52 protein-coding genes and 2 pseudogenes (2 of these 54 only partly in view) are annotated in these 55,138 nt (G+C 69.4%); 22 read left to right on the top strand and 32 right to left on the bottom strand.

All coding sequences use genetic code 11. The features are described from left to right. Both B4V04_RS10245 and B4V04_RS10240 read right to left on the bottom strand, forming a co-directional pair. Positions 1-96, bottom strand: partial view of a DUF8113 family protein gene (locus B4V04_RS10245; RefSeq protein ID WP_498231349.1) — the beginning only. It extends 279 nt beyond the left edge of the window; the window shows 96 of its 375 coding nt (coding positions 1-96); the start codon lies at positions 94-96; its stop codon lies beyond the left edge, outside the window. A 112-nt stretch (positions 97-208) separates the two neighbouring features. After that, positions 209-1,051 carry a ubiquinol-cytochrome c reductase iron-sulfur subunit gene (locus B4V04_RS10240; protein WP_498231348.1) on the bottom strand — a complete coding sequence of 281 codons (843 nt, stop codon included), beginning with the start codon at positions 1,049-1,051 and terminating at the stop codon, positions 209-211. Positions 1,052-2,178: 1,127 nt separating this feature from the next. On the opposite strand from B4V04_RS10240, the gene B4V04_RS10235 reads away from it, so the two are divergent. Next, on the top strand, positions 2,179-3,354 hold the full coding sequence (locus B4V04_RS10235; protein WP_498231347.1) for an alpha-D-ribose 1-methylphosphonate 5-triphosphate diphosphatase: 1,176 nt from the start codon (positions 2,179-2,181) through the stop codon (positions 3,352-3,354). 26 nt (positions 3,355-3,380) lie between these two features. On the opposite strand, the pseudogene B4V04_RS10230 reads toward B4V04_RS10235, so the two are convergent. Both B4V04_RS10230 and B4V04_RS10225 read right to left on the bottom strand, forming a co-directional pair. Continuing rightward, positions 3,381-3,911: pseudogene (locus B4V04_RS10230) on the bottom strand (phosphoadenosine phosphosulfate reductase domain-containing protein); the annotation flags it as partial. Further along, positions 3,895-5,781, bottom strand: coding sequence for a sensor histidine kinase (locus B4V04_RS10225; RefSeq protein ID WP_498231345.1), 1,887 nt, complete (start codon positions 5,779-5,781; stop codon positions 3,895-3,897). The gene B4V04_RS10225 and the pseudogene B4V04_RS10230, both read right to left, overlap by 17 nt. Positions 5,782-6,177: 396 nt before the next feature. Between B4V04_RS10225 and B4V04_RS10220 the strand changes: the two genes are divergently transcribed. After that, positions 6,178-6,363 (top strand): DUF1328 family protein, encoded by a 186-nt coding sequence (locus B4V04_RS10220; RefSeq protein ID WP_498231343.1) that lies wholly within the window; start codon positions 6,178-6,180, stop codon positions 6,361-6,363. Positions 6,364-6,936: 573 nt separating this feature from the next. On the opposite strand, the gene B4V04_RS10215 is transcribed toward B4V04_RS10220, so the two are convergent. Continuing rightward, positions 6,937-7,827: a hypothetical protein gene (locus B4V04_RS10215; protein WP_498231341.1), complete on the bottom strand. Its 891-nt coding sequence runs from the start codon at positions 7,825-7,827 to the stop codon at positions 6,937-6,939. Between the two features lie 312 nt (positions 7,828-8,139). Here B4V04_RS10215 and B4V04_RS10210 point away from each other — a divergent pair, with 312 nt between their 5' ends. Continuing rightward, on the top strand, positions 8,140-8,448 hold the full coding sequence (locus B4V04_RS10210; protein WP_498231340.1) for a hypothetical protein: 309 nt from the start codon (positions 8,140-8,142) through the stop codon (positions 8,446-8,448). A gap of 136 nt (positions 8,449-8,584) precedes the next feature. Beyond that, the gene (locus B4V04_RS10205) at positions 8,585-8,773 is read left to right on the top strand and encodes a DUF7511 domain-containing protein (protein ID WP_498231338.1); all 189 of its coding nucleotides are present in this window, start codon (positions 8,585-8,587) and stop codon (positions 8,771-8,773) included. 166 nt (positions 8,774-8,939) lie between these two features. On the opposite strand, the gene B4V04_RS10200 is transcribed toward B4V04_RS10205, so the two are convergent. Next, positions 8,940-10,130, bottom strand: a complete 1,191-nt coding sequence (locus tag B4V04_RS10200; protein WP_498231336.1) for a helix-turn-helix transcriptional regulator — start codon at positions 10,128-10,130, stop codon at positions 8,940-8,942. 844 nt (positions 10,131-10,974) lie between these two features. Here B4V04_RS10200 and B4V04_RS10195 point away from each other — a divergent pair. Continuing rightward, positions 10,975-11,280, top strand: coding sequence for a GYD domain-containing protein (locus B4V04_RS10195; protein WP_498231334.1), 306 nt, complete (start codon positions 10,975-10,977; stop codon positions 11,278-11,280). Between the two features lie 142 nt (positions 11,281-11,422). On the opposite strand, the gene B4V04_RS10190 is transcribed toward B4V04_RS10195, so the two are convergent. The 3 genes and pseudogenes from B4V04_RS10190 to B4V04_RS10180 form a co-directional block, all read right to left on the bottom strand. Continuing rightward, positions 11,423-12,082, bottom strand: coding sequence for a DUF7344 domain-containing protein (locus B4V04_RS10190; protein ID WP_498231333.1), 660 nt, complete (start codon positions 12,080-12,082; stop codon positions 11,423-11,425). 476 nt (positions 12,083-12,558) lie between these two features. Then, a pseudogene (locus B4V04_RS10185) lies at positions 12,559-12,888 on the bottom strand (sugar phosphate nucleotidyltransferase); the annotation flags it as partial. Positions 12,889-13,015: 127 nt separating this feature from the next. Then, complete coding sequence (locus B4V04_RS10180; RefSeq protein WP_498231331.1) at positions 13,016-13,501, bottom strand: response regulator; 486 nt, start codon at positions 13,499-13,501, stop codon at positions 13,016-13,018. A gap of 216 nt (positions 13,502-13,717) precedes the next feature. On the opposite strand from B4V04_RS10180, the gene B4V04_RS10175 reads away from it, so the two are divergent. After that, positions 13,718-14,014 carry a HalOD1 output domain-containing protein gene (locus B4V04_RS10175; RefSeq protein WP_498231330.1) on the top strand — a complete coding sequence of 99 codons (297 nt, stop codon included), beginning with the start codon at positions 13,718-13,720 and terminating at the stop codon, positions 14,012-14,014. 89 nt (positions 14,015-14,103) lie between these two features. On the opposite strand, the gene B4V04_RS10170 is transcribed toward B4V04_RS10175, so the two are convergent. Together B4V04_RS10170 and B4V04_RS10165 are read right to left on the bottom strand one after the other, a co-directional pair. Further along, a complete protein-coding gene (locus tag B4V04_RS10170) occupies positions 14,104-14,328 on the bottom strand; it encodes a hypothetical protein (RefSeq protein ID WP_498231329.1) in 225 nt (74 codons plus the stop codon). Next, entirely contained in the window at positions 14,325-14,486 is a 162-nt protein-coding gene (locus tag B4V04_RS10165) for a hypothetical protein (RefSeq protein ID WP_498231327.1), read from the bottom strand. The genes B4V04_RS10170 and B4V04_RS10165 overlap by 4 nt, the downstream gene beginning before the upstream one ends. Before the next feature lie 583 nt (positions 14,487-15,069). Here B4V04_RS10165 and B4V04_RS10160 point away from each other — a divergent pair. Continuing rightward, positions 15,070-15,513, top strand: coding sequence for a hypothetical protein (locus B4V04_RS10160; protein WP_498231325.1), 444 nt, complete (start codon positions 15,070-15,072; stop codon positions 15,511-15,513). 205 nt (positions 15,514-15,718) lie between these two features. Here B4V04_RS10160 and B4V04_RS10155 read toward each other — a convergent pair whose 3' ends face one another. Beyond that, on the bottom strand, positions 15,719-16,840 hold the full coding sequence (locus B4V04_RS10155) for a sensor histidine kinase (RefSeq protein WP_498231323.1): 1,122 nt from the start codon (positions 16,838-16,840) through the stop codon (positions 15,719-15,721). 27 nt (positions 16,841-16,867) lie between these two features. Beyond that, positions 16,868-17,752: a winged helix-turn-helix transcriptional regulator gene (locus B4V04_RS10150; RefSeq protein WP_498231321.1), complete on the bottom strand. Its 885-nt coding sequence runs from the start codon at positions 17,750-17,752 to the stop codon at positions 16,868-16,870. Positions 17,753-17,898: 146 nt separating this feature from the next. Here B4V04_RS10150 and B4V04_RS10145 point away from each other — a divergent pair, with 146 nt between their 5' ends. The 3 genes from B4V04_RS10145 to B4V04_RS10135 all read left to right on the top strand — a co-directional run bounded on the left by B4V04_RS10145 (position 17,899) and on the right by B4V04_RS10135 (position 19,539). Next, positions 17,899-18,183, top strand: a complete 285-nt coding sequence (locus B4V04_RS10145) for a hypothetical protein (RefSeq protein ID WP_498231319.1) — start codon at positions 17,899-17,901, stop codon at positions 18,181-18,183. Positions 18,184-18,325: 142 nt separating this feature from the next. Then, positions 18,326-19,144, top strand: coding sequence for a M99 family carboxypeptidase catalytic domain-containing protein (locus B4V04_RS10140; protein WP_498231318.1), 819 nt, complete (start codon positions 18,326-18,328; stop codon positions 19,142-19,144). After that, positions 19,141-19,539, top strand: coding sequence for a hypothetical protein (locus tag B4V04_RS10135; protein ID WP_498231317.1), 399 nt, complete (start codon positions 19,141-19,143; stop codon positions 19,537-19,539). Before B4V04_RS10140 ends, B4V04_RS10135 begins: the two co-directional genes overlap by 4 nt. Positions 19,540-19,559: 20 nt before the next feature. On the opposite strand, the gene B4V04_RS10130 is transcribed toward B4V04_RS10135, so the two are convergent. Together B4V04_RS10130 and B4V04_RS10125 are read right to left on the bottom strand one after the other, a co-directional pair. Beyond that, positions 19,560-20,561, bottom strand: a complete 1,002-nt coding sequence (locus tag B4V04_RS10130; protein WP_498231315.1) for a cytochrome d ubiquinol oxidase subunit II — start codon at positions 20,559-20,561, stop codon at positions 19,560-19,562. After that, the gene (locus tag B4V04_RS10125) at positions 20,554-22,002 is read right to left on the bottom strand and encodes a cytochrome ubiquinol oxidase subunit I (protein WP_498231313.1); all 1,449 of its coding nucleotides are present in this window, start codon (positions 22,000-22,002) and stop codon (positions 20,554-20,556) included. The genes B4V04_RS10130 and B4V04_RS10125 overlap by 8 nt, the downstream gene beginning before the upstream one ends. 897 nt (positions 22,003-22,899) lie before the next feature. Between B4V04_RS10125 and ppc the strand changes: the two genes are divergently transcribed. Further along, positions 22,900-25,602, top strand: coding sequence for a phosphoenolpyruvate carboxylase (gene ppc / locus B4V04_RS10120; RefSeq protein ID WP_498231312.1), 2,703 nt, complete (start codon positions 22,900-22,902; stop codon positions 25,600-25,602). A 287-nt stretch (positions 25,603-25,889) separates the two neighbouring features. Here the strand turns inward: ppc and B4V04_RS10115 are convergent, their stop codons facing one another. The 4 genes from B4V04_RS10115 to B4V04_RS10100 form a co-directional block, all read right to left on the bottom strand. Continuing rightward, positions 25,890-26,345: a 30S ribosomal protein S19e gene (locus B4V04_RS10115; protein WP_498231310.1), complete on the bottom strand. Its 456-nt coding sequence runs from the start codon at positions 26,343-26,345 to the stop codon at positions 25,890-25,892. A 135-nt stretch (positions 26,346-26,480) separates the two neighbouring features. Continuing rightward, entirely contained in the window at positions 26,481-27,824 is a 1,344-nt protein-coding gene (gene hmgB / locus B4V04_RS10110) for a hydroxymethylglutaryl-CoA synthase (RefSeq protein ID WP_498231309.1), read from the bottom strand. A gap of 121 nt (positions 27,825-27,945) precedes the next feature. Then, entirely contained in the window at positions 27,946-29,235 is a 1,290-nt protein-coding gene (locus B4V04_RS10105; RefSeq protein WP_498231307.1) for a hypothetical protein, read from the bottom strand. 82 nt (positions 29,236-29,317) lie between these two features. Next, entirely contained in the window at positions 29,318-29,500 is a 183-nt protein-coding gene (locus B4V04_RS10100) for a hypothetical protein (RefSeq protein ID WP_144798061.1), read from the bottom strand. A gap of 185 nt (positions 29,501-29,685) precedes the next feature. Here B4V04_RS10100 and B4V04_RS10095 point away from each other — a divergent pair, with 185 nt between their 5' ends. Then, the gene (locus B4V04_RS10095; protein WP_498231305.1) at positions 29,686-30,411 is read left to right on the top strand and encodes a guanosine phosphorylase; all 726 of its coding nucleotides are present in this window, start codon (positions 29,686-29,688) and stop codon (positions 30,409-30,411) included. An 18-nt stretch (positions 30,412-30,429) separates the two neighbouring features. Here B4V04_RS10095 and B4V04_RS10090 read toward each other — a convergent pair whose 3' ends face one another. Next, complete coding sequence (locus B4V04_RS10090) at positions 30,430-30,879, bottom strand: UPF0179 family protein (RefSeq protein ID WP_144798076.1); 450 nt, start codon at positions 30,877-30,879, stop codon at positions 30,430-30,432. A gap of 147 nt (positions 30,880-31,026) precedes the next feature. Here B4V04_RS10090 and tmcA point away from each other — a divergent pair, with 147 nt between their 5' ends. Then, a complete protein-coding gene (gene tmcA / locus B4V04_RS10085) occupies positions 31,027-33,336 on the top strand; it encodes a tRNA(Met) cytidine acetyltransferase TmcA (protein WP_498231303.1) in 2,310 nt (769 codons plus the stop codon). 58 nt (positions 33,337-33,394) lie between these two features. Further along, positions 33,395-33,580: a DUF8014 family protein gene (locus tag B4V04_RS10080; protein WP_498231302.1), complete on the top strand. Its 186-nt coding sequence runs from the start codon at positions 33,395-33,397 to the stop codon at positions 33,578-33,580. A gap of 16 nt (positions 33,581-33,596) precedes the next feature. Here the strand turns inward: B4V04_RS10080 and B4V04_RS10075 are convergent, their stop codons facing one another. The 7 genes from B4V04_RS10075 to B4V04_RS10045 all read right to left on the bottom strand — a co-directional run bounded on the left by B4V04_RS10075 (position 33,597) and on the right by B4V04_RS10045 (position 41,693). Beyond that, complete coding sequence (locus B4V04_RS10075; protein WP_498231301.1) at positions 33,597-34,328, bottom strand: GNAT family N-acetyltransferase; 732 nt, start codon at positions 34,326-34,328, stop codon at positions 33,597-33,599. A gap of 123 nt (positions 34,329-34,451) precedes the next feature. Next, positions 34,452-34,928 (bottom strand): DUF8055 family protein, encoded by a 477-nt coding sequence (locus B4V04_RS10070; protein WP_498231299.1) that lies wholly within the window; start codon positions 34,926-34,928, stop codon positions 34,452-34,454. A 1-nt stretch (position 34,929) separates the two neighbouring features. Then, on the bottom strand, positions 34,930-36,660 hold the full coding sequence (locus tag B4V04_RS10065; RefSeq protein WP_498231297.1) for an FAD-dependent monooxygenase: 1,731 nt from the start codon (positions 36,658-36,660) through the stop codon (positions 34,930-34,932). After that, positions 36,653-38,296 (bottom strand): electron transfer flavoprotein subunit alpha/FixB family protein, encoded by a 1,644-nt coding sequence (locus B4V04_RS10060; protein ID WP_498231296.1) that lies wholly within the window; start codon positions 38,294-38,296, stop codon positions 36,653-36,655. The genes B4V04_RS10065 and B4V04_RS10060 overlap by 8 nt, the downstream gene beginning before the upstream one ends. 2 nt (positions 38,297-38,298) lie before the next feature. Beyond that, a complete protein-coding gene (locus B4V04_RS10055) occupies positions 38,299-39,174 on the bottom strand; it encodes an electron transfer flavoprotein subunit beta/FixA family protein (protein ID WP_498231294.1) in 876 nt (291 codons plus the stop codon). A gap of 277 nt (positions 39,175-39,451) precedes the next feature. Further along, complete coding sequence (locus tag B4V04_RS10050; protein ID WP_144798084.1) at positions 39,452-39,781, bottom strand: 4Fe-4S dicluster domain-containing protein; 330 nt, start codon at positions 39,779-39,781, stop codon at positions 39,452-39,454. Between the two features lie 151 nt (positions 39,782-39,932). Beyond that, on the bottom strand, positions 39,933-41,693 hold the full coding sequence (locus B4V04_RS10045; protein ID WP_498231293.1) for a glutamate--tRNA ligase: 1,761 nt from the start codon (positions 41,691-41,693) through the stop codon (positions 39,933-39,935). A gap of 321 nt (positions 41,694-42,014) precedes the next feature. Between B4V04_RS10045 and B4V04_RS10040 the strand changes: the two genes are divergently transcribed. Next, positions 42,015-42,242 carry a DUF8527 family protein gene (locus B4V04_RS10040; RefSeq protein ID WP_498231291.1) on the top strand — a complete coding sequence of 76 codons (228 nt, stop codon included), beginning with the start codon at positions 42,015-42,017 and terminating at the stop codon, positions 42,240-42,242. A gap of 34 nt (positions 42,243-42,276) precedes the next feature. Here the strand turns inward: B4V04_RS10040 and surE are convergent, their stop codons facing one another. Both surE and carA read right to left on the bottom strand, forming a co-directional pair. Beyond that, positions 42,277-43,185, bottom strand: coding sequence for a 5'/3'-nucleotidase SurE (gene surE, locus B4V04_RS10035; RefSeq protein ID WP_498231289.1), 909 nt, complete (start codon positions 43,183-43,185; stop codon positions 42,277-42,279). A gap of 174 nt (positions 43,186-43,359) precedes the next feature. Beyond that, complete coding sequence (gene carA / locus B4V04_RS10030; RefSeq protein WP_498231287.1) at positions 43,360-44,421, bottom strand: glutamine-hydrolyzing carbamoyl-phosphate synthase small subunit; 1,062 nt, start codon at positions 44,419-44,421, stop codon at positions 43,360-43,362. Between the two features lie 96 nt (positions 44,422-44,517). On the opposite strand from carA, the gene B4V04_RS10025 reads away from it, so the two are divergent. After that, on the top strand, positions 44,518-44,931 hold the full coding sequence (locus B4V04_RS10025) for an Lrp/AsnC family transcriptional regulator (RefSeq protein WP_498231285.1): 414 nt from the start codon (positions 44,518-44,520) through the stop codon (positions 44,929-44,931). 107 nt (positions 44,932-45,038) lie between these two features. Here B4V04_RS10025 and dpsA read toward each other — a convergent pair whose 3' ends face one another. After that, positions 45,039-45,587, bottom strand: a complete 549-nt coding sequence (gene dpsA, locus B4V04_RS10020; protein ID WP_144798090.1) for a DNA starvation/stationary phase protection protein DpsA — start codon at positions 45,585-45,587, stop codon at positions 45,039-45,041. A gap of 231 nt (positions 45,588-45,818) precedes the next feature. Here dpsA and B4V04_RS10015 point away from each other — a divergent pair, with 231 nt between their 5' ends. Continuing rightward, positions 45,819-47,279: a HEAT repeat domain-containing protein gene (locus B4V04_RS10015; protein WP_498231283.1), complete on the top strand. Its 1,461-nt coding sequence runs from the start codon at positions 45,819-45,821 to the stop codon at positions 47,277-47,279. A gap of 54 nt (positions 47,280-47,333) precedes the next feature. Continuing rightward, complete coding sequence (locus tag B4V04_RS10010; RefSeq protein WP_498231282.1) at positions 47,334-49,100, top strand: phospholipase D-like domain-containing protein; 1,767 nt, start codon at positions 47,334-47,336, stop codon at positions 49,098-49,100. 29 nt (positions 49,101-49,129) lie between these two features. Here B4V04_RS10010 and han read toward each other — a convergent pair whose 3' ends face one another. Beyond that, positions 49,130-51,076 carry a Hef-associated nuclease gene (gene han, locus B4V04_RS10005; RefSeq protein ID WP_498231280.1) on the bottom strand — a complete coding sequence of 649 codons (1,947 nt, stop codon included), beginning with the start codon at positions 51,074-51,076 and terminating at the stop codon, positions 49,130-49,132. A gap of 153 nt (positions 51,077-51,229) precedes the next feature. On the opposite strand from han, the gene B4V04_RS10000 reads away from it, so the two are divergent. The 4 genes from B4V04_RS10000 (at position 51,230) to B4V04_RS09985 (ending at position 54,045) form a co-directional block, all read left to right on the top strand. Continuing rightward, positions 51,230-51,751: a Mov34/MPN/PAD-1 family protein gene (locus tag B4V04_RS10000; protein WP_498231278.1), complete on the top strand. Its 522-nt coding sequence runs from the start codon at positions 51,230-51,232 to the stop codon at positions 51,749-51,751. Next, positions 51,748-52,209: an FAD synthase family protein gene (locus tag B4V04_RS09995; protein WP_498231276.1), complete on the top strand. Its 462-nt coding sequence runs from the start codon at positions 51,748-51,750 to the stop codon at positions 52,207-52,209. The genes B4V04_RS10000 and B4V04_RS09995 overlap by 4 nt, the downstream gene beginning before the upstream one ends. A 69-nt stretch (positions 52,210-52,278) precedes the next feature. After that, complete coding sequence (locus B4V04_RS09990; protein WP_498231274.1) at positions 52,279-53,682, top strand: heme o synthase; 1,404 nt, start codon at positions 52,279-52,281, stop codon at positions 53,680-53,682. A gap of 120 nt (positions 53,683-53,802) precedes the next feature. After that, complete coding sequence (locus tag B4V04_RS09985; protein ID WP_498231273.1) at positions 53,803-54,045, top strand: Rdx family protein; 243 nt, start codon at positions 53,803-53,805, stop codon at positions 54,043-54,045. Between the two features lie 4 nt (positions 54,046-54,049). On the opposite strand, the gene B4V04_RS09980 is transcribed toward B4V04_RS09985, so the two are convergent. Further along, positions 54,050-55,138, bottom strand: the 3' portion of a protein-coding gene (locus tag B4V04_RS09980) for a heavy metal translocating P-type ATPase (protein ID WP_498231271.1). Its footprint extends 1,368 nt past the window's final position; only the last 1,089 of its 2,457 coding nucleotides appear in the window; its start codon lies beyond the right edge, outside the window — the gene reads right to left on this strand; the stop codon is at positions 54,050-54,052.

The raw sequence follows: 55,138 nt of genomic DNA, 5'->3' as shown, positions 1-55,138 counted from the left end.
GACGGCGAACGCCCCCTCGTCGGGGGTCTCGCCGGCGATGGACTCGCCGTCGTTAGAAGAAGATTCGTCGGCGGCCGTCTCGTCGTCGTCGCTCATGAACGACCGTACGCGGAGCCGAGTCAAAAGCGCGGCGTTCGAACGACAGAAGGAGAGAACCGCAACGCGGGAACCGACGAAGCCGCGGAGCGATCGGCGGTCGAACGGCGGGTTACTCGCTCGGGCGCGGGCGGGCGATGAACAGCGCCTCCTCGAGCGTGAACGGGTCGTACGTCGACTGGTGGCAGACGCAGTAGGTCCCGTTCGCGGCGTCGTACCGGGCGGACTCCTCTAACACCTTGTAGTCGGGGATACAGCAGAAGTGCGTACAGACGTTGAGGTACGCGATGAACCCCTGGTCGGTGGACGCCTCGAGCCACTCGCCGTTCGAGTTCGCGACGGCCTCCTCGATCCGCGGCGAGCGGATGACGATCGCGTTCAGGTTGGTGTCGGCGTCCTCGGACCGCCACGTGACCGAGGCCGGCTTCCCGACGCCGTCGTCGCCGATCCCGTTGCCCCACGTGTCGTAGTCCGAGAAGTCGTCGACGTGGATCCGCTCGCCCGCGTCGTACGTCTCGTCCTGCCAGTCGTACTTCCCGGGCGCGGCGCGGAACAGGTTGTCCGACTCGAAGTCGGGCGCGATGTTCGCCTGCGACTCGACGCCGCAGTACTGGAACCACTCGCCGGAGTACGTCTTCCCGCCGAGGTCCTGTTGTGCGATCTGGATCTCTTGGCCCTCCTGCGTGACCGTCGTCGTCTCGGGCCAGATGCCCTCGATGTACCCGTCGTCGGTCACCTGCAAGGGGATCTGCGGGAGCCCGCGCGGCGCCGGGCCGCCGGTCTTCGCGATCGTCGTCGCGACCGTCGCCCCGCCGCCGACCCCACCGGCGGTCGTCAGCGTGTTCACGGTCGCCGACCCCATCGCCCCGACGCCCGCGAGGGCCGCGCCCCCGACGACGCCCTTGACGAAGCGCCGCCGACCGGACTCGGCCGGATACTTGTCGGACTTACTCATACGCGTGGTTCGGGATGGATCGGTAAAAAGGGTGACGAACCGCCCACGCAACTGTTCGGACGGGGGGATCGAAGACCGAGACGGCGGAGCCTCCGAATGCCGGCCCTAAATCGGCCGCCCGGCGGAGACGGCGCTCGGAGACGATCGGAGTCGCTGAGCGAGGGGACACCGTGCGACCCGACGAGACGCGGAAGCCGCCTCCGCGCGATCTAAATATCATTTCTTGAGATAATATTTATTTTCGAGGTGTATGACGTCCAACCGAGCCGAGCGACCGTTCACAGGCGAGTTCGGGACACCGGCCGCTAACCACGGGCCGACGGCGTCCGGATCACGTCGCGGTCGGTGAAACCGCGATCCGGATCGACGATCGGCGTCGCCGGCGGTACGCCGCCGGCGATCCCCAGCCGAGGAACGCGTCGGAGAAAGGCTCTAATTCGGGCGCTTTTGGTGGACGTCACGGGCCTCTCCCGGGCGCTTGGTATCGACTCCGTGGAAACGGCGGGTGGACGAGACGCCCCCCCACGTCGGTGAGGTTCCGTGACGCCACGCGACGGGTCACCGTCACGGACCCCGGTTCCGACACGAAGCGGCTGGGGACAGCCGCGCCGTCAAATATGTATACAAAAAATAAAAAGATAGGAAGTACCAATTTTAAGTAATTTATAGACGGCGATCCGGAAACCGTCGAAGCGCGATTCCGAACGACCGTCCCGTCGGACAAAGGCCGGTCCGAGGGACGCCGCCGTCGACGGCGACGATCCGAGAGGGGATGAGCCGACTGATCCGTGCGATTGTACCGCAAGCCTAACCGATCGGGCCGCCCGCCGGCCGCGAGCCGACTGACGGTCACGTCGAGTGCGACCGACGCGCTTCCGTCGGATTCGGGGGTTTCGGCGCGCGTAAACCGCACCGAGCGAATCGGATGTGCGGACCGAAGCGGCCGTGGATTTCTCTCGGAGGTTTCAGTTACGACCGCGTGAACCGCGTTTTAGTCGCTCCGATCGCTGAATTGCGCCAACTTTCACGCGGCTGAGTGAGTGATTAATAAAGAGAGTGCCGATCCAAGGTCGGGATATGTACCGACGAACGAACCGGGCTGACGCGCCGGCGACCGGGGAGAGCCGATGACCGAACTCGTCGAGATCCGGGACGGCCGGATCGTGACCCCAAACGGCGTCATCGAGGGCGGACGCGTCGTCCTCGCGGACCGTCGCATCGCCGAAGTGGGCCGCGCCGGGACGGAACCGGTCTCCGGGGCGACGGCGGTCGACGCCGACGGGAACGTGGTGATGCCCGGGCTCATCGACCTCCACGGAGACGACGTCGAGGACGAACTGTATCCGCGTTCTGGCGCGCGCGTCGACGCGCGAGAGGCCGTGATCGCCGCCGACCGCGGGAACGTCTCGGCCGGGATCACGACGAAGTTCCACGCGATCGCGTTCGAGGAGACGCCGTCGGAGGACCGCTCGATCGCCGACGCGACCGACCTGAGCCGGGCGATCGCCGACGCGGAGGAGACGCTGGGCGACAACCGGATCCACGCGCGGTGCGAGCTCTCGGAGGAGAGCGTCGGGGCCGTCGAATCGCTCCTCGAAGAGGTCCCCGTCGACCTCGTCTCCGTGATGCATCACGCCCCGGACGGCGCGCAGTTCGACGAGGAGGAGTTCAGCGATCACTACGTCGAACAGCGGGACTGCACGCGGGAGACGGCCGCGGCGCTCGCGGTCCGGCGCCGGAACACGTCGACGCGGCAGCGCGCCGAGTACGCCGGTCGGGTGGCGGCCATCGCCCGCGATCGGGGAGTTCCGCTGGCGTCCCACGACGACGACTCGCCCGAGGCGGTCGACAGAATGGCCGCGATGGGCGCGTCGATCAGCGAGTTCCCGGTGACGCTAGCGGCCGCGGAGCGAGCCGCGGAGGAACACGGGAGCGCGACGACGATGGGCGCCCCGAACCTCGTGCGCGGCGGGAGCCTCTGGGGGAACCTGAGCGCGCGGGAGGCCGTCGACGCCGGCGTCGTCGACGCCCTCTGTACGGACTACCACCCGCGGTCGCTGCTGAAGGCCCCGTTCGTCGACACCGGCGAACCGCTGGCCGACCGAGTCGCCCGAGTCACTGTCAATCCCGCGGAGGCCGTGGGGCTCTACGACCGCGGCTGCCTCCGGAAGGGCGCCCGCGCCGACGTGCTCGTCGTCGATCCCGACCCGACTCCCACCGTCGAACGCGTGTACGTCGGCGGGCGGGAGGCGGTGCGAACGACCCGCCCCGACACCGCCCGCGAGCGCGTTCCGACCGCCTGAGCGGAGCTTCCGACGCGCGAGCCGCGAAGGAGGAACGGGAACGTCTCGCCGTCGTATTTGAGCGCGTCCCGAACGCGACGGCGGTTCGCTTCGTTCAGGTCCTCGACGCGGACCTCGTCGCCCGGCTCGGCCGCGTCGGCCGCCACGTCCTCGTTGCGGGCCACGCGGAGGTCGATCCCCCACTCGTCCGCCCACCGCTCCACGAACGCCACGACGTCCGGGAAGTGCTGAAAGTGGTCGAGAAACACCGCCGGCGGTCGGTCGTACCCGTGTCGGTCGGCGACCGCCCGGACGAGATAGAGCGTCAGCGTGGAGTCCCTGTCGCCGGTCCAGACGACCGCCGGGTCGTCGTACGCTTCGAGCGTCCGGCGAGCCACCTCGAACGCCTTGTCCGCCTTGTCGCCGAGCGTCGGATAGTCGGCGGGACGTTCGGTCTCGCCGTCGCCGTAGTCGACGTCCGCGCGCTCCGGGGTCCGTGTCACACCGTTCGGGTTCACAGGGCCGACGCATATTATGAGGCGGCCCCTAAATCGGGCATTCTCAGGGCCGCGTGTCATCGTCGCCCGAGCTCGACGGGTCGGCCGACCCGGCTGCGTCCGCGGCTACCGCGGTGACGTCTCCCCGCTCACCGTCCGAAGGCGGGGTTTTCGGGAGCGTGAAGTGGAACTCGGAGCCGGTCCCCGCCTCCGACTCGACGCCGATGGACCCCCCGTGGCTCTCGACGATCTTCTTGCACGTCGCCAGTCCGATTCCGGTCCCCGCCTCGTCGTGGCCGCTGGAGAAGAGCTCGAAGATCCCCTCCGTCTCCGCCTCGGTCATCCCCTCGTTTTCGTCCGCCACCGCGAACCGAACCATCTCTCCGGCGGGTTCCGCGGTGACGTGGATCCGCGGCCGATCGTCGGCGTGCGTTATCGCGTTATCCACGAGGTTCTGGAACAGCTGGACGACGAGCGTCCGGTCCGCCGCGACCGTCGGAAGCGACCCGGCGGTGAGCTCCGCGTCGGACTCGTCGATCGCCAACCAGAGGTTCCTCGTCACTTCCTCGAACACGGCCTCGGTGTCGACCGTCTCGAAGGACATATCGCTGCCGACGCGGGAGTATTCGAGCAGGTCGTCGATCATCGACGACATCCTGACCGCGCCGTCGACCGCGAACTCGACGTACTCCGTCCCGTCGTCGCCGAGTTCGTCCGCGTAGCGGTTTTCCAACAGCCTGAGGAAGCTCTGTACCGTCCGGAGCGGCTCCTTGAGGTCGTGGGAGGCGACGTACGCGAAGCGCTCCAGCTCGTCGTTCGACTGCTTGAGCTCGTCGACGACGGACTCGATCGCCGCTTGCATCTCGACCCGCTCGGTGATGTCGCGTCCGATCCCACAGACGTACAGCGGGTTTCCGGCGTCGTCCTCGACGAGCGAGGCGGAGAACTGATACGGAACCTCCTCGCCCTCGTTCGTGACCAGCTGGAGTTCGATCGAGTGTTCGCCGTCCGACCGAACCACCTCGATGGCCTCGACGACGCGTTCGCGATCGTCGCGGTCGAACAGCTGGAACGCGCTCAACTCGCCGAGTTCGACGTCGCTGTAGCCGGTGACCTCGGAGACGGCCTCGTTCCAGTTCACGAGCGTGCCGTCGAAGTCGACGACGAAAACCAGGTCGCTGAGCCGGTCGAGGTACCTCCCGTCGAACGCGAAGTCGGGTTCGTGGGGCTCTTCGAACAGCAGGAACCGGTCCTCGTCGATCGGACGGACCGTGACCGAGCGCGACGAGGGGCCCTCCGAGACCACCGTGCGCCGTTCGGTTCCGGTCCGAACCGCGTGCGCCAGGAGCTCCGGCAGGTCGGCGGCGAAACCGTCCGGCGGAGCGTCCCGCAACGAACGGCCGACGACGTCCGCGTCCGGTCCGTCGCCATCCGCGTCCGGTCCGTCGATACTGTCGGCCATGGGGTCGTTCACCCAGAGGTACGTCCCGTTCCGATCGACGCACGCGATCCTGTCCGCGGACCCCCGGAGGGACCCGTGGTCACCGCCGCTGGGCGCGGTCGATCGCTCCCCGGAAACCGGCCCGGCCGCCGTTCCGTCGGCGGGGTCACCGACGGCCGCGAGCGGTCCGTTCGACTCGGGGTCGTCCGGATCGAACGCCCCGTCGACCAGCGCGGTCAGATCGCCGGCGAGCGAGTCGTTCACCGCTCGGTGAGCGAGCGTCGTCAGCGACGGATCGGCGTCCGCCAGCCGGAGCAGCACCCGAACGTCGCGCGCCTCCGTGCCGGAACCGAGCAGTAACCGATCGAACCGGCCGTCGACGAGTCGGTCGACCGCGTCGCTCACGCTCGTCGTCGCGAAGACGTTGGGACGGTCCGCCGGCTCCCGGTCGTCGATACTCCTTCGCAGCGCTTCGGCGTCCGTACCGACGTACAACACCGTTTCGTTCATCTGTCGTCGTGTCTTGGCAGTGGTGACAGATCGGACGGCCCGACGATCCCGTCCGCGCGGACGGGACGCACACCATGTGTGGAGACACCGCCGTTAGATAAGGATAAGCCTTCCGCGGTGCGCGCTCGTGTCCCGAAGCCGAACTGACTGGCGGCCGTCGCTTCGATCGCGGAACTGGCCCCGCGCGATCGTCGGCCGGCGCGGCGGCCCGGCGAGCGGCGCGGGGGCGCCGAGCTGCGCGGCGGCGGAACTGCGGGCCCGGTCGTCGCGGATCGGGACGAATTACCTGACTGATAAACAAGGGCCACCGGCGCGATTTGGAGCCATGCGCCAACCACTGACGGAGAGCGAGCCGAGGGATTCGAGCGTCGATCGAACGCGGAGGTCGGTCCGTTGATGCGCTACGCCGACGTCGTGACGTTACAGACGGGCGGGTTCCTCGAGATCGCGCTGGTCTTCTTCGTTCTCGCCGTCCTGGCCGCGGTGGTCGGACTGCGAGGCGTGGCGGGGGTCTCGATGCGCATCGCGAAGATCCTCGTGCTGGTGTTCCTCGTTCTCTTCGTCGTTTCGCTGCTCCTCTGATCCCCCTCGCGGCCGCTCGAACCCCTTCTTCACTCGAGTGGTCGAGGTACCGGTTCCCACGAGACCACACGGCTGTCGTGCAGTGACGGTCGTCGCCGCGAGCGGACGACCGGCCCGACTCGGTCGCGTCCGACTCGCGCGTGCCCTTGACTCGCCGCTCAGGCCGGTCCGCGCTGTCGCCGGTGAGCCGCGCGTTCGCCGACTGGCGGGTGGAACCCCGCGGCTTCGGTCGCGAGCTCCCGACTCCCGGAGCGGAGCCCGTGACTCCGGCGTTTACCACACCGATAATAATACTGGTGCCGGGCGTAGCGTTCGATGCCGAAGTGGACGACACTTCCGGCACGGCCGATCGGAGTTGAGTACCCTGCCGCTCCGAAAGGGGGGAAGAGTCACAGGATCCGCGCACATCCGCCGCTACCGACACCCTCCTGCTTTTTGCTCGAAAGTCCCGTCGACTCCGCGCGTCCGATACCCTATCGTCTCGCGCCTTCGACCGCGGTCCCCGCCGGCGACCCGAAAGGAGCGTCGCGACGGCGGCGCGGGGAGGCGGACGGCCGGGCGGCGTGTCGACGGCTACACGGGCGCGTACTCCTTCCACGAGCACCGGCGGAAGGCGACGTCGTAGCCCGTGGTGTCCCGGACCGCGTCGAGACCGTTCCGCAGCGCCGCCCACTCGTCGTCGGTGAGGTCGAGCCGCTGCTGGGTCCCCATCTCCCCGGTGTTCGCCGGGTCGTCGTCGTGGCAGAGAACGAGGTGAGCGATCTCGTGGAGGGCGAGCCGCGCCTGTTCGCGGGGCGACTCGCGGTGGCCGACGACGGCCCTGTTCCCGGCATTCATCCCGTTGACCCACCCGTTGTTCCACCGATCGCGCAAACCGTCGGAGAGGTGGCAGTAGACGCGCCCCACGTGCGGCGGTTCGCGCCGCCCCGGAACGACGACGAGCTGGAAGGCGACGTTTTTCAGATCGGCCTCGACCTCGCGGGCGTAGAAGCTCTCCCCGGCCCAGAGAATGCTGTGCACGTCGTTCCCGTACGCCTCGAGGAAACGCCCTTCGTCGATCCGGTCCGGGTGGTCGAGCCACTGCATGTGGATGCCGTTGTCGCGGAACAGCGTCTCCAGGCGCCGCTTGACGGACTCGTCCACCGTCGCGTTCCCGACGTATCTCGCGTCGACGAGGAGGTCCGCCCGGCCGACCTCCAGCCCCTCGAACGAGTCGGCGCCGAAGCGGTCGGCGAGCCGGTCGTGAAACGCCTCCGACCGCTTCAGCTCGTCCGGGATCCCGTCGCCGCCGCCGTTCTCGGACGCCCGGCCGCGTCGGTACGTTCCGACGCCGCCGGCGACCGCGCTCCCGACGCCGCCGATCAGGGCCGCGCCGACGCCCCCGAGAGAGCGGAGCACCGACCGCCGCGACCGACTCTCCGTCTCGCCTTCGGGCTGGGTCTCGCCTTCGGGTTGGTCCGCCATCGTGTTCTCGCATCGACAGACGCCTCCCGACTACAAAAGCAATCACTAACAGGACAGTAACTGGGGCGGTTACCGCCGATTAAGCGGGCGGACGCACGGTGAGAGAGCCGTCGGGAGCAGGGAGAGAGCCGGCGGGTTCGACGGCGGGGAGAGAGCGACAGAGGGGAGAGGGAGCGACGGCCGTCGAACCAACGGGAACCGGCGACGCTCACTCGTCGCTTCGGCCTTGCTCCGGTCCCCCGCCGATCTCTTGGAGGTCCCGATTCTCGTTCAGGTCGAACACCATGGTCATCCCACTGTCCGCCCGAGTGGGTGATCGACCGGTCGTTCGACGGGCTCGAGACCACGTACGAGCCGCGATACTTCTCCGAGGCGACGTACGTGGCCGACTCCGGGCAGCGCTGGCGCGAGAGCCACCCCTTCGACGCGCGGCTGGCGGAGCGGGTACAGCTCCTCACCCACCCCGGACTGTGGGGCGAGGCGGACCTGCCGTACACCGAGCGAGTGACGTCCAGCATCGCCGAGAACGTCGGTTACGCCGAGCGGTTGCTCACCGACCAGCACCTCCGCGAGGAGTTCGATCCGCCGGTCGAGTTCCCCGAGTCGGTGGCCGATCGGTGAGCCCGCCCGTTCGCCGACGGTCCCCGCCGACGCGACGCGCCTGAGATATCCCGTGTTTTATGTTGACGCTTAGTACTGTTTCGTCGCGGATAGCCCCTCGATAGTTAATGGCTCCCGAGCCGATCGTCGGGACGTGATGGTCCACCGACCGAGTCCGACGACGGAGTACGCGGCGACCGATACCGTCGCCGAGATCCTGGAGCACGACGACGAGCCGGACGAGTGCATCATCTTCCGTTCCCGCTCCGAGGCGGACGGGGACGAGGGAACGGCGTGGGTCTCCGCTCGGGGCGACTGGTTCGTCTCGCTCGACGAGGTGCGGTGACCCGGCGCAGACCGCGGCGCGACCGCTCGGTGCGAGCGCGACCGCCCGCCGGCCGAGTTCGGCGAGGTCGCCCACCGATTCGCGGGTTCGCGGTGTCCGAATCGGCGACCGTTCCGTCGGGTGTCCGTTCCGGCGGTCGTCCGATTCGTCGATGCCGGTTTGCTCGCTACTCCCGGCGGTTCGAGAGCTCGACGTCGCCCTCGTCGGATTGCAGGTCCACGACGTTTTCGCGACCGATCCGGACTCGGCTGACGACCCCCTCTTCCTCCAGGTCCGACAGCACGCGGCTCACCTTCGCCTTCGACCACTCCGTCGACTCGATGATCTCGGTCTGTCGCATTCGCCCCTCGTTCCGGTCGAGCAGCCGGCAGACGACCTCCTCGTTCGTCAGGATCGACTCGTCGATCGGCGGCCGCTCCTCCCCGGCCTCCCCGTCGGCAGCGGGCTGATCCGCCCCGGCGCCGTCGGCGTCCGGCGCATCGGATCCCCCGCTCGCGCTCGCCTCCTCGCCCCCGTATCTGCGGACCGTCAGCACGCCCGCCCAAGCGATCGCGATCAGGGCGAGGAGCGCCGCGGCCACGTACCGGTGGAGGAGGTACGGCTCGGTCGGATCGAGTCCCAACCGAACGAGCGTCGCGTCGTTGACGCCGTCGCCCGTCGTGTCCCGCACCAGCGGGTTCGTTCCGTACGTTTTCACCTCCTCCCAGTCGGTCAATCCGTCACCATCCGTGTCGGGTGTCGTGATGTCCGTCCCGTGCTCGAACTCCTCCGCGTTCGTGAGCCCGTCTCCGGTGAGATCGCCCTCCTTCTCGATCACTCTCACCTGAAAGGTCGTTTGGTCGACGACTTGGTCGTCGCTGAGGCCCGGGTCGGACAGCTCCAGGAGGACGGTGTGGTTCCCGGTCGCGTTGTCCGGCCAAGAATCGGTGGAGAGGAGGACGTTCCGGGTGGAGTCGGCGGAGAGCTCGACAGCCTCGCAGTCGAACGAGACCGATGAGTTCTCGCTCTCGCTGAACCCCCGTCCACAGAGGTCGAACGACCCGCTGTCGTTGTGAGACGCGACGGTGACGTTCAAGCGGAGCTCCTCCTCCTGCCAGACGAACGGGGGGCCGGGGTGGTCGTCGATCGTCTCGTACTGCGACTCGTTGTAACCGGGGCCCTCGAGCGTCACGTTCTGGATCGCTGCGCCGCCCGAGTCGACCTGGGCGGTCCCCGAAGTCACGTCCTGGGCAGTCCCCGAGGTCGCGCCTCCCGCCAGCGACGCCTGCCCGATGCCGGCCGCCGCGCCGGAACACACGACCGCGACGAGAAGGAGGGAAACGACGGCGGATCGCCCGAACTCGCCGGCCCCGCTCATGGTCTCAGACCCCGCGGCCCACGGCGGACGATCGACGTCGTTGCCCGCGCGCTCGACCGAGGAACGGTGCACGTGGCCGCGGCGCGTTCGAAAGCGGCCTGAGTGCGGGACAGAGCGGGGGTGCTGCGTGTTCGGGGATAATGCGTGTTCACGTGTGGTCAGTGGGATCAGTTCGAGTGGGCTCTACGACGAACGTTTTCGTCTGTTCGAGGTAGGTCGTTGGGCCTAAATTAATGTTTCCCCCGGCGATACCGCCGCGCGCTGTCGCGGGACGACTCGACCGACGACGGAACCGACCGCCGTCGAACGCGACGCGAAGCATCCCTGTCGTCGGGCGTCGATCCGGGGAGGCGTCGGTACGGCGTGAGTTCGCCGCCCCCGCGAGCGAGCGATTCTCCTCGGCCCCCACCGCGTCGACCGGGGGTCCACCCGCCGTCCGCGGATAGTCACTGAACGCGCCCCGAGAGACGCGGGACGCCGGGAGCACCGGAGGAGGGGAAGAGACGAGAACGGAGACGTCGCCTCCGAGGGAATCGCGGGCCTCGTTCGTTTCAGAAAGTCCCATCTGGGCGGGTGTCGTCGCCCGTCCGTATTATTATGACACTCCTCAGGCGGCCGTGGGCGACTCGGGAGGCGGCCCGGCGGTCGGTTACGTCTGACGTAACGGCCCGAGTTTCCGCGGACGGGACATCGGGGGCCCGAACGCGTCGGACCCCGATCTGGCGCTCGTCGCTCCGGGACGTGGCCGCGACGCGAGAGCGACGGATGCGGCCGTCCGGGTCGGGACGACAGCCGGCGAATTAACGAACTCATAACTTACTCTCGGGACCGTCGAGATGGGGTGATGCCACAGCAGAACGAGTTCACGGAGTACGCGCTCCTCGCGGACATCCGGACGGCGGACGTGCAGAACCCCCAGGAGCTCGCCGCGATCTGGGGACCGATACGGAAAGAGTGTACGGAGGTCGGTGCCGAGGTCACGGACTCGTACGCGGTCCTCGGCGAACACGACTTCCTCGTCTTGCTGGACGCACCGACCCGGGACGTCTGTTTCAAGGCCTCGCTGATCATGGAGCGCCACGGCCTCGACGTCCAGTCGATGGAGGTGGTCCCGACCGAGGCGTTCGGCGAGCTCGTCGAGGACCTCTGAGTCGGGGCGGCGACCGGCCCCCGGACTACCGCATCGGATACCGCCGTTCGGCCCTCCCCGTGTCAGATCGCTCCCGAAACAAAGAGTCGTCGCTCGGCGGGTGTCGGTCGCCGTTCGGTTCTCGGCGGGTATCGATCGCCGTTCAGTTCTCGGCGGGCGACGGCACGAGTGCGGAGCGGTACGTGTACGCCGTCGCGGCTACGAACATCGCGAGCACGCCCGTCGCGACGGCGATCCCCGAGAGGAAGGTCGTCAGCACGCCGACCCAGCCGGCGGCCACCGCGAGCGCGGCGCCGCCCGCGGCCCCGAGGACCGTCTTGCGCCGCTCGCTCTCCTCCGCGGACGCGGACTCCCCCTCCGGTGGACTCTCTCCGGGCGGTCCCGAGTTCAAGTACCGCTGGACCCGATCGAGCCGGGGTCGGGGCTCGACGTAGCCGCGCGGTTTGTTGTAGTCGATGAGCCCCAAGCTGTCCAGCTTCGGCAGGTGGGACTGATACAGCGCGATGTACACGCGCTGGCGCTGGTCCGAGTGCAGCTTCTGTACCGTCGTGTCGTTCTCCAACGCGGCGATCTGTACGGCCATGTCGCGCATCTCGACGACGTCATCGTCGACGTCGTCCAGGTAGCGGAGGACGTTTCGCCGTCGCTCGTTCTGTAAGACGTGGAACACGTCGTCCAGTTCGAGCGATTCAGAGTCGGAGTCAGCCTCCTCGATACCCGGAAGCGACTCGGCGGACACGCCGCCGGCCCCTGGTTCCGATCCCGTCGGTTCGTCCCCTTCGGATTTGGATGCTGCTTGCATCTGTGGCTCACCCTCGAGTGGACGCAATTATCCACAGATAGATAAATGGGAGATACAATTTCGGGTGGTTACACCACATTTCTCACCCTTTCACCGAGTTTCAGTCAACTCGGTATGGTTGCGTCTCTGATTCGTCTCGCGAACACATACGCGAATTCGTCTCGCGAACACATACGCGAAGATACGTTGGTGACGCCGGACGAGGCCGCTCCGTCTCGTGGTTTCACCGTGAACAGTTAGAGGAGACGCCATTACAGTAGTATCGGTGTAATTCCACAGCGGATCGCTCGGTTTGGATCGACCTAAGAGCACGAGCGTCGGCTCGCGTCCCGGACCGGTGAGAGACCGGTCATAGACTCTCGGACGGTGATCGAACTCGCGTCGCGTGCGGGCTCCACGCGCGCCGGGACCCGTGCGAACCGACGCTCGCCCCGTCGAGGCGCGCGTCGCGAAGGGAACCGAGACCGCCGGCCCTCGGCGTCGGACACGTTGTCGCCGTTGAGAACGGCGAATCGACCGGACACGCGATCGGCCGCGGCCCGCACGGCGTCCGCCGTGCCGAGGAGCTCGTCCTGTTCGACGTGCGTCACCGGAACCCCGTCGTACCGCGACCCGAAGTGCTCCCGAACGGACTCCCCTTCGTAGCCGACCACGAAGACGAGCCGCTCCGCGCCGGCGTCGACGGCCGCGTCCGCGACGCGTCCCGCCATCGGCTCCGACCCCACGGGTGGCATCGGCTTCGGAACGTTCTCCGTGAGGGGACGCATCCGAGTGCCGCGACCGGCCGCTAGGACGATGACTTGCATTCGGTGCCGCGGTAGTCGCGTCGCGCTCATACTTGTCCGGGATCGAATGGGTCCGGCCGCGGTCGACGAGGCGACCCCGGAGACGCGATCGCCGTCCTCGACCCGTGATCTTCGTCGACCCGTGATCTCACCGCTCCGTCGGTTCGAATTCCGATGACGTGTCATCGGAAGGGGAGTGGACGGCCGGGCTCTCCGCGTACTGGAACCAGTGTTTCACGAGCACGGCCGTGAGATCGAGGAACCCCTCCCACCCCTGTGGTTTACTGATGAACGCCTGGGCGTTCAGATCGTAACACAGGCGTGCGGCGGCGGGATCCGACGTATCCGAGACGACGACGACGGGGATCCTGCCGAGGTCGTCGGAGGCCATACGCCATCTGAGGACGTCGTGCCCGCTCTTCAGCGGGAGGTTGAGGTCGAGAAGCACGAGATCGGGAGGGTCGGCCCCGTCCTCGACGCTCGCCAGCCGTTCGATCGCGGCGATTCCCGTGTCCGCGAACTCGACGGTGACTTCCGGTGCGATCTCCTCGAACGCGAGTTCGAGGAGCCGGATCGTCGGCGAATGGTGCTCTGCGATCAGCACCGTCCCGGAGTGAGTGGTGTCCTTGTCCATGTTGACCAGCAGCCACCCTCGTGACTCGGCTCGGTGATAGACGTGGTATGGTTATAATTATGGGAATGATTTCGAGTGGATTACAGCCAGTTTCGTCGGATTCGTTCCGAGATCGGTGTCGATCGATACCGAATCGCGGGCGTAACCGCGACCTCAACCGCGGCGGTTACCTGCAAGGTGGCAAAGATTAACAAGACCTGGACCGAAGTTCCGAGTATGGATCCCAACTATCGCGGGCCTCCTTCGCCGTCAGGGGGCGGATACGTCCACCGGTTCCCGCCGGACTGGCGTGCCGACGAGGAGGAACTCACGCGGTTCACGCACGCGATCGCCATCGTCAAGGACCGACGACCGGAGCAGTTCGACGCGGGGATGCAGCGCATCGTCGATCCCGACGCGCTCGATCGGCTGTTCACGTCGGAGGCCGGCGACGAAGACGCCCAGCTGTCTCTCGTCGTCTCCGACCTCACGCTCAAAATGCGGTCCGACGGCGCTATCTTCGTGATCGAATAGCGGTTACAGACCGGCTCGAACCTCAGGAGATCGACGGCGACGGCGGTCGAGTCCGCGCGGACGTCGGATCGCGGCGGCCGTGCACCGACTCACCGAACGTCGGATATCGGGACGTAAGAACCGTAGGAGGCGGAGATCCAGCGACCCTCTATCTCGGAAGACGCGTCGTACATCACCAGTTCGTTCGGCTCGAAGGAAACTCGCGGAGCGACGTCTTCCGGACAGTACGTGTGGCGGATGCTGAAGACGGGCCAGTTCATGTTCGTCTCATCGGACGGGGGAGACCGACCGCCAACGGCGTCCTCGCCGGTCATCGACCGTGCTCCGCGGCGTGACGCACTCGATCGACGTGCTCGATCGCCTCAAGGACGAGCGCCCGCTGTTCCGACGGCATGCGAGGGTGTCGCTGTTCGACCGCGACCAGCAGTTCCCTCGCGGCGACGAGGCGGGTGTCCGCCGAGCAGTCAGACATCGGTGACCTCGTCTGCCGCGAGAACGGGCCCGAAGTGCGGCGCCATCGCGTCGACGGTCCGAACGGAGGATCGGCGGCTCCCGTCGTCGCGCGCCCGGTCCCGCTTACGGACCTGGCTCGCCGTCCGGCGTGCCCGGTCGCCGGTGGACCGAGCCGAGAAGCCCTCTGACGGCTCTGTGGAGACCGAGCGCTCGGCGGGGGGCTGTACCTGCGGACGTCCGGACGGGATCCGGCTGTTGCGCATCTGTACGAGAACCCGAGGCGACCACCTACATATATCTCTGACAACGCGCGTGTGACTCGTTCGGTTACCTCGCGGTAAGACGGGCGAAACCGCGCCCGTTCGGCCGGCCGTCGACGTACGGCAACGGCTAATTCGGGCGGCGAGCCCGCAACGCGTCGGCGGAAAGCGCTGGTGCCCCGTGACTCTCTGGTCGGTCTCGGAGTATCGACCGTTTCAACCGTCGTATCACGCAGTTACACCGGGTTTCACGGCGCCATTGCGGATTAACAGTTCGGTTATTTCCTTATCTGACTCGTAGCAATGTGGACGGAGCACGGACGGTTCGATGGGGTACAACCCATGGTACGCAAAGAGCTCGACCGCCGGAAGTTCGTTAGCATCGTCGGTGCGGCCGGAATAATCGGCCTCGCCGGCTGTTCAGACGAGCCGGAAGGACCTTCGAACGGGACAGGAAGCGGCTCCGATGGCGGTACCGGAACCGACGGAACCGACGGCGGTACCGACGGAACAGATGGTGGCACCGACGGAACCGACGGCGGTACCGACGGGACTGACGGTGGCACCGATGACGGAACTGATGGCGGTACCGACGGGACTGACGGCGGTACCGAGGACGGAACTGACGGCGGTACCGACGGAACTGACGGCGAAACGGGTAACGAAACGGACGGTGAAGCGGGTAACGAAACGGACGGCGAAATGGGCAACGAAACCGACAGCGAAACGGGCAACGAAACCGACAGCGAGGCGGGCAACGAAACCGACGGCGAGACGAGCGGGTAACCGACGCGACGGCGTGGACCGGCCTAGAACCATCGGTATTTTTCGAAGAATGGAGCTCGCTGCTCGTAGACGGAGGTGAATCCAACGCCCCCGTCACGTCTCCGTCGATAGCGGGGCGGATGTTCCACGCCACCGCAGGTCGGAGAGCGGCTTCCTCGACGGATAGGCGGATCGCGGCGAGTCTCCCGAGACGCCTCGGGCTCGTTCACGCGACCCCGGACGGGTCGGTGGTCCGCCGCAGCGAAACGAGGAACACCGTTCCGTCGGGGTCGTTGTCCTCGATGGATATCTCGCCGCCGAACTGCGTGACGAGTCGGTGGGCGAGCGTCAGCCCCACGCCGAGCCCGGTGCTTTCGGCCCCTTTCGTGTTTTCGGCGAAGACGGCCTCGCGATGGTGTTTCGGGATCCCCGTCCCGTTGTCGGCGACCCTGATCGTGACGGTGTCGCCGTCGGCCACCGCGTCGACGTGAACGGTCGGCGTCTCCTTGTCGTTGTACAGCACCCCGTTGTTGATCAGGTTCGCGACGACCGACGAGAGCAGCCTGTTCGCCTTGACGGACGTCTCGGGGACGGACCCGAGCGTCACCTCCGCGCCCCCGTACAGGCGGGTCGCTTTCTCGACTTCGTCGCTGAGGATCTCCTCGAGGTCCACGTCGCCGAGCGAGTCCCGATCGTCGGCCATCGCGTCCAGGGCCTCACCGATCATGTCCGTCAGCTCGAGGACGTGGGTGCCCGACTGTCTGATCTCCTCGAGGATCGACTGTCCGCGCGGGTCGACGTGGTCGGTCAGCTCCGAAGCCCGACCGACGATGAGGCTGACGTCGTTTCGAACGTCGTGACGGGTGAGACGGTTCAGGATCGCGAGCTGGTTCGTGCGTCTCCTGAGCGTCCGTTCCGTCTTCTTCCGTTCGATGGCGTACTGGACGGTCAGAAGCACCATCTCGGGCGTCAGCTCCCCCTTCACCAGATAATCCTGCGCCCCCCTCGCGACCGCTTCCCCGCCGAGCCGCTGTTCGGGCATCCCCGTCAGAACCACGATCGGAACGTTCGGGTCGACGTCGACGACGGCGTCGACCGTTTCGGCGCCTTCGCTGTCGGGAAGCTGGAGGTCGAGGAGGACGACGTCGTACGTCCCCTCGCGGAGGCGTGTCGTTCCCCCGTCGACGGTCTCCTCGTGGGTAAACTCGACGCTCTCGAAGCCGCTCCTGTCGAGGATGCGTTCGAAAAGCCCCGTCCGCTTCGCCGTTTTGTACTGCTCCCGGAGGATTCGCGCGTCCGCGGGATTGTCCTCGATCAGCAGCACGGACATAACCGTTTCGTCAGTCATACGTTGTTGTGAGACGGTAAAACCGCGTCATGAGTCGCCGTTCGGCTCCAGGGCCGTGACGAGCCGGTCCGGGTCGTCGAGCCCCTCGGTCGGATCGTCGATCTCCGACTCGAGCGTCGCCAGTCGGGCGAGCAGATGTTCGTATCGGTCGTCGCGCGCCAGCTCCCCCGCCGCGAACTCGCTTTCGAGCAGCGCGCGCTTCGCGTTCAACACCAGATACTCCTGCGTCCGGTCGTCGTAGGAGTCCCTCGTCAACACGTCCGTGACCAGCTGCGTGAGCTGTTCTTTCGTCCCCGGTTTCGTGAGGTACGCGTCGAAGGGCATGTCGAGGATGTCCAAGTCGGGGGTGATCGCGGTGAGCATGATCACCCGCGTGTCGAACCCCCAGTCGCGTATCTGTTCGAGGACCTCCTCTCCGGGCATCCCCGGCATCCGTCGGTCGAGCAGCACGACGTCGACGTCTTCGGACAGCTTCGAGAGGGCGCTCTCTCCGTGATACGCCCGCACGACCTCGTACTCCTCCTCGAGCCAGCCGGCGTACATGTTCACGAGACGCGGATCGTCGTCGACGATGAGGACGATCGGATCGGGGTCGAGGTACCGTTCCCCCCAAGCGGCCAGCGAGGAGAGGATCGACTGCAGATCCCGTCCGTCGTCGGTCAGGGCGTACTCGACCCGCTTCGGGGATTCGCTCACGACGGTCCTGTCGAGGAGCCCGTTGTTGACCAACTCCTCGAGGCTCTCGGTGAGGACCTTCGACGAGATCCCGTCGAGGCGCTCTTGGAGTTCACTGAACCGTAGCGGCCCGTCGGCGAACAGCCGCTGGACGATGACCGGGTGCCACTTCTTGGAGATGACGTTCATCGCCACCGTGAGCCGCTCGACGTCCCGGTCGGTTCCGTCTCCCGTCACGTCGGGTAATTCCCCCGTAACCGGTCTTATTATGCGGGTGGTAAGCGGCCGAGCATCCGCCCGCTCCCGAATCGATCTCCGACCTCGCGGCTCGGAGCCGGATTACCGGAGCCATAGTTTTTCCGCGGGAGGTCGAACCGCGACCGATGTGGCCGTGGGAACACGTCGCGTTCGGCTATCTGCTCTACTCGGTGTACGCACACGTCAGGCGCGGGGAGCCACCGGACGCGCTCTCGACGGTCGCAATGGCGATCGCGGCCGTCGCTCCGGACCTGATCGACAAGCCGCTCGCGTGGGAGTTCGACGTGTTCGCCACGGGATACGCGCTCGGACATTCGGTCTTCCTCGCGGTTCCGCTGCTCGCCGGCGTCGTCGCGGTCGCGCGGCGCACGGACCGCCTCGCCGCGGCCGACGGCTTCGCGGTCGGGTAAGCGTCTCACCTGCTCGGCGATCTGCTACCGGAGAGCGTTCGGAGCGGCGAACTCGTCGTCGATCCCCTCCTCTGACCGTTCGGATCCGCCGCGCCGGGGTTACCATCGCCGTAATAACGTGTCTGTGGATCGTGAACCGGACATGAAACGACGGGCAGTCCTCGCCGCGGGCGCGACGGTAGCGGGCTCCGTGATGGCCGGCGCGACGCTCGGCGCGACGGCCGGCGGCGATCCCGGGCCGCGCCAGCCGTCGCCGGCGGCGGAGACGACGGTCGAGACGGGAGCGCTGCGCCCGGGGACGAGACGGGAGACCCCCTACTTCGAGGTCGGCTCCGGCGACGGCGGGCCGACGGCGGTCGTCGTCGGCGGGGTCCACGGAAACGAGGTGAGCGGCTACCGAGCCGCGGAACGGATCGCGGAGTGGCAGGTGACGGACGGGTCCGTCGTCGTCGTGCCGTGGGCGAATGTCGTCGCCGTTCGCCGGAACGAGCGCGAAGGTCCGGACGGCGACCTCAACCGACAGTTCTCGATCGGCGGGGAGCCCGAGACGCCGCTCGCGCGGAGCCTCTGGGAACTCGTCGCCGCCGTGGACCCGGACGTCGTCGTCGACCTCCACCGGTCGCGGGGCATCTACGGGACGCACGGTCGGTGGGTCGGGCAGGCGCTGTTTCCGACCGCGGCCGGCGACGCGACGAGCGACGCGGACGCCGTCGCCGACCGCGTGAACGAGGCGGCGGTCCCGGCGTCGATGTGGGCTCACCGGTTCCGGCGCGGTAACACGCTGAGGGGGACGTCTCCCATGTTGATTCACAAGGTGAGCGCGGACCTCGACACCGCCGGCGTGCTCGTCGAGCTCACGGAGTTCTACCTCGACGTCGACACGCAGGTCCGGTGGACGGAGCTGATCGCCGAGCGGTTGCTGTCCCGGCACGGTATCGAACGACGGGGGTCGGCGTTATGACGACTGCAGGCGACGACGTGACGAGCGAGAGCGACGGAGGGCCGGGAGCGGACCGTGACGACGCGATCGCGGACCGCGGCGGCACGACGGCTGACCGCGACGCGTGGTGGGTCGCCGTCGCGGGACCCGGCGTGGTGTGCCTCTTTTCACTGCTCACGGTGCCGCCGGTCCTCGGGACGCTCGACGCGCGGTTGCACTCACCGCTCGCCGTGCCGGGATACGCGCTGTTCGTCGCGCTCACGGTCGTCGGGGAGCGCGTCGTCCCCCAGTTCGTGTTCCGGCTCTACTGGCCTCCGTTCCTGCTCTGCAGTTACGGGGTCGCCGTCGCGGGGGCCGGCGTCGGTCGCGCCTGCCTGCGCGGCTCGGACCGGCTCCACGACGCCGCCCGCGAGTGAGACCGCGGTGCGCGACGGGGTTAGCCCCCGTACCCCTCGGCGTCGATCGGACCGCTGAACACGCCGTAGAGGTACTTGAAATACCACAGCACCAGCAGCAGGACGGGGAACCCGAGGACAGTCACGAGATTCAGCGCCAGCGGCGAGACGACCGCCTCTCTGACGGTCAGCCCGGTCGGCGGGTAGATCGTCGGGTACAGCAAGAGCCCGAGCAGCACGCTCAACAGCGCGGGGAGCGCCAGCGCGCTCGCCAGCCAGGCGCGGTACTCGCCGCGCCTGGCGAGGACGCTCCCGCCCAGCCCCGCGGCGATCGAGAGGGCGACGATCGCCGCCGCGGGCGGCGAGAGGATCGTCTCGGCGGCGCCGGCCGCGTCGGTCGCGACGGCGGACGCCAGCAGCGCGACCGTCCCGACGAGGTACGCCAGCGTCGCGGCGACGCCGTACCGGCGCAGGTCCGACGCCAGGTCCGGTTCGCTTTTCGCCGCGAGGAACGCCGCTCCCGTGGCGACCGAGACCGCGGTCAGGCAGACGCCGGTGAGGAGCGCCGGAAGCGACAGCGTCGCCGCGTCGAACACCCAGCGACCCGCGAGCACCCCGAACAGAAGCGGTGCGAGAACGCTGCCGCCGACGAAGGAGTAGTCGCAGTACCGCTTCCACCGCTCGTCGTCGCGCTGTTCGCGGAGCTCCGGCCCGACCCCGCGGAACAGCAGCGCGAACACGAACCCGAATACGAGCAGGTAGTGATCCGCAAACAGACTGGAGTACACCCGGGGGAACGCCGCCAGCAGCATCGTCCCGAAGGCGATCAGCCACACCTCGTTGGCGTCCCAGACCGGACCGAACGCCGACAGGAACGTCTCTCGCTCGTGTTCGGTCGTCCGGGTCGCGTACAGCATCCCGATTCCGAAGTCGAACCCGTCGAGGACGACGTACGTCCCCAGCGCGAACACGACGGCGCCGAACCAGATCTCCGGCAGCGAGGAGACGAGATAGGCGTCGACCGGCAGCAACGACTCAGTCATCGCCGCTCACCTCGGGGAGCGGGCCGCGCCAACTGTCGTCGGCCGACTCGTCCGCGCCGAGCGTCCGGAGCTCGTCTCGGACCAGCCATTTCAGGACGTACAGCGCCGTTACCACCAGCCCGACGTAGACACCGACGAACCCGATCAGCGACAGGGTCGCCTCCGCCCCGGTCAGCGTCGGGGAGACCGCCTCACTGGTTTTGAGCTCGCCCTGAATGACCCACGGCTGGCGACCGATCTCGGTGACGTACCACCCCGTGAGCAGGGCGGCGTATCCGAGCGGCGACGCCGCGACCATCGTTTTCAGATAGCGGTCGCTGTCGGAGAGCCGCCCGTCGTACGTGAGATAGCCGCCCCACAGCGCCAGCGCGATGAACAGGAAGCCGAGCCCGACCATCACGCGGAACGACCAGAACACGAGGGCGACGGGCGGGTTCTCCTCGTACTCGTTCAACCCGATCACCTCGGCGTCGAAGTCGCCCCCGCTGGCGAGGAACGACCCGACTCGAGGGAGGCTCACCGTAACGAGGTTCTCGGCGCGGGGATCGTTGAGCGCGTCGACGTCTCTCGGGAACGCGAGCAGATGTAAGTCGGCTTCGTCCGTCTCGTAGTGGGCTTCCATGGCCGCGAACTTCTGCGGCTGGGTGTCTTGGACGTGGCGGGCGTAGGCGTCGCCGTGGACGGCCTGCATCGGCGCGGTAACGAGCAGGATCACCACGGCGAGCTTCAGCGCGGTGTTCCACGCCTCCGTCTCGCGGGACTTCCAGACGATGTACGCCGAGACGCCCGCGACCAGCAGCGCGACCGCGATCACCGACGCGTTGATCATGTGGACGTACATCCACGGCATTCGCGGACTGAGGAACGCGGCGCTCGGGTCGGTGAGCCGGGCGACTTCCATCCCGTTGCGGGAGACCATCTCGTATCCCCTCGGCGTCTGCATCCACGCGTTGACGATCAGGATCCAGAACCCCGACAGCCACGCGCCGACGCCGACGAGCACCGACGAGAGGACGTAGGTTCGATCCCGGACGCGCTCGCGCCCGTACAGCAGCACGCCGAGGAAGACGGCCTCGAGGAAGAAGGCCATCTTCGCCTCGAAGGCCAGCGGACCGCCGATGAGCTCGCCCGCCACCGCCGAGAACCGCGGGAAGTTCGTCCCGAACTGAAAGCTCATCGGGATCCCGGTGACCGTCCCCATGACGAAGCCGACGGCGAACACCGTCACCCAGAACGAGCGCAGTCGCGCGAACCGCTCGTCGTCCGTTCGCACGTCCTTCCAGGTGAAATAGATGATAAACGGCGCGAGACCGATCGAGAGAGACGCGAAGAGGATGTGAACGGAGATCGTCCAACCGAACTGTGCACGGCTCGCGAGCTCCGGGGAGAGGAGCGCCACCCACCCCGGATCGACGCCGCTGAATAGCGTGCTCGGCGACATTGCGCCTCTTTTGGCTCGGAGCACTAAAGAAGATTAACCCGACTCCCCGTTTCGAGGACCGCACTGCAACAACTTATCAGTGTCAAGCCGTAGCTCTGAATGGACAGCGTCCGGGTTACGGTCGACCGACGAGGCGGCGGACGTCCGCGAATTCGGGCTCGGAATCGACCGCCTCGCCGGCGACCGCGACTGAGTCACGAGAGCTCTCGCGGAGCGAGAGGGTCGCGCGGGACTCCGCGGAGCGGGGGAAGGCCGTGTGAGCGAGCTATCGAAGCTATCCGTCCGCGCGCGACAACTGTAATTTTCGTATACATTCGCTTTTTAGTATGAATTTGGTGTTGAACGCGGTCGTCCGACGACTCGTAGTCGGGCCCGAAGAGGCGACCGACAGCCTGCAGACGGAAGCGATCCGCATCACGTCGCACCCGAGAAAACCGCGAGTCGGAACGGCGATCGGCGCGATCGTCCGGACGCGCCCGTCGATCTGTGATCGATGAACCGTCTCCGACTGGCCTCTTGACGTCGATATCGCTGTCTCCCACGGAACCGGGTTACCGAACTCCGCGCGAAACGGCGGCCGGACGTCGCGGTCTCCCTCGCGACGGGGCGCCGCGGGCCCACGTCGCCGTCACGGGTCCACGTCGCCGTCACGGGCTCCGATCCCGACGCGAAACGGATGGAAGTCGGAACGCCGATGAACGTGTTATCAAACGGTAAAAACGAGAAACGTACCGCTTCGCGAGTACGTTCGAAACGGAGATTCGATCTCCTCGATCGGCGAGACGGACGAGCGATCGCCTCCCGCGACGCACGATCGATCGGGATATTCACTCGGAACCGAGGCAAACATTCGTTCAGACATCGCTTTTAACCCGCCGCGACGGGTGTGACTGTGTCATGGAGTTGCACAATCGAGACGTGCGGACGGACGTCAGGGAGCTCGGCGCGCTCGTGGGCGACGTCCTCGCCGCGCAGGCCTCCACGGAGGCGTACGAGACGGTGGAAGACCTACGGAATGCGGCGATCCGGTACCGCCGCGGCGACGCGGAGAGCCGCGACCGGCTCCACGAGACCGTCGGCGACCTCTCGTCGAACCGCGAGGAGATCGTCGCCCGCGCGTTCACCACCTACTTCGAGCTGATCAACCTCGCCGAGGAGCGCGAGCGCGTCCGCGCCATCCGGAACGCGGACGACGAGGGCGCCCTCCACGACTCCTTCGAGGCGACGATCGCGGAGTTCGCCGAGCAGGGAGTCGGGCCGGACGAGCTGCGCGAGCTGTTGGAGGACGTGCTCATCGAGCCGACGTTCACCGCCCACCCGACCGAGGCCCGCCGAGCGACGGTGAAGGCGAAGCTGCGGTCGATCGCCAACCACCTGGAGGCGCTCGACGAGCGCAACCTCACCGAGCGCGAGCGCAACGCGATCTGGCGCGACGTCACCGCCGAGGTGACGAGCCTCTGGGGCACCCGACAGGTGCGCCAGCGCCGCCCGGAGCCGGAAGACGAGGCGCGAAACGTCGGCTGGTACTTAGAGAACACCCTCTTCGACGTCGTCGGCGACGCCTACGAGGAGTTCGAGGAGACCATCTCCGGCGAGTACGACGACGTCGACTGCCCGAAGCTGTTCGAGTTCCGCTCGTGGGCCGGGTCGGACCGCGACGGCAACCCGTTCGTCACGCCCGAGGTCACCGACGAGACGCTCGAGCGCCAGCGGGCGGTCGCCATCGAGAAGTACCGCGACCGGTGTAAGCGGCTCTCGGCCGTGTTGAGCCAGGACGGCGAGCGGTACGCGATCGACGACCGGCTCACCGAGTCGCTCGCGGCCGACGCCGAGCGCTTCCCGACCGTCGTCGAGGAGGCCCGGGAGCGCTACCCCGACGAGCCGTACCGCCAGAAGCTCCGGCTGATGCGCGAGCGGCTCGATCGCGTCGACGACGTGCGCCCCGGCGAGTACCCCGACGGCGACGCGTTCCTCGCCGACCTCGACGTCATCGCGGAATCGCTCCGGGCCGACGGCCAAGACGCCGTCCGCGAGTCGTTCGTCGAACCGCTCCGCCGACAGGTGGACACGTTCGGGTTCACGCTCGCGTCGCTCGACCTCCGCGACCACCGCGAGAACCACACCGAGGCCGTCGCCGAGGCGGTCGCGAGCGAGGGCGTCGACTACCGCGAGATGGACGAGGAGTCGCGCGAGGAGTTCCTCACCCGCGCCATCCTCCAGGACGACCCCGTCGTCGACGCCGACGAGCCGGGCGACGTCTCCGACACGACCGAGCGCGTGTTGGAGCGGTTCAGCGAGCTCGCCGAGTGGCAGGAGGAGTACGGCCAGCAGGCGATCGACACCTACTGCATCTCGATGACCGAGGAGCCGAGTCACGTGCTCGAGGTGCTCTTCCTCGCCGACCAGGTCGGCGCCGTCTCGCTGCCGGACCACTGCGGGCTCGACGTCGTTCCCCTGCTCGAGACCGAGTCCGCGCTCAACGGCGCCGAGCGCATCCTCGGGACGCTGTTCGACAACGAGGCGTACGCGACCGCGCTGGCGGTGCGCGACGACGTGCAGGAAGTAATGCTCGGCTACTCCGACTCCAACAAGGAGAACGGCTTCCTCGCCGCGAACTGGGACCTCTACGAGAACCAGCGCCGGATCGCGCGGTTCTGCCGGGAGGAGGACGTCACCCTCCGGCTGTTCCACGGCCGCGGCGGCTCCATCTCGCGCGGCGGCGGCCCGATGAACGAGGCGCTCCTCGCGCTGCCGAACGAGACCGTCACCGGACAGGTGAAGTTCACCGAGCAGGGCGAGGCGATCGCCGAGAAGTACGCCAACCCCCGGATCGCCGAGCGCGAGCTGGAGCAGATGCTCGACGCGCAGATCCGCGCCCGTCACGAGGCCGACGAGGAGCCCACCGAGCGCGTCCCCGACGCGTGGGTCGACGCGATGGAGACGATGGCGCCCGCAGCCCGCGAGACGTACCGCGACCTCCTGAACACCGACGGGTTCGTCGACTACTTCGGGCAGGCGACGCCCATCTCCGTCGTCGAGGACCTCAACCTCGGCTCGCGGCCCGCCTCCCGCTCCGGCGAGCGCACCGTCGAGGACCTGCGCGCCATCCCGTGGGTGTTCTCGTGGACGCAGACGCGGCTCATTCTCCCCGGCTGGTACTCGCTCGCCTCCGGCATCGACGCTTACCTCGACGAGGTCGGCGAGGACGAGGGGCTCGAAACGCTCCGCGAGATGTACGAGGAGTGGCCGTTCTTCCGCACCACCCTCGACAACGCCGGGCTCGCGCTCGCCCGGACGGAGCCGGAGATCGCCGCCGAGTACGCCGACCTCGCCGACGACGAGCTCCGCGACCGCTTCTTCCCCGAGCTGATCGGGGAGTACGAGCGCGGCCGCGAGCTCGTCCTCGAAATCAGCGGCCGCGACGGGCTCCTCCGGCGCGAGTGGCTCGAAGAGAGCCTCGACCGACGGAACCCGTACGTCGACCCGCTGAACCTGCTGCAGGCGAACCTGCTCGGACGCACCCACCGCACCGAGGAGGAGGAGCGCACGCTCCGGCTCACGGTCAACGGCATCGCCGCCGGGATGAAGAACACCGGATAGCGCGTCGCCGACGCGTCCGACGTACCGTCCACCGTTTTCCGTCGGTTCGGGCCGATAGCCGCCGCTTCGGCGAACAGGTCGCGACGACTCCGAGAAGATGGGCTCGCCGATGGCCAGACATTTCGTATAGCGTTATTCAATATACCACTTCGAATGCGGGGAGAACCGCATCGAGCGTCGACACGCGGTAGCGGGCGCTCTGCGGCCGGAAATAGAGGGCTGAACGGCGAGTGTCCGCGAGAGCCGCCGCTCGCCGGACGGGCGGAACGAGAAAAGCGAATCGCTATCTACGCGTAGCGTACGAGTTCCGGGCGGTCGAGGTCCTCGAAGACGTCGGCGGCGATCTCGGAGAGGAACGCCTCGCCCTCGTCGGAGACGCGGCGGCCCTCGCCGGCGGCGGTCGTGACGAGCCCCTCGTCTTCGAGGGCCTGCAGCGACGCGCGGATCAGCTTGCGGGAGCCGGCGGAGTGGCGGCCCGGTCGGACGATGTACCGGTTCGATCCGCGCTTCTTCGAACCGTACTCGGTGGCGAGCCGCTCGATGCCGATCGGCTCGTTCTGGGCGACCTTCCGGAGGAGGCTCGCGGAGCGCACGTACCAGAAGTCCTCCTGTTCCGGCGGGAGTTCCTTGCCGGAGCCGCTCTTGGCGAACTCGACCCACTCGGGCTCGTCGATCCGATCCTCGAGTCGTGCGGCGACCTCCTCGATGAGGGCGTCCGCCGGCACGTCGTAGATGGTTACCATTGAGTACCGATTCATCCTAGCGTCGTTTAAAGCCATCGTATCGGAAGAGCCCCGTGTTAGCCGTTTTCACGGGATTGCGAGCTTCTACCGGGCCCTCGGGAGGCGGGGGCGCGGGCGGATCGCGGCCGAGACGCGCTACTCGACGTACTCGTACTTCCGCTCGTTCATCCGCCCCCACCCGGTGAAGACGAACTCCCCGTCCGGCTGCGTGAACTCCTCGATCTCGCGTTCGACGTCCATGTCGTACTCGTGGACGTCGTGGACGTCCTCGTACTCGTCCCACGAGAGGTCGTAGCGGGCCGCGAGCTGGTCGTCGATGTCGAGCCCCTCGATCTCCTCGCGCCATCCCTCGCGGATCGTCTCCGCGTGGATCTCCGCCTGCGCGCCGGAGCCGTACGACGCGACGAGCAGCGTCTCGTCGACGAACGACGTACCGCGCGTCAGGGCGTCGCGCAGCGCGCTGACGCGGGCGATGTGAACCGAGCTCGTGTACCAGTTGCCGACCTCCCGGGAGAGCCCCAGCGTCGGTTCCACGGCGGTGTCGTACCACGTCTGGTACTGCTCCGTCGTCTTCAGCTCGTCCATGTAGTCGCTGATCGCCTCCTCGTACGCCTCGCGGTCCGCGAAGTCGCCCTCGCGGGGCTGGCGGCCGATCTCCTCGGCGAGCTCGTCCTCGTACTCCGTGTCGCGGATGACGTGCCGGTACGCGAGCAGGGCCGCCTTCCGGACCATCCCCGGGAACGGCGTGTGGAACGGGGCGTACGCGAAGTCGTCGAGCTCGATGTCGTCGGTGACGGACTCGTAGTCCTCGAGCGCCTCCCGCATCCGGGCGAGGTACACCTGCACGGAGCGTTTCCCGTCGACGCTCGGGAACTGCTGGTTCGGCTTCAGGAAGTCCGTCTCGTCCTTCGAGCCGTACCCCTGATCGGTCGAGAGCGCGACGATGGAGGGGTCCTCGTCGATCAGCATCGCGACGGCGCCGGCGCCCTGCGTCGCCTCGCCGGGGTCGCCGCGGGCGTACAGCGCGGTGTCCGTCGTGATGACGAGCGCGGGCCGGTCGCGGTTCCGGCCGGCGCGGATCCAGTTGTACGCGTCGTCTATCGCCTGCGTCCCGGCCAGACAGGCGAACTTGCGCTCGCCCTTGTTGGCGTGGGTGAAGTCGCCGTCGTACACCTGCTCTAAGCAGCCCGCGATGTACGTCGACACCGGCTTCGAGTGGTCGAACGCCGACTCGGTGGCGACGTCGATCCGGCCGATGTCCTCGGGTTCGAGCCCCTTGCGGTCCATCAGCCCCTTCGCGGCGTTCGCGCCCATCGTGACGATGTCCTCGTACACGTCCGGGAACGAGGAGTTGTTGAGCCCGAGCCCCTTCGTGTACTTCTCCGGGTCGTCGCCCTTCTCCGGCGCGAACGTGCCCGGCAAGTCGAGCTTGAGCTTTCCGGTCCAGATCTCGACGGCGTCGATGCCGACTTCGGTCATACACGGTCGTTCATTGGGCCGGCATTTGGCTTTGTCGATGGGTGTTTACGTCGATTGACGATATGGTGACCGCAGTGATTGAAGCTCTAGTGGTTGTGAGCGGTAGTACAGAGGACAGAAGTTAGGTGGTGACATCAATTGTCTTCTCGGTTCCGTCGCTGAATATCAGCTTCACGGTGACCGTTTTATCGGTCATGTCAACGTAGCCACCCTGTTTGGTATCATCGTAGAACCGCGTTAGCGAAATAACGGCATCGTTTCCAGGTACGATGGACACAGCCGGAGAGAGTGTCGCCACGTCGCCGAGCGGATACTGTTTGTTATTGTTTACCTTATAAGTTCCTTCGGTGGCCCCAGATACGGTAATTACTGTTTCTTGATTCCCACTCTCCCTATCGTCTAGTAGGCCCGTCGCGTCTCCGGGGGTCTCCTCTACCACAACCGACTCAATCTCAACAGTTTGGCCCCCAACATTAGTGATAGTAAATTCGACACCGCTGTTATCATCTAAAATGGTTGTTCCATCGTTATTGTACCGTATGATCGAGGACTGTTCGCTTGGACTCCCGTCATCGTCTCGAACCGCTGCGTTACCGTTTTGCGCCGCTTCCTCAGGCGCTTCACCCACACCAACGGTGTCCACGGTCAGATTTTCGGCGCTCGTATTGAGCGTCAGGTTGTAGACGCCGTCGTCATTCGTGTCGTCAGTAACGCCGCCGTAGACATCGCTATCTGTCGGCAGATCGGTCTTGGTCTCCCAGTTGTCTTCGCTCAATCGCGTCGGAACAGTGACCGTGAGATTACCCTCGGGAAGCGTCTCAGTAACTTTCTCTGCCGGGCGAAATTCGAGCGTCACCCGACCGGTCCCGCTCCGGCGGAACTCGTTCTGGAGAGCCACGACCTGTACCCCTCCTTCGGAATCCACGAGCTCCTGATCTTCGATCACCGCGATTCCGCCTCCCTCGTCACGAGCGTCGACGTAGAGCACGGAAGCGTCGTACCACGTCGGCGACTGGTCGATCTCGTTGTAGCCCGGCCGGTACTGGATGAATCGGGTAGAGACGTTGATCGGATCGCCGGACTCGGGGTCGATCGTGATGTTGTATGAGTCTGTCGTCCGTATCGTCCCGGCTGGTGATGGCGGATTGATCGCAAATATGCGGGTGGGATAGGTAGTACCCAGCCGAACCGTCTGATACTGCGGTCGGTCAGTGCTTCCGGCTTGCAGAATCCCGGCTCTGAGCTCGACGAGGTCGTTCCGGACCTCCTCGAAATGCTGGAACTCGACCTGTCCGTTCTGCTGCGGGACCACCTGCACCTGATACAGCGAGAGCGCGAGGATCAGGAAGCCGAACAGAATCACCGTCCCGATCACGACCGACTGGCCCCGACGGTCGTGGCTGAAGCGCATTATGACGTATCGAACCCGGATGCGTATAAAAGCCTCCGCCCGCCGTCTCAGTCGCGATAACCTCGTGACCGCGCGGGAGGACTCAGTCCTCGCCCGCTCCGCGCCGCTCCGTGAACCACGCTGACGCGGCGGCCACGACGCTCGCGAACCCGCCGACCAGCACGGCCTGCGTCCAGTTGGCCCCGAGGAAGAACCCCGCGACTAGCGTGACGAGCGCGAACGCGATCACGACGGAGCCGATAATCGGAGCGATGGAGTCGGTCATACCCGGATCTGCCGCGCCCCGGCGATAAAGCGGCCGATCCGCCGAGCGTGGCGGGGCGGTCGAGACGCGGGAACGAGCCCGCGTCGGCTTGATAAATCTTATATCGCGATACTAAATCCGCTTCGCGGCGCTCACCCCGCCTTCCGACCGGTCCGTTTTTGCGCGCGGCGGCTGTCCCGGCGCGTATGGCGAAACAGCCGCACCTGCTGGTCGAGGAGGGCGACGTCCACGAGATCGCGGTCATCCCGGGCGACCCGGGCCGCGTCGACCGGATCGCGGACCTCTGTGACGACAGCGAGCTCGTCGCGCAGAACCGCGAGTACAAGGTCGTCAACGCGAGCTACGAGGGGACCGACCTCACGATCTGCTCGACCGGGATCGGCTGCCCGTCGGCCGCGATCGCCGTCGAGGAGCTGTCGCGAGTCGGCGTCGAGACGTTCCTCCGCTGTGGCACCTGCGGGGCGCTGCAGGCCGACATGGAGGTCGGCGACATGGTGGTCGCGACGGGCGCCGCCAAGGAGGAGGGGACGAGCAAGCGCTACGAGTCGGTCGAGTACCCGGCGGTCCCCGATTACGACGCGCTCACCGAACTCGTCGGCGCCGCCGAGGACAACGGCGAGGAGGTCCACGTCGGTCCGATCGTCTCCGACGACGCGTTCTACAACGAGGACGAGGAGTTCGTCGACGACTGGAACGACGCGAACCTCCTCGCGATCGAGATGGAGGCCGCGACCGTCTTCGCGCTGGCGCGCCGCAAGGGGCTGCGGGCCGGCGCGATCTGCACCGTCGACGGCAACCTCGTCGCGGGCACCCAGAAGGGCGCGGACTCGGACGACGAGCTGCCGGAGAAGGCCAAGGACAACGTCGAGCGCGCGATCCGGATCACGCTGAACGCGGTCACGGCGCTGTAAGGGGCCCCGCCGCTGTTCCTACTCGTCTTCCGCCCGGAACTCCACCAGCGTCAGCTCCCGGTCGAGCGCGCAGGTGTCGTGCGGCGGCTCGCCGAGCACCTGGTCGATGACGCGCTCGTCGTCGAAGCCGGCGCCGTCGGGCACGCAGTAGCCGTGGCTCGGGCACTCGGTGTGCGGACAGGGGCCGGCGAGCGAGACGCGGCTGCCGGCGTACGCCTGCTTCGACGGGACGTTCGCGGGGACGGGCGCGGGCTCGACCTCGACCGCCCGGACGCCGGCGTCGTGGACGGCGCAGTCGAGCGTCTGCGCGTTCTCGCGGATCCCCGTCACGCGGTACCGGGTCCCCTCCGAGAGGTTGAGACACTGGCTCCGGTAGGGGCACCCCTCGCAGTCGGGCGACTCCCCCTCGTAGACGAACTCGCGCCCCGTGTCCGCGAGCCGCGTGCCGATGAGCGTGACCGTGGTCATGCCCGAGACGAGGCGCCGCGCCGCCGTAAGCCTCCCGCCTCGCCGAGGGCGTGACGGCGACCCGTCGACCGGGACCCGAAACGCGAACGGCCGAGCGGATCGGAGGGCAAGACACATCCCCGGTCCCCGGCAACGACGACCGAACGAATGATCGCGGGGCTCGCGCGGGACGCGAAACGGGAGGCCGAGGCGGCGAACGAGCGGCGCGTCCTCGTGTTCGCCGGCGACCGCGACCGCGGGATCGACGCGGCCTACACCGCGATCGAGGCGGTCGGCGGCGGAAGTGAAGGCGCGTCGACCGCCGTCGTCTCGACCCGCGAGGGGTTCCGGTTCGAGGAGCATCGGCCCCGGAACGCGGACGAGCTGCTCGGGGGCACCCGCGAGCTCGTCGTCCTCGACTGCCACGAGCGGTTCGTCCCGAACGCGCTCGGGCGGTGCGTCGGCGCGGTCGACGGCGGCGGGCTCCTGATCCTCCTGACGCCGGCGCTCGACGACTGGCCGGCGATTCGCGACCGCTTCGACGACTCGCTGGCGGTCCCGCCGTACGAGGTCGGCGACGTGACCGGCCGGTTCCGCGAGCGGTTCGTCGACACGCTCCGCGCGCACCCGGGGATCGCGATCCTCTCGCTCGGCGCCGACGGGCCCGAGGGCGACGTCGTCGAGCGCGACGGGCTCACGGGAGAGCGGGGGGGCGGAGTGGGAGCGACGGCGGGGAGAGACGGGAGGGGAAAGCCGACCGCCCCGCCGGACGCGACGTTCCCCGCCGCGGCGTACGAGGCGTGTCTCACGACCGATCAGGCGCGGGCGGTGCGGGCGTTCGAGTCGCTCGCGACCCCGGGAAACGCGGTCGTCGTCGAGGCGGACCGCGGGCGCGGGAAGTCGAGCTCGGCCGGGCTCGCGGCCGGCGCGCTCGCGCTCGCCGGCGCCGACGTGCTCGTCACGGCGCCGGCGTTCCGCAACGCCGCGGAGGTGTTCGCGCGGGCGGGCGAGCTGATCGGGTCGGGAGGCGTCGACGGCGGCGAGACCGCCGCGGGGGACGGAATCCGCCGCATCGACGCGCCGGACGGCGGGCGCGTGCGGTACCTGCCGCCGGCCGAGGCCGCGGCGCTGCCCGGCGCTCCGGACGTCGCGATCGTCGACGAGGCGGCCGCGCTCCCGGTGCGGCTGCTGGAGGGGTTCCTCGACGGGTCGCTCTCGGTCGCGTTCTGCACGACGGTCCACGGCTACGAGGGCGCGGGCCGCGGGTTCGCGATCCGGTTCCGCGAGCGCCTCCTCGAGAGCCCCTTGGCGGTGCGGGACCTCCGCCTCGACGAGCCGATCCGGTACGCGCGGAACGATCCGGTCGAGGCGTGGGCGTCGCGGGCGCTCCTGCTCGACGCGCGGCCGGCGGTCGACGAGGCGGTCGCGGGGACGGCGGTCGACGAGGCGACGTACCGCGCGCTCGCGCCCGACGACCTGCTCGCGGACGAGGCGCTGCTCGGGGAGGCGTTCGGGCTGCTCGTCGCCGCCCACTACCGGACCGAGCCGAACGACCTCGCGCGGCTGCTCGACGCCCCGAACCTCTCGGCGCGCGCGCTCGTCGCCGAGGGGCGGGTCGTCGCCGTCGCGCTGCTCGCGCGCGAGGGCGGGCTGGACCCCGAGACCCGGCGGGCGATGTACGAGGGCGAGCGCGTCCGCGGCAACATGGTCCCGGACGTGCTCACGAGCCAGCTCCGCGACGAGGCGGCCGCCGAGCCGCGGGGGATCCGGACCGTCCGGATCGCGACGCACCACGCGGTCCGGGATTCGGGATTCGGCTCCCGGCTGCTGGAGGAGGTCCACGCCGAGTTCGGAGCGAAAGCCGACTACTTCTCGGTCGGCTACGGCGCGACGCCGCGCCTGCTCCGGTTCTGGCGGCGGGCGGGCTACCGGACCGTCCACCTCTCCACGTCGCGAAACGACGCCTCCGGCGAGCACTCGGCGATCATGCTGCGGCCCGCGGGCGACGCCGGTCGGTCGCTCCTCGACCGCCACGCCGTCGCCTTCCGAGACCGCGAGCGCGACGGGCTCTCGGACGCCCACCGCGACGTCGACCCCGACGTGGTCGCCGGCGCGCTCCGCGCCTGCCCGGCGCCGGTCCCCGTGGACCTGACCGAGACCGAGTGGCGCTCCGTCGTCGGCGCGTCGTTCGGCCCCGGGATGTACGACAGCGCGCCCGGTGCGTTCCGAGACCTCGCGATGGCGACGCTGGTCGGGGGGGAGGGAGACACCGAGAGCCCCGCCCTCGACGACCGCGAGCGACGCCTCCTCGTCCGGAAGGTGTTACAGGGCCGCCCGTGGGAGTCGGTCGCCGACGAGCTCGGCTACGTCTCGACGGCCGCCTGTATGCGCGCGCTCGGGGACGCGTACGAGCCCCTCGTCGAGCGGTACGGGACGGCGTTCGCGCTCGCGGAGCGGGAGCGGTTCGCCGGCGAGTGAGCGCGGCCGCGGCGGTGCGGGGCCAACACCGAAGGCGGTCGCGGACGGAGGGTCGGGTATGACCGCCGAGGCGGACGAACCGCCGATCTGCACGGAGCCGGACTGCGACCGACGGGCGGCCGTCACCCTGCGCGTCCCGTGGGAGGCGGACCGGGCCGTCTGTCCGGCCTGTGCGCGAGGGCTGGTCCAGCGGGACGGCGTCGTCGCGGAGCCGCTTCCCGGTCGCGAGGACGCGTGGCCGTAGCCGGGTCGCGATCCGGCTACAGCGACCGCGCCATCATCACTTCGTCGACGTACTCGCCGTCGATCCGGTAGTGGTCCTCGCGGGTCGCCTCCGTGTGCCACCCGTGCGCCTCCAGGAACGACCGGGCCTCGTCGTTGGTCGCGGGGAGGCTGTTGTACAGCTTCTCGAAGTCGTTCTCGCGCGCCCAGCCGGACCCCTTCTCCAGCAGCGTCGTGCCGATGCCGCGCCCGCGGTACTCGTCGAGGACTCCGAGCGTGAGCTTCGCCGTGTGGCGGAGCTTCTCGGTCTCGGGGAGGTCGAGGTGGACCCAGCCGACCACCTGATCTTCCACGGTGGCCACGAAGAACATCCGGGACTCGGCGCTGTTGTTCCGCAACAGGATCTCCTCGTAGTCGATCAGGTCGGCGACCGTCTCCGCCTCGATGTACGACCCCTCGTTCGCCACCTGTCGGATGATGCCGACGAGCCCCGAGAGGTCCGCCTGCCTCGCGGTTCGGATCGTGAATCGAGCGTCGTCGAGCTCGTGGACGGTCCCGGTGTCGGTGTCGAACGCGATCTCCAGGTCGCCGTCGTCCTCCCGCACGTAGCCGTCGCGTCGCAACACGGCGAGGTGGTGCCCGAACGCCTCCTCGTCGAACCCCAGCTCGCGACGCACCGCCTCCGCCGAGACCGACCCGCGCCGCTCCACGTACTCGTAGATGTCCTTCCGGTCACGGTTCTCGATCGAAACGCGTTGTGCGAGCTCCATGGCTTGCGGTAACACGTAACAATAAATAAGCATTCCCCACGAACGATCGTGAGGGACGGGGCGTCGGGTCGTTCGCGTAATGTCGCGGCTCGCGTGATACCGCGGCTCCCGCGAGTCCACGCCTCACGGAGCGTCGCGGTGCGTCCCCGTGAGCAGCGCCGCCACGTCGGTGACGTCGTGCGTGTCGACCAGCAGTTCGGCGGCCTCGCGGACGGTCGCGTCCGGGTCGGCGTCGACCCCGCGGCACCGGGCGTACACCGCGAGCCAGTCGCTCGTCGCGTCGTGAAGGCGGTCGAGCTCCCGCCCGGAGAACCGGACCGGCTCGTCGGCCGCGCGCGCCTCCACGTACGCGCCGACGACCGGGCCGAGCCCGTCTCGCGCCGCGACGAGCGCCGCCTCCCCGGGGTCCGAGACCTCGGTTCCCGCGAGTTCGATCCCCGCGTAGCGCCACGCGTCGGGCGCGCTCTCCGGCCCGCCGGCCGCGTCCGCCGACTCGTTCCCGGCGTCGCTTCGCGGGGAGTCGAACCGCTCGCGCGCGGCGCGGGCGTCCGCCGCGAGCGACGCGATCCGGTCGGCGTACCGAGAGCGCGTCTCCGTCACGTCACCCCTCCTCGAACTCGACGCCCTTGCCGCCGCTGGGATGTTCCCACTCCGTGTCGGCGACGACGGCGCAGGTGCCGCACTCGACGCACGGCTGCGTGTCGAGGCTGACGACGCGCTTCTCCTCGCCGTTGGTCCGGACCGTCTCGTCGCGGTAGCAGCCGCCGCCGAACGCCTCGGCGCTCACCGGGCAGGCGGTCACGGCCGCCCCGCTCGCCTCGTAGCTCTCGTCGCGGAGCTCGATGTGCGGGTCGCCGACGTCGTAGGTGAGGTCGCCGATCCGGTCGGCGAGGTCCGGCGGGCGGACGCCGGTCCGGTCGTCCGCGTCGGCGGCGCCCGAGTCGGCGGGCGAGCGCTCCTCGATCGGCTCGCCGAGGACCTCCGCGATCCGCGTCGGCACGTCGACGTACGAGAAGCGGGTGTCCGGCACCATCCCGAGCAGCAGCGGGGAGTTGAACGCGCGCTCCGCGAGCCCGTCGAAGGCCCGCAGGCCGGCCGCGCCCAGCGGCGAGTCGATCAGGACGCTCCCGAGCCGGTTGACGGCGTCGTGCTCGGAGACGGCCCGCGTCGCCCGGTAGCGCCGGGGGCGGAGCTTCTCCATCACGCCCTCGTCGCGGAGCTTCCGCTCGTAGAGCTCGCCCGCCTTCGAGGCGTCCCCGCGCGTCCGGGCCTCGACGAAGGCCTCGGCGGCGAGCCCGCCCGCGGTCACGGCGTGGTTCATCCCCTTGATGATCGGCCCCTGCGCCTGCATCTGGCCGGCGGCGTCGCCGACGAGCAGGAGCCGACCGCGGTGCGGCGAGGGATGCGCGACCTTCTTCGAGTCGGGGACGAGCTTCGCCGAGTACTCGCGCTCCTCGTACTCCCCGCGGAACCAGCGGTCGAGGAGGGGGTGAGTGAGGAGCCCGTCGAGCAGCTCGTGCGGCTCCGCGCGCTCCGCGGTCAGCGAGTCGAGGTGGAACACCGTCCCGATCGACAGCGAGTCCTCGTTGGTGTACAGGAAGCCGCCCCCGCGGACGCCGTCGAACAGGTCGCCAGAGAACAGGTGGGCCGCGCCCCCGTCCGGCTCGACGCCGAACCGCTCGTCGATGACGTCCGGCTCCATGTCGACGACCGCTTTCACGCCCTGGAACCAGTCGCCGGGGTCGTCCCAGTCCATGAGCCCGGCGTCGCGCGCCAGCTCGGAGTTGACGCCGTCGGCGGCGACGATCAGGTCCGCGCGGATCGGGTCGATCTCGTCGCAGGTGACGCCGACGATCTCGCCGTTCTCGCGGAGCAGACCGTTGACCCGCACCTCCGTGAGCAGTCCGCCGCCGGTCTCGCGGGTCAGCTCGTGGACGCGCTCCGCGAGCCACGAGTCCATCCGGCGGCGCAACACCGCGTCGCACCAGTCGGTGTCGCGGTGGTGGACCCGTTCGAGGTCGAACGTCTTCACGCGGTCGCCGGCGACGTTGTGCATGTAGTACTCGTCGACCGGGCGCTCGGACGCCGCCTCGCGGAAGTCGGGGAACAGCCCGTCGATCGTGTACGGCGCGGACTCCTCGGCGTAGATCAGCCCCCCGGAGACGTTCTTCGAGCCGGCCTCGATGCCCCGCTCTAACACGAGCGTCTCGACGCCCTGTCGGGCCAGCGCCGCGGCCGCCGCCGCGCCGCCGGGGCCCGCCCCGACGACGACCGCCTCGTAGTGCTCGTGGTCGGCCGCGCCGCCGGCGTCGACCGCGTCGGCGTCAGTCATCGGCCACCCCCTCCATCGCCGCGACGGAGCCGTCGCCCTCGACCGCCGCCGTCAGCCGGGGCAACACCTCGAAGAGGTCGCCCTCGACGAAGTAGTCCGAGAACTCCCGGATGTCGGCCTCGGGGTCCTCGTTGACCGCGACGATCGTGTCGGACTCGTCCATGCCGACCTTGTGCTGGATCGCGCCGGAGATGCCGGCCGCGACGTACACCGCGGGCTCGACGACTTGGCCGGACTCGCCGATCTGTCGCTCCTCGCTGACGTAGTCCTCGACGTGGCCCGCGAACTCGTAGGAGGCGGTGATGACGCCCCGCGAGAGCCCGAGGGCGGCGTCGTCGAACGCGTCGACGAGGTCCAAGCCGAGCTCGATCCCCCCCGTGGGGTCGTCGCCGATCCCCCGACCGAGCGCGACGATCACGTCGTGGCCGGTGAGGTCGACCCCCTCCTCCAGCCGGTCGTGTTCCAGCACGTCGACCTGGAACCAGTCGTCCGGGAGGTCCAGGTCGTGTTCGACGACCTCGCCCTCGCGTTCCGGGTCCGGGTCGGGGAGGTCGAAGGTCCCGGGGATGACGCTGGCGCCCTGCGGGTGGAAGTCGCGGTGCGGCTTGTCGATACAGAGGATCGTCGAGTACTCGAACCCGGAGAAGTCCGGGCGGGGCATGTGGAGCACGCGCTCGAACTCCTCGCTGTCGCCCGCCGACCCCGTCTTCGCGGGGTTGGAGATCATCGCCTCCTCGATGTACAGGTCCGAGCAGTCGGAGGCGAGCCCGGAGTCGAGCTCGGCCTGGACGAGCGCGGAGAGGTCGCGGCCGTTGTGCGTCGCCGGGAACACGTTGTAGCGGGGCTCGTGGTAGTCGCGCCACTCGGCCTCGAAGTCGCGGCACATGTGCACGAACAGCTCCGCGTACGGCTTGTGCCGGAACCGGTCGAGCCGGTCGTCCTCGTGGTACACCGCGCGGTCCGCGCCGCAGGCGATCGCCTCCTCGGCGAGGTCGGCGACGTCGTCCCCGATCAGGACCGCGATCACGTCCTCCTCGTCGCCGTACCGCTCGGCGTAGCCGTCCATCAGCTCGTCGGCCTTGCCGAGGATCTCCTTCGACGCGTCGACGAGCTCCCCCTGCTGGGTCTCGCAGTACACCCACATGTCGCGGTACGTCTCGCCGGCGACGCCCTCGACGTACGTCTTGTCGGCGGTCGGGTGGTCGAGGTCCGGGTGTTTCTCCTCGGGCGACACGTACTCGGCCTCGGCCTCGTCGTCCCCCTTCTCGGTCCCCTCGATCGCCTCAATGCGGCTCTCGATCCGCGTGACCGCGCCGTCGCGGTCCTCGCCGTCCCGTTCGCGGTCGAGCAGGTCCCGGAGGACGTCGGGGTCGTCCACCCCGCGGACCATGTTGGCGACCTCCGCGATCGACAGCTCCCCGGGGTCGACCGCGGCGGGGTCGACCGCCTCGTCGCCGCCTTCCGCCTCGGACTCCAGTTTCTCGATCCGGCTCTCGATCAGCGTCTTCACGGGGTCGCGGTCGGGCCCCTCGCGCTCCAGCTCCAGCATCGCCTCCAGCTCGCCGAGGTCGTCCACGCCGTTGACCTTCGGGCCGAGGTCCGCGATCTCGTGGTCGGTGGGGTCGACGTCGACCACCGTCAGTCACCCCCCGCGAACGGCGCCAGCTCGTCCACGACCGCGCCCATCCCGTCGGCATCGTCCGGGGAGACCATCGTCGCCTCGCGCTCCGACGGCTCCTTCGGGATCGGGTCCACGCCCGCGACGATCGTCGGCGAGCCGTCGAGTCCGATGAAGTCCGGGTCGAGGTTGAGGTCGGCGTGGTTCCACGTCGTGAGGTGGTCCTCGTACGCCTCGGCGCGCTCGGTCGTCTCCTCGCGGAGGTCCTTGTGCCGGAGACGATGGGCGGCCTTCCGGTAGCTCGGCTCGAACTCCGGGTCGGTGACGACCATCGCCGGGAGGTCGGTCTCGACGGTCTCGATCTCCGCCACGTCGCCTTTGACCAGCCGCTTCGCGCGGAGCGTTCCGGCGTCCGGGTCGACGTCGATCGCGATCGCGTGGGTGACGAGCGACCGGTCGGGCAGCTCGTCGTTCATGTGGTGACACCAGGTCGTCTGCGGCCCGGTGTGGCCCGTCTCCCCGTCGGCCGTCTTGAAGCCCGCGACGACCAGCTCCGGCTCGGGATCGAGCTTCGAGAGCCCCGTCGCGACGGTGATCGAGGTGGCCCAGGTGTCGGCCGCGGCCATCTCCCGATCGGAGAGGAGATAGAGGTCGTCGGCGTACACCTCTCGCATGCCCTCCCGGAGGACCTCCTCGTACCCCGGCGGCCCCATGCTCAGCAGAGAGACGGTTCCGCCGTGGCGCACCTTCTCCTGAAGCGCCGCCCGCAGCGCGACCTTGTCGTTCGGATTCATGACCGTGGGCGTCTTCCCGCGCTCCAAGTGGCCGTCCTCGTCGAACGCCACCTTTCCCTCGCGGAAGTCCGGCACGCCTTTGGTCAGAACAACTGTGTGCATAGTTACCTTTTCCTCGGGCGGTGATTATCACGATTCCTAATAGTCTTTTGCGTGAAACGACACGTTTCGGCGAGAGCCGAGGCGAACGGCGTCGGAGCCACGATCGGACCGGCGGAAGGCGTCGATCCCGAGCGGTCGGGACTAGCCGTCGAAAGTGACGGGAGGAGAACCGCGGCGGTGAGCGACCCCAGGGCGACGGTGGGCGACCCCAGGGCGACGGTGGGCGACCCCAGGGCGACGGTGGGCGACCCCAGAGTGACGGCGGTACGACCCGCCCTCAGATCCGACCGGTTCGGCCGGGGTCGACGTCGATCGCGTCGACCGGACACACGTCGACGCAGAGCATGCAGTCGATACACTGGTCCTCGTTGGTGGGGTTCGCCTTGATCTCGCTTTCGGGGTGTCCGGGCGTGTCGACCCACTCGAACACGTCGACCGGGCAGTCCTCCAGACACGCCCCGTCGGCCAGACAGATGTCGAAGTCGACGGCGACGTGGGTGCCGCGGATCCCCTGCTTCTCGGGCGGTTCGACGGGGCCCCACACCGCCACGCCGTTCTCCTCACCGACCTGTTCGCGGTTCTCCTCGAAGTTCGGGTCGATGGCCATACGTACGTGATCGTCCCGCCCTCGGTACATAAATTCGGCGGCAGATGGAGAGACGCCGGGGAACGGGTGACAGCGGTTTCGATCAGAGCGGACGGAACGGCGCGACGGGGGCCGGACTGCCGATCCGCTCAGCTGGCGGACCGGAGGCGGCTCACGGGTGCGCGTAGTAGGCGACGAGGTCCTCCTCGCCGGTCGGCCCGTACGCCTCGCCGGTCGGCTCGGGGTCGAAGTTGTCGAGGCGGGCGAACCCGACGCGCTCGAACTGGACCAGGTCGTCGACGTCGGCGTCCGCGACCGCGGGCTCGGCGACCCCGCGAACGTCGCCCTCGACCGCGCGCACGAGCGTCTCCAGGCCCTCCTCCGCGGGGACCCAGTGGACCACGTCGACGTCGCCCTCGCGGACGACCTCGATGTCGTCGCCGACGTACTCGAACGCGTTCCGGGTGTACCGGACGCAGCCGAACCCCTTGAGCCAGACGCGGTCGCCGCGCGCGGGGAGGTCGGACTCCTCGATCAGCACGCGCCCGGCGGGGACCGTGCGGGTGCCGCGGTCCTCGTGGTCCGGGTGCAGCGGCGGGTGGCCGGCGTCGGGACCGCCGGCCACGTCGAGCGCGACGGCCGGGTCGTCCTCGCGGTCGCGCACGAGGAAGTACCGGTTCGCGTCGTCGTCGACCAGGTCGCGGTTGTTCGCGTACACCGACGACATCGCGAGGTCGACGTCGGAGGTGGACATCCCCAGCTCCGTCATCGAGTCGACGAGCGCCTGTCCCCGGATGCCGCGGCGGCGCATCGAGCGGATCGTCGGCGCGCGCGGGTCGTCCCAGCCGGTCAGCTCGCCCGCCTCGATCAGCGCCTTGATCGTCGACGTGGAGAGCTTCACGTCGTACTCGTCGACCTGCACGTGGCCCCAGTGGAGCACCTCGGGGTACTCCCAGCCGAAGTAGTCGTAGACGAACTGCTGGCGCTTCGCGGAGTCCTGGAGGTCGATGCCGCGGATGATGTGGGTGACGCCCGTGAGGTGGTCGTCGACGCCGGACTGGAAGTCGAGCATGGGCCAGCAGCGGTAGTCGGCGGCTTCCTCGCGCGGGTGGGGGGTGTCGATCAGCCGGAAGGCGACCCAGTCGCGCAGCGCGGGGTTCTTGTGCTCGATGTCGGTCCGGACGCGGAGCACCATCTCGCCGGCCGTGTAGTCGCCGTCGACCATGGCGTCGAACTCCTCGCGGACCGTCTCGGCGTCCTTCTCGCGGTGGGGGCACGCCTCGGCGTCGTTCTTCAGCGCGGAGAAGGTCTCGCCGGAGCACGAGCAGGTGTACGCGCCGCCGGCGTCGATCAGGTCGCGGGCGTGCTCGTAGTAGGTCTCCAGCCGGTCGGACGCCTTCAGCACGCGGTCGGCCTCGAAGCCGAGGTACGCGATGTCCTCCAGGATGGCGTCGTACGCGTCCAGGTCGGGCCGCTTCGTCTCCGGGTCGGTGTCGTCGAACCGGCAGATGAACTCGCCGTCGTACCGCTCCTTGTACGTCCCGATCACCGCGGGCATCCGGGCGTGGCCGACGTGCCACGGGCCGTTGGGGTTCGGCGCGGCGCGCATCACGACCTCGCCGCCCTCCGCGTTCGGGAGCTCGGGGAGGACGTACTCGTCCTCCTCGTCGTCCGCCTCCAGCTCCGCGAGCTTGTCCGGCGCGAGCTCGCCCAGCCGCTCGCGGCGCTCGGCCTCGTCCATGCCGGCGACCCGGTTCACAACCGGCGCGACGACCCCGGGGATCTCGTCGCCGTGCGGTCGGAACTCGGGGTTCTCGCCCATGAGCGGGCCCATGATGGCGCCCACGTCCGGGTCGCTGCCGTGTTTGAGCGCGTTGAACAGCGCGGCGGCCTCGCCGGCCGCCTCGACGCGCTCGCGGAGTTCGTCGTCCATGCCCGTCGGTTGTCGGGGTCGGCTCAAAAGCGCCGCGGAACCGCGGAGGGAGGAGTCAGCGCGGGTAGGGGCACCTGCGACCAGCGCGCGGGCGGACTTAAACGACCGAGACCGTTCACGGAGAGAGGCCGATGAGAGCGGCCGAAACGCCCGTGAACGGTCGAGAAGCTTATCAGGCACGACGGGTTACGTGTCCGATCTACGGCCGCCGATCGCCGCGGTTCGCCGGCTTGATATCGCGTCGCGCCCTGGGTGGGGCATGAACACGGGAGCGACTCGACGCGCCCTCCGACCGGCGGAGGGGTCGGCGTGGTAGGACCCATGTCGGACGCGGAGCGCGACGCGGGGAACCGCAAGATCAAGGTCGGCTTCCTGCTGCTCGTGGCGGTCTCGCCGCCGCTCATCGCCCTCCAGTGGAACCCGACGCCGCTGGAGCTGTTCGCCGCGCTCGGCGCCGGGGTCCTGTTGGGAGCGCTGCTCGTGTGGTACCTCGGCCGGCTCGCCGACGAGTTCACCGGCGGCTCGCGGCGACCGAGGCGGCGCCGGTAAGCGCGGTCCGGTCTCCCCGAGGCCGCGTCGGACCTCAGTCCCCGTCCGGTCGCGGGGACGGTTCGGCGCCGACCGCGACGACCTCGCCCGCGCGGTCGCCGGCGACGGACCGCGACGACGACAGCGGCGAGACGCTCACCTCGCCCTCGACCGCCGCGAGCCGGTCAGAGCCCGGGTCGTCGGCGACGTCGCCGCGGAGGAACTCCCGCCAGAAGCGGTCGCGGAGCTCCATCCCCATCTCGCCGCGCCGCTCGCCGAACTCCCACCCCTCGGGGACGTTCTCCTCCTCCGGCCCCTCCTCGCCCGGCCGGAACTCGATCACGTCGAAGCCGCGCGCGGGCTCCGTCAGCCGGTAGGTCGGGTCCGGGGCGACCTCGTCGTCCGCGGCCGGCGCGTTGACGTTCAGCACGTCGGCGCCGAAGGGGAGGGCCACCGATCCCCCGTCCCCGGCGCCTTCCCCGCCCCGGTCCTCGGCGCGGTCGAGCAGGTCGAGCACGGCCTCGGCGGCGAGCGCGAAGTCGGCGGCGTCGAGCGTCGGCGGGACGGGGAGGTTCCCCCGGTCGTACAGCGAGACGGCGATCGCCGGCGTGCCGAGGAAGGCGGCCTCCATCGCGGCGCCGACCGTCCCGGACTGCCCGAGGATGTGCGCGCCGATGTTCGGGCCGTGGTTGCAGCCGGAGACGACGACGTCGGGGTCGAGCCCGAGCGCCACCTCGGCGACGGCGACGCAGTCGGCGGGGGTCCCCTCCACCGCGTAGCCGGCGTCCGTCTCCGTGTACTCCACGGTGGTGTCCCACCAGGACCGGGCGCCGCCGACCCCGGACTGGTTCCGCTTCGGCGCGACGACCGTCACGTCGTGCTCGCGCGAGAGCGCGTCCGAGAGCGCCCGAATCCCGACGGCGTCGATCCCGTCGTCGTTGGTGAGGAGGATCTCGCGGGTCATGGAGGCCACTGCGGGGGGCCGAGACAAAACGTCGCCGGTAGCGGGCGATAAGACGGACGGGGGATCCGACGCGGGAACCGACAGGCGTCGGGCGGGTGGTACTCCGGGGTGGTCAGCTGAAGGGCGCCGCGGGCGGGGGAGTCGGCGCTCTCGAGGCGGTGAGCGCGAGGGCGGTCAGTCGGCGGCGACGTGCGGCGTCGACTGCGCCAGGTCCAGGACCTCGTCGAAGAAGCCGAGCGAGTCGTGCGGGCCGGGGTTCGCCTCGGGGTGGTACTGGCGGGTGATGACGTCGAGCTCCTCGCTGTCGAGTCCCTCGACGGTGTCGTCGTTGACGTTCACCTGCGTCACCTCCAGCGGACCGGTGTCGTCGACCGTGTAGCCGTGGTTCTGCGTCGTCATCACGACCTTGTCGGTGCGGAGGTCCTTGACCGGCTGGTTGACGCCGCGGTGGCCGAACATCATCTTCTCGGTGGAGCCGCCGAGCGCGCTCGTGATCACCTGCTGGCCGAGGCAGATTCCGGCCATCGGCAGGTCGCCCGCGAAGGCGTCGACGACCGACTGGGCGGCGACGAAGTTCTCCGGGTCGCCCGGGCCGTTCGAGACGAAGAGGACGTCGGGCTCGACCGCGGCGACGTCCTCGGGGGTCGCGTCGTACGGGAGGACGTGGACGTCCGCGCCGCGCTCGGTGAGCGAGGAGATGATCGAGCCCTTCGCGCCGCAGTCGAGCATCGCGACCGTGGCGGCGCCGCCGCCCTCGTGGACGGTCGGCTCCGTCACGGACACCTGCGCGCCGATGTCGACGTGGTCGCTCATCGGCTCGCACGCCTCCATCTCCGCGACCGCGTCCTCGGGGGTCGCGTCCGGCCCGGCGGCGATCCCGCAGGCCATCGCGCCCTCCTCGCGGACGGTCGTGACGATCTCGCGGGTGTCGACGTGGTCGACGGCGGGCACGTCCTCGCCGGCGAGCCACTCGGCGACGTCCTCGGTCAGCTCGCGGGCGATCGCCGCGCGGGGCTGGACCGACTCGGACTCGAACCGCTCGGTTCGGACGCCGTAGTTCCCGATCAGGGGGTACGAGAAGGTGAGGATCTGTTCGGCGTAGGAGGGGTCGGTGAGCGACTCCTCGTAGCCGGTGTACGCGGTCGTGAACACCAGTTCGCCACGGGTACGCCCCGGCGCACGGGCGCGCGCTTCGAGCACGCGTCCGTCGGCCAGCGCGATGTAGGCGTCCGACATTACGAGAAACGTACGCGCAGATGGTAATAAATGCGTCGTTCGTAGGTTCGTTACGATATTCGTAACGAGTAAGTCGTCGGGGAGAGTGGGTCGGGTATGGACGACCTCGACCGCCGGATCCTCTCGATCCTGCGCCGGGACGCGCGGACCCCGTACACGGAGATCGCCGACCGAGTCGGCACTTCGGAGGGGACCGTACGCAACCGCGTCGACCGCATGACCGAGGAGGGGATCATCGAGCGGTTCACCGTCACGACCCGCACCGGCAACGTGAAGGCGATGATCGAGATCTCGGTGGAGATGAACGTCGACACCGCCGCCGTCGGCGACCGCATGGTCGAGTGGGAGGAGGTGGACTTCGTCTGGCAGGTGTCCGGCGAGGACGACGTCGTGCTCGTCGTCGACGCCGTCGACACGCGCGCCGTCAACGAGCTGATCTCGCAGGCCCGCGAGATGGACGAGGTGAAGTCGACGAAGACGCGGCTGATCCTGGACGAGCGGCTCGGCTGAGTCGGCTCAGCGCCCGCCGGAGCCATTACTGATGGGTGGAAAAACGGGAGAATTCGGACGAGCGACGCGCCGCACCTCGTCGGCCGGAAGCGACGGACGAAACGCGTCTATTCGAGCGTGCCCTGGCTGACGAGGGTGTCGTCCTCCAGGTAGTGCTCGATGTGGTGGCCGTGCTCCTCGACGTCCATGAGGACCTCGCGGAGCTGTTCCTCGGTGTTGTAGTCGCCGAGGTTGTTGGCGAGCTGGATGTGCTCGCGGAGCTGTTCGATGATGTCGCCGAACATCTCCAGGTCGTTCTCCAGCGACGTCCGGATGTCGTAGGCGTCGGCGTCCTCGGGACTCACCGGCGCGTGCTCCTCGTAGTTCGCGCCGCCCGACAGCGGCACGCCGCCGAGCGCCTGCGCGCGTTCGGCGATCACGTCCGCGCCCTCCTCGAGGTCGGCGGCGACCTCGCCGAGGTAGACGTGGATGTCGTGGAACTCGGCGCCCTCGACGAGCCAGTGGTGCTTCTTGATCTGGTGATACAGCACGTACGTCGCCGCGAGGTCGGTGTTGAGCGCGTCGACGAGCTGCTCGGCCTTCTCCTCGGGGACGCGGAGCGCCTCGCTCTCGTGGACGTCGCCGTAGCGTTGACGGGCCTCTTTCTGGGTGCTCATGTCTGCCTCTACGTACGCGCGCGGGTCACTTAACTGTTTTCACGAATGTAACCAGAGTTCAAGATATAGAAAATTATTTTTCTTATTATTCACATCCGCGACAGAGTCGCGGGGGTCAGCGGGAAGCTCTCCGCCCCGAGGGGCGCGCTCGGGTCCCGCTCGCCTCGGCCCGGGGCGGGTTCGCCCGCGAAGGGAAACGTCTTAATGGACTACGCGCGCAGTTCGTGGTGTATGAGCAACGGCGACGACGACCCGGCCGACGCCTCCGAGGAGGCCGACGCCGCGGACGACGCGGAGGAGGCGGGGGGCGCCGGCGAGTCGACGGACGCGGCCGCCGCGCCGACGCTTCCGGACGAAGCGACCGAGGACTCGCTGAACGAGTACCTCGACGAGATCGCGGCGCTCCTCGACGACGCCGAGACCGAGGCGGACCTCGACGACGTCGACGCCCTCCTCGACGACGCCGAGGCGGGGATCGAGGAGGCCGACCTCCCCGAGCCGGACGAGGACGACGAGGACGCCGACGACCCGCGCGGCGACCTCGAGGACCGCGTCGCGGAGCTCCGTGAGGGCGTCGAGGCCGCGCGCGGCCCCTACGCGGAGGACGTCGTCGACGCGATCGAGAGCGCCGAGGCGACGCTCGAGGAGACCGAGTGGACCGCCGCCGGCCGCGACGACGCCGCCGACGCGGTGACGGCCTTCGTCGAGGCGGCCGCGGACGCCGTCGACGACGAGGTCGACGCGGACGCGATCGAGACGGACTCGGACGCGGTCGACGACGCGTCGGCCGACGAGGGGAGCGACGGGGACGAGACCGACGAGGGCGAGACCGACGAGGGCGATCGCATCGCCACCCTCGTCGCCGCCCTCGACGCCGTCGCGGCGGGCGTCGCGGACGCCGACCTCGACCCCGACGACGACGCGGAGACGATCGCCGCCCTCGTCGAGGCGACCGACGCGCTCGAAGCCGGGCTCGAGGACGCCGAGGAGTGGGACGACCTCGAGACCCACGAGCAGCTCCGCGCGCAGGGGTACTACGACGTGCTCGGCCACTACAAGGACTTCCCGGTCGAGTGGTCGGCGCTGAAAGAGCACGAGACGCGCGGCAACGTGGACATGATCCTGCTCGCGCTCGACTCGCTCACCTCCGACTTCATGGAGCGGCACTGCCTCGAGGCGCTCGAGCGCATGGGCAAGCGCGGGAAGACCGACGCCGCCGTCGAGGAGCTGCTCGGCCGCGCGGAGAAGCGCGACCAGTTCGCGATCAGCATCCTCGGGAAGATGGCCGCCGACGAGGCGACCGAGACCCTCGTGGAGTACGTCCCGGAGGAGTCGAACCCGCAGCTCCAGAAATCGACGTTCAAGGCGCTCGGCGAGATCGGCGCGAGCGAGGCGGTCCAGCCGCTCGCGGACGCGCTCGTCGACGACGACACCGAGGAACTCGTTCGCCCGCACGCGGCGCGCGCGCTCGGACTCGTCGGCGACGCCCGCGCGGTCGACCCGCTCGCCGACGTGCTCGCCGGCGACGGCACCGACGACACCCGCGCCGCGGCGGCCTGGGCGCTCCGCCAGATCGGCACCCGCGAGGCCCTCGAGACCGTCGCCGAGTACGCCGACGAGCGCTCGTTCATCGTTTCGACCGAAGCCGAGAAGGCGCGGCGCTCGCTCGACGCGGCGTCGGCGCCCGCCTGACGACGATCGCCGTTCGGCCGACTCTTTTTATCGGATGCCGGGGGCAGACCCCTCGTGTCGCCCGCACCCTCTCGTCCCGAGACCGCCCCGGTCGCGAGCGAACCGACCGCGAGCGTCGCCGCCGTCGCGCTCGGACTGCTCGTGTTGACGGCCGCCGCGCCGGTCGCGGCGGCGGGCGACGCCGAAACCGGCGCGGCGGTCGCCGGATCTGACCGGAACGGCGTCGTCGCGCAGTCGAGCGACGAGCCGGAGAACCGGACGCTCGTGGCGGAGCAGCCGCGGATCCTCGAGCTGTTCCCGAACCCGACGGCGGCGGAGAACCGCGGCGAGTACCTCGTCGTCCGGCTCCCCGAGCGCGGGAACTGGTCGCTCTCCGACGGCTACCACGAGGCGGCGATCCCGGCGAACGCGAGCGGCGTCGTCGCGCTCTCGATGGACCCCGCGAACGCGACGCCCCTGCTCGACGACGAGACCGCGGTCGGCGCCCACGGCGCTCACGACGACGGCGCCGGCACCCCCGAACTCCGCGCCCTCGACGACCACTTCCCGCTCGCCGCGTCCGGCGACCGGGTCGAGCTCCGCCGGAACGGGACGGCGGTCGCCGTGGTCGACTACGAGAGCGCGCCGGAGGGACACCGATGGCGCGCGGACTGGGGCGAGTGGCGGCCGCGGGGGTACGACGCGCGGTCCGCGACCGGAACCGCGAACGCGACCGTGCGGCCGTTCGTGCTGCCGGACAGCCCCGGGATGCCGGTCGAGCCGCTACGCGGCGCGGAGGACCGGCTGCTGCTCGCCGGCTACACGCTGGGGTCCGAGCGCGTCGCCGACCTGCTCGTCGCCGCCGCCGACCGCGGGGTCGAGGTGCGCGTCCTCGTCGAGGGGTCGCCGGTCGGCGGGTTCTCCGCGCGGAGCGCGCGGCTCCTCGACCGGGTCGCCGCCGCCGGCGTCGAGGTGCGCGTCCTTGACGGCGACCCCGAGCGGTTCCGCTTCCACCACGCAAAGTACGCCGTCGCCGACGACCGCGCGGTCGTCCTCACGGAGAACTGGAAGCCGTCCGGCACCGGCGGTCGGACCAACAGGGGGTGGGGCGTCGTCACCGGGACGCCACGGTCGGCGGCCGCCGGCGAGACGGCCGCGGACGACCTCGCCGCCCTGTTCCGCGCGGACGCCGCGGCCCCCGACGCCCGGTCGTGGGAGGCGTTCCGCGCGGATACGGAGTTCCACGAGGGGGGCGCGGCGAACGGGAGCTACCCGACGCGGTTCGAGGCCCCCGCGCCGAGAGCCGCGGACGTCGAACTCCTGACGGCGCCCGGGAACGGCGCCGACCGGTTGGTTGAGCGGATCGACGCCGCGGACGACCGGGTGCTGGCGCTCGTCCCGCGGACCGGCGGCCCGGACAACCGCCTCGTCCGCGCGCTCCGGCGGGCCGCCGAGCGCGGCGTCGACGTCCACCTGCTGCTGTCGAACGCGTGGTACGACCGGGAGGAGAACCGCGCGCTCGTCGAGGCGCTCGCGGACGAACCGATCGAGGTCGCCGTCGCGGAGCCGCGCGGTCGGTACGGGAAGGTCCACGCGAAGGGCGTCGTCGTCGACGACGCGGCGGTCGTCGGGAGCCTCAACTGGAACGGGGGCGCCGCGACGGAGAACCGGGAGGTGCTGCTCGCGATCGAGGATGAGGCGGTCGCCGACTTCTACGCCCGGGCGTACGCGGCCGACTGGCGCGGCGGCGGGGTTCACCTGCCGGTCGGATTCGTCGGCGGGCTCGGAGCCGCAGTAGGGGGTGCCGTCGTCGTCGCACGCCGGGAGGTGACGTTCGCGTGACGGGCGAGAGGAAGGAGCGACCGGGACGCTCAGTCGTCGAGCGCGGCGGTCGACGAGAGCGCCTCGTCGATCTCGGCCTCGGCCATCTTCTCGACGAGCGTCTCGATGACGGCGCTCCGGCGGCCCTTCACGAACTTGATCGAGCCGACGACGAGGTGGCCGCCGCCGGAGACGCCCGCCTCCGGGAGCTCCTCGTTCAGCTCGGTCACCATGTTCGGGATGTCGAGGCGGACCCCGTCGGACCGGAGCACGCAGAAGTCCGGCCCGTAACCGATGGTGATGACGGGATCGCCCGTCTCCCGCACGCGGGTGTCGTGGAGCTCGCCGGTCGTCTTCCCGGGCGCCGGGTAGGTGAACCGGTGGGCGTACTCGTCTAAGTCGATCCGATAGAGGTGCGCTCCGGAGGCGAGCCGCTCGTGGTCGACGTGGTCGTCGAGCGCGTCGAGCTGCCGGTCGACGTCGCGTTCGGCGCGCTCGGAGAGGAACTCGACCAGCTCCTCGTGGCGCTGCTCGTCCTCGCAGCCGACGTTCAGCGCGTCGTTGACGAGGGTCTTCCCCTCGGAGTAGCGCAGCCAGTGGGCGGCGTAGTCGAGGGCCTCGCCGATGTCGAGCAGGTCGGACTCGTCGTAGCCGGCGTCCGCGGCGAGCGCGACGTAGTCGTCCATCGCCTCCGCCTTCGAGCGGTCGGAGAGCCCGGCGACCGCGGGGACGTGTTCGAGCTCCTCGGTGATCGACGGGTCGATCAGCCGGGCGAGCTCGACGCACATCATCCCCGTGGTGACCCGGTAGTCCTCGCCGTGGAGGTACGGGTTGACGTGCGCGTCGAGCAGCGGCTCGACGGCGTCGGGGTCGGGGTGGTGGTGGTCGACGACTGCGATTGGGATGTCGTAGTGCGCGAGGTTCTCGTAGGCGGGGACGTCCTCCTCGGTCGACCCGTTGTCGAGCATCAGCAGGAAGGGGAGCTTCTGCCCGTGGCGGGCGCGCCCCTCCAGCGCGAAGTTCAGGTCGCGGGTGACGTCCTCCATCTCGTAGTACGGCGCCTTGCTCGGGAGCCGCTTGAACAGGTGGCGCGCCGCGTCGGGGTCCTCGTGGACGTCGGTGACGAAGTTCTCTAAGGCGAGCTGGACCGGGATCGCCGCGCACATCCCGTCGCCGTCGGCGTGGTGGCGGACGCGGAGCGGGCGCCCCGAGAGCACGGTCCGGCGGAGGAGCCGGGCCAGCTCGCGGAGCTCCTCGTGGATCGGCTCGAACGCCTCCCACTCGACGAGGGGGTCGACGTCGGCGGGCGCGGCGCGCTCGTCGAGGGCGGCCTCAAATCGCTCGCGGGCCTCCGCGGCGCGCTCGTCGGGGAGCCGCCGCAGGGAGTCGACCTCCAGCTGGAGGGCGTTCTCGCGGGTCTCGACCGTCCCGCCGACGTGGACCATGTCGCCGACCGCGACCTCGGGGTACGCGCGGACGCCGGCCTCCTCGAAGGCGGCGCAGGAGACGACGCCGGAGGCGTCGGCGACGGCGAAGATCGTCGGGCCGCCGGTCTGTTTCGCCTGGACGACCTCGCCCTCGACGGTGACCTCGTCGCCCGGGGAGAGCCCGCGGACGCGCGAGACCGTCGGCTCGTGGTCGACGGTCTCGGTGCGGTAGTCGTCGAGAGGCTCGTCGTCGAACGCGACGTCGCCGTTCTCCTTCACCTCGGTCAGCCGGACGATCAGCCGGTCGCCGACGCCGTAGTCGCCGTCGAGGTTCGACTCGTGGACGAGCCCGGAGAGGGCGTCGGAGACGTCGACGAAGACGCCGTAGTCGACGACGCCGTTGACCTCGGCGTGGTACAGCGCGTCGACCGCGGCGTCCTCGAGGGTGCAGTCGGGTGCCAGATCGTAGACGGTCGGCCGGTCGTCGGCCGTCCCCTGCGCCGCGGCGGCGTCGGGTTCGGGGCTCGAATCGCCCCGCGTGCCGGAATCCCCGGCGGTGTTCTCGCTCATGGAAGGCCTTCGGGAACGGGCGGTGTTAAGCCTGTTCTCTCGCGTCTCCGCCGCTCCCGACGTCCGAGCCGACGCCGCCGATCGCGGCGGTGGAGAGAGCCCGCCGTCGTCCGGTCCGGAACCCCTATGGGGCGACGGCGCCTTCGCTCGCGTATGCGACTGTTCCGCTCGGACGAGCTCCTCGGGATCGCCCGAGAGACGATGGAGTTCGTCCTCGAGGCGAGCGAGGAGACGCACCCCAACGAGTACATGGGGTTCCTCCGCGCGGACGACGCCCGGAAGCTCGATATCGACCGAGACGGACAGGTGATCACCGACGTGCTCGTCATCCCGGGCACGGAGTCGAATCCCACGAGCGCAAGCGTGCGCACGCACATGAAGCCGAACGACATGCGCGCCGTCGGGTCCGTCCACTCGCACCCGAACGGGGCGCTCCGGCCGAGCGCGGCCGACCTCGCGACGTTCGGGCAGGGGGAGGTACACGTCATCGTCGGCGCCCCCTACGGGTGGGGCGACTGGAAGGCGTTCGACAACGAGGGGAACCAGACGACGCTCGAGGTGCTCGACGTCGAGGTGCCCGACGAACACTTCTTCGACTTCACGCAGGAGGACATCGACGTCGAACTCAGCGAGGAGCGCCGCGACGACGGCGGCTTCCTCTCGTGGTTCCGATGACGCGGGTCGTCGCGCAGGGGACCTTCGACCTGCTCCACCCCGGCCACGTCCACTACCTCGAGGACGCGGCGACGTACGGCGACGAGCTCCACGCCATCGTCGCCCGCCGCGCCAACGTCACCCACAAGCCCGAGCCGATCCTCTGCGCCCGCCAGCGGCGCGACATGGTCGCCGCCCTCGGCGCGGTCGACGAGGCCCACCTCGGCGACCCGGAGGACGTGTTCGTCCCCATCGAGCGGCTCGACCCGGACGTGATCGTGCTCGGGTACGACCAGCACCACGACGAGGCGGGCATCGCCGAGGCGCTGGCGGCCCGCGACATCGACTGCCGGGTCGAACGGGCGTCGGGACGGGAGCCGCGGTACGAGGACGAACTCCTCTCCAGCGGCGACATCGTCGAGCGCGTCCTCCGGCGACGGGGGGAGCCCGGCGGGACCGGCGACGGCGGGCGGCGGTGAGATAGCCGCGCTCGGCGCGGATCCGCAGAAGCGCGGGACATATATGGGTCCGTTCCCAAACTCGGGCAAGTGACGATACCCGACCGATTCCCCGCAGTCCTCGCGGCGACGGCGATGGGCGTGTACCTCCTGCTCGTCGTCGGCGCCACGACCTCGCTCACGGAGGCGGCGGCCGCCTGTTCGGGCTGGCCGCTCTGCGGCGGCGGCGGCGCGCTCCCCACGGAGAGCGCCGGCTGGATCGCGCTCGGGCACCGCGCGATCGCCGCCGTCGTCGGCGCCCTCGTGGTCCTCTCGGTCGCGCTCGCGTGGCGCGACGGGGCGAGTCGCCGGGTCCGTGGCGCCCTCGCGGCCGCGCTCCTGCTGTTCCCGGCCCAGTCCGGCGTCGGCGCGCTCGTCGCCGTCGGCGACCTCCCGGCCTCGCTCGGCCCCGTCCACCTGCTGCTGGGCGTGACGATCTTCGGCGCCGTCCTCGCCGCGCTCGCGTGGTGGCTGGAGGCGGAGACCGGCGCCCCCGACGACGCGCCGGTCGACTTCCAGCCCGGGACCGACGACCTCCCGCCGGTCGAGGAGGCGCCGGAGCCCGATATCCCGACGGCGACGCTCCCGCGGCTGAAGGCGACCGCGGCCGCCTACTTCCGGCTGATGAAGCCCCGCCTGATGTGGCTGCTCTGCCTCGTCGCCGCCGCCGCGATGGCGCTCGCCGGCGGCCGGGGATTCACCCCGTACGTCGTGGGCGCGACGCTGGCCGGCGGCGCGCTCTCGATCGGCGCGTCCGGGACGTTCAACCACGTGTTCGAGCGCGACATCGACAGGCGGATGCAGCGGACCAACGACCGCCCGCTGGCGACCGACCTCGTGCCGGTGCGCAACGCGCTCGCGTTCGGACTGCTGTTGGCGGCCGTCTCCCTCGGCCTCTTCTGGACGGTGAACCCGCTCACGGCGGCGCTCGGGCTGGTCGCCATCGTGTTTTACAGCGTCGTCTACACGCTCGTGTTGAAGCCGAACACGGTCCAGAACACCGTCATCGGCGGTGCGGCGGGCGCGCTCCCGGCGCTCATCGGCTGGGCGGCGGTGACCGGCGAGGTCGGCGGCGGCGGGCTGCTGCTCGCGCTCGTCATCTTCCTGTGGACGCCCGCGCACTTCTACAACCTCGCGCTGGCGTACAAGGACGACTACGAGCGCGGCGGCTTCCCGATGATGCCCGTCGTCCGCGGCGAGACGGCGACGCGCCGCCACATCGTCTGGTACCTCGGCGCGACGCTCGTGGCCGCCGTCGCGCTCGCGGCCGCCGCCGAGCCGCTCGGTGCGCTCTACGCCGCGGTCGGCGTCGCCCTCGGCGCGGTGTTCCTGTGGGCCGTCGTCCGGCTCCACTACGAGCAGACGGAGGCGGCGGCGTTCCGCGCGTTCCACGCCTCGAACGCCTACCTCGGCCTACTGTTATTCGCCGTCGTGTTCGACGCTCTCGTGGTCTAGAGGCGGCGTCGAGCGGTCGGGATAACGCGAGCGGGCGTGGCGAACTGACGCGAATGAGCGTCGCGGGCAGAGCCGACCGCGCGCCCCATTTTAAGTCCGTTCGACCCGAACACGGGGCGTATGACCCGAGTCGAGATCGAGTTCTGCGTGCCGTGTGGGTTCTTGAACCGCGCTCAGGACGTCTCGGAGGCGCTGCTCAAGCAGTTCGGCGAGGAGCTCGACGAGGTCGCTCTCGTCACGGGCGATAGCGGCGTGTTCGTCGTCCGCGCGAACGGCGAGGTCGTCTTCGACAAGACCGAAGACGAGTACGACGTGGACGCCATCGTGCGCGCCGTCAGGCCGTTCGTCGGCGCGGCGGCGTGACGCGTCACTCCTCGGTATAAACTGCGCGCGCGGAGTTCGTCACCACGAGGACGCTGCTCGTCGCCATCGCGAGCGCCGCGAGGAGCGGGTTGAGCACGCCCGAGATCGCCATCGGGATCGCCACCGCGTTGTAGACGAACGCCCAGCCGAGGTTCTGCTTGAGCCGCCGGTTCGTCCCGCGGGTGACCGCGAACAGCTCCGGGATCGCGGAGAGGCGGTCCTCCAGGAGGACGGCGTCCGCGGCGTCGGCCGCGAGGTCCGTCCCGCTCGCGACCGAGACGCCGAGGTCCGCCGCGGCGAGCGCCGGCGCGTCGTTGCTCCCGTCGCCGACCACGGCGACCCGCTCGGTCGCCGCGAGCCGCCGCACGGTCTCGGCCTTCGCCTCCGGCGGCACCTCCGCGAACGTCTCGTCGATCGCGGGGTGGTCCGCGAACCGCCGGGCCGCCTCGGGGGAGTCGCCCGTGAGCACCACGACGCGTCGCCCGCCGTCGGCGAGGTCGGTGACGACCGCTTCCCACCCGTCACGGACCTCGTCGCCGACGACGAGGACGCCGACGACCGACCCCTCCCAACCGACGAAGACGGGGACCCGCCCGTCTTCGCGGGCCGCCTCGCCGGCCGCGTCGAGCGACGCCGGCACGGCCCACTCCGCCCCGTCGAACAGCGACCGGTGTCCGACGACGACCTCCTCGCCGTCTATCCGCCCGGTGACGCCCCGGTCCGAGACGGTCACCCCGGCGGCCGACGTGCCGTCGGTGGCGGCGTCGCCGGGCGCGTCGGCGGATCGCTGCCCGTTTCGCTCGTCTCCGGCCGCCACGCCGCCGTCGGTCGCCGTCACCGAGGCGTCGTCCGCGTCGTCGCGTGCGGAACTCCCGTCGTCGTCGGCGACCGCGTCCACGATCGCCTCGGCGACCGGGTGAGCCGAGGCGCGCTCGACCGCCGCGGCCCGGCGACGAACCTCCTCCGGCGACGCGCCGTCGGTGACGGTGTCGAGCAGCCGCATCTCGCCGTCGGTGAGCGTCCCCGTCTTGTCCAGCACGACGGTGTCGATGTCGGCCGCCTCCTCGAAGACAGCGTCCGAGACGATCACGAT

Source organism: Halorubrum sp. B52, from assembly GCF_059752555.1.
Note: the sequence above shows the minus strand (reverse complement) of the source record. Positions and strands in the feature narration are given on the sequence as shown.

Bases quoted from the DNA above. Each gene is read 5' to 3' on its own strand.
- B4V04_RS10125 (WP_498231313.1), bottom strand. From the start codon at position 22,002: ATGTCGCCGAGCACGCTATTCAGCGGCGTCGATCCGGGGTGGGTGGCG.
- surE (WP_498231289.1), bottom strand. From the start codon at position 43,185: ATGACCCGCGAGATCCTCCTCACCAACGACGACGGGATCGACGCCGTC.
- B4V04_RS10190 (WP_498231333.1), bottom strand. From the start codon at position 12,082: ATGCAAGCAGCATCCAAATCCGAAGGGGACGAACCGACGGGATCGGAA.
- B4V04_RS10170 (WP_498231329.1), bottom strand. From the start codon at position 14,328: ATGACCGGCGAGGACGCCGTTGGCGGTCGGTCTCCCCCGTCCGATGAG.
- B4V04_RS10055 (WP_498231294.1), bottom strand. From the start codon at position 39,174: ATGCACACAGTTGTTCTGACCAAAGGCGTGCCGGACTTCCGCGAGGGA.
- B4V04_RS10115 (WP_498231310.1), bottom strand. From the start codon at position 26,345: ATGGTAACCATCTACGACGTGCCGGCGGACGCCCTCATCGAGGAGGTC.
- B4V04_RS10095 (WP_498231305.1), top strand. From the start codon at position 29,686: ATGGCGAAACAGCCGCACCTGCTGGTCGAGGAGGGCGACGTCCACGAG.
- B4V04_RS10225 (WP_498231345.1), bottom strand. From the start codon at position 5,781: ATGAACGAAACGGTGTTGTACGTCGGTACGGACGCCGAAGCGCTGCGA.
- B4V04_RS10175 (WP_498231330.1), top strand. From the start codon at position 13,718: ATGGATCCCAACTATCGCGGGCCTCCTTCGCCGTCAGGGGGCGGATAC.
- B4V04_RS10145 (WP_498231319.1), top strand. From the start codon at position 17,899: ATGTGGCCGTGGGAACACGTCGCGTTCGGCTATCTGCTCTACTCGGTG.
- B4V04_RS10050 (WP_144798084.1), bottom strand. From the start codon at position 39,781: ATGGCCATCGACCCGAACTTCGAGGAGAACCGCGAACAGGTCGGTGAG.
- ppc (WP_498231312.1), top strand. From the start codon at position 22,900: ATGGAGTTGCACAATCGAGACGTGCGGACGGACGTCAGGGAGCTCGGC.
- B4V04_RS10195 (WP_498231334.1), top strand. From the start codon at position 10,975: ATGCCACAGCAGAACGAGTTCACGGAGTACGCGCTCCTCGCGGACATC.
- B4V04_RS09985 (WP_498231273.1), top strand. From the start codon at position 53,803: ATGACCCGAGTCGAGATCGAGTTCTGCGTGCCGTGTGGGTTCTTGAAC.
- B4V04_RS10065 (WP_498231297.1), bottom strand. From the start codon at position 36,660: ATGACTGACGCCGACGCGGTCGACGCCGGCGGCGCGGCCGACCACGAG.
- B4V04_RS10200 (WP_498231336.1), bottom strand. From the start codon at position 10,130: ATGAGCGGGGCCGGCGAGTTCGGGCGATCCGCCGTCGTTTCCCTCCTT.
- dpsA (WP_144798090.1), bottom strand. From the start codon at position 45,587: ATGAGCACCCAGAAAGAGGCCCGTCAACGCTACGGCGACGTCCACGAG.
- B4V04_RS10220 (WP_498231343.1), top strand. From the start codon at position 6,178: ATGCGCTACGCCGACGTCGTGACGTTACAGACGGGCGGGTTCCTCGAG.
- B4V04_RS10025 (WP_498231285.1), top strand. From the start codon at position 44,518: ATGGACGACCTCGACCGCCGGATCCTCTCGATCCTGCGCCGGGACGCG.
- B4V04_RS10135 (WP_498231317.1), top strand. From the start codon at position 19,141: ATGACGACTGCAGGCGACGACGTGACGAGCGAGAGCGACGGAGGGCCG.
- carA (WP_498231287.1), bottom strand. From the start codon at position 44,421: ATGTCGGACGCCTACATCGCGCTGGCCGACGGACGCGTGCTCGAAGCG.
- B4V04_RS09995 (WP_498231276.1), top strand. From the start codon at position 51,748: ATGACGCGGGTCGTCGCGCAGGGGACCTTCGACCTGCTCCACCCCGGC.
- B4V04_RS10140 (WP_498231318.1), top strand. From the start codon at position 18,326: ATGAAACGACGGGCAGTCCTCGCCGCGGGCGCGACGGTAGCGGGCTCC.
- B4V04_RS10090 (WP_144798076.1), bottom strand. From the start codon at position 30,879: ATGACCACGGTCACGCTCATCGGCACGCGGCTCGCGGACACGGGGCGC.
- B4V04_RS10180 (WP_498231331.1), bottom strand. From the start codon at position 13,501: ATGGACAAGGACACCACTCACTCCGGGACGGTGCTGATCGCAGAGCAC.
- tmcA (WP_498231303.1), top strand. From the start codon at position 31,027: ATGATCGCGGGGCTCGCGCGGGACGCGAAACGGGAGGCCGAGGCGGCG.
- B4V04_RS10240 (WP_498231348.1), bottom strand. From the start codon at position 1,051: ATGAGTAAGTCCGACAAGTATCCGGCCGAGTCCGGTCGGCGGCGCTTC.
- B4V04_RS10075 (WP_498231301.1), bottom strand. From the start codon at position 34,328: ATGGAGCTCGCACAACGCGTTTCGATCGAGAACCGTGACCGGAAGGAC.
- han (WP_498231280.1), bottom strand. From the start codon at position 51,076: ATGAGCGAGAACACCGCCGGGGATTCCGGCACGCGGGGCGATTCGAGC.
- B4V04_RS10215 (WP_498231341.1), bottom strand. From the start codon at position 7,827: ATGGCGGACCAACCCGAAGGCGAGACCCAGCCCGAAGGCGAGACGGAG.
- hmgB (WP_498231309.1), bottom strand. From the start codon at position 27,824: ATGACCGAAGTCGGCATCGACGCCGTCGAGATCTGGACCGGAAAGCTC.
- B4V04_RS10000 (WP_498231278.1), top strand. From the start codon at position 51,230: ATGCGACTGTTCCGCTCGGACGAGCTCCTCGGGATCGCCCGAGAGACG.
- B4V04_RS10160 (WP_498231325.1), top strand. From the start codon at position 15,070: ATGGTACGCAAAGAGCTCGACCGCCGGAAGTTCGTTAGCATCGTCGGT.
- B4V04_RS10165 (WP_498231327.1), bottom strand. From the start codon at position 14,486: ATGTCTGACTGCTCGGCGGACACCCGCCTCGTCGCCGCGAGGGAACTG.
- B4V04_RS10040 (WP_498231291.1), top strand. From the start codon at position 42,015: ATGTCGGACGCGGAGCGCGACGCGGGGAACCGCAAGATCAAGGTCGGC.
- B4V04_RS10045 (WP_498231293.1), bottom strand. From the start codon at position 41,693: ATGGACGACGAACTCCGCGAGCGCGTCGAGGCGGCCGGCGAGGCCGCC.
- B4V04_RS10015 (WP_498231283.1), top strand. From the start codon at position 45,819: ATGAGCAACGGCGACGACGACCCGGCCGACGCCTCCGAGGAGGCCGAC.
- B4V04_RS10100 (WP_144798061.1), bottom strand. From the start codon at position 29,500: ATGACCGACTCCATCGCTCCGATTATCGGCTCCGTCGTGATCGCGTTC.
- B4V04_RS10205 (WP_498231338.1), top strand. From the start codon at position 8,585: ATGGTCCACCGACCGAGTCCGACGACGGAGTACGCGGCGACCGATACC.
- B4V04_RS10235 (WP_498231347.1), top strand. From the start codon at position 2,179: ATGACCGAACTCGTCGAGATCCGGGACGGCCGGATCGTGACCCCAAAC.
- B4V04_RS10130 (WP_498231315.1), bottom strand. From the start codon at position 20,561: ATGACTGAGTCGTTGCTGCCGGTCGACGCCTATCTCGTCTCCTCGCTG.
- B4V04_RS10155 (WP_498231323.1), bottom strand. From the start codon at position 16,840: ATGACTGACGAAACGGTTATGTCCGTGCTGCTGATCGAGGACAATCCC.
- B4V04_RS10105 (WP_498231307.1), bottom strand. From the start codon at position 29,235: ATGCGCTTCAGCCACGACCGTCGGGGCCAGTCGGTCGTGATCGGGACG.
- B4V04_RS10080 (WP_498231302.1), top strand. From the start codon at position 33,395: ATGACCGCCGAGGCGGACGAACCGCCGATCTGCACGGAGCCGGACTGC.